This is a genomic window from Kaistella sp. CFF1-2 (assembly GCF_059509915.1).
This window is the reverse complement of record NZ_JCAKLF010000006.1, coordinates 1-57,671: the sequence shown is the minus strand read 5'-3', so window position 1 is coordinate 57,671 and position 57,671 is coordinate 1. Positions and strand designations below refer to the sequence as shown.

At 34.5% G+C, this 57,671-nt stretch carries 52 protein-coding genes, 1 tRNA gene and 2 pseudogenes (1 of these 55 running past the window's edge); 26 read left to right on the top strand and 29 right to left on the bottom strand.

All coding sequences use genetic code 11. From position 1 onward, the window contains the following. Positions 1-4,074, bottom strand: partial view of a translocation/assembly module TamB domain-containing protein gene (locus AC5XHR_RS12725; protein WP_495951165.1) — the 5' portion only. 708 nt of this gene lie to the left of the window's left edge; 4,074 of the gene's 4,782 nt are visible here — the first part of the coding sequence; its start codon is at positions 4,072-4,074; its stop codon lies beyond the left edge, outside the window. Positions 4,075-4,077: 3 nt separating this feature from the next. Between AC5XHR_RS12725 and tsaD the strand changes: the two genes are divergently transcribed. Both tsaD and AC5XHR_RS12715 read left to right on the top strand, forming a co-directional pair. Continuing rightward, entirely contained in the window at positions 4,078-5,115 is a 1,038-nt protein-coding gene (gene tsaD / locus AC5XHR_RS12720) for a tRNA (adenosine(37)-N6)-threonylcarbamoyltransferase complex transferase subunit TsaD (protein WP_495951164.1), read from the top strand. 1 nt (position 5,116) lies between these two features. Next, the gene (locus AC5XHR_RS12715; RefSeq protein ID WP_495951163.1) at positions 5,117-5,806 is read left to right on the top strand and encodes an RsmE family RNA methyltransferase; all 690 of its coding nucleotides are present in this window, start codon (positions 5,117-5,119) and stop codon (positions 5,804-5,806) included. 45 nt (positions 5,807-5,851) lie between these two features. Here AC5XHR_RS12715 and AC5XHR_RS12710 read toward each other — a convergent pair whose 3' ends face one another. Genes AC5XHR_RS12710 through AC5XHR_RS12700 form a run of 3 tightly spaced genes read right to left on the bottom strand, consistent with a single transcriptional unit; the run spans position 5,852 to position 7,863 of the window. Beyond that, positions 5,852-6,709 carry a hypothetical protein gene (locus tag AC5XHR_RS12710; protein WP_495951162.1) on the bottom strand — a complete coding sequence of 286 codons (858 nt, stop codon included), beginning with the start codon at positions 6,707-6,709 and terminating at the stop codon, positions 5,852-5,854. Next, positions 6,706-7,140, bottom strand: a complete 435-nt coding sequence (locus tag AC5XHR_RS12705) for a hypothetical protein (RefSeq protein ID WP_495951161.1) — start codon at positions 7,138-7,140, stop codon at positions 6,706-6,708. The genes AC5XHR_RS12710 and AC5XHR_RS12705 overlap by 4 nt, the downstream gene beginning before the upstream one ends. Before the next feature lie 3 nt (positions 7,141-7,143). Continuing rightward, positions 7,144-7,863, bottom strand: a complete 720-nt coding sequence (locus AC5XHR_RS12700) for a TrmH family RNA methyltransferase (RefSeq protein ID WP_495951160.1) — start codon at positions 7,861-7,863, stop codon at positions 7,144-7,146. 103 nt (positions 7,864-7,966) lie between these two features. Here AC5XHR_RS12700 and AC5XHR_RS12695 point away from each other — a divergent pair, with 103 nt between their 5' ends. From AC5XHR_RS12695 to AC5XHR_RS12660, 8 genes are all read left to right on the top strand, one after another. Then, on the top strand, positions 7,967-8,989 hold the full coding sequence (locus AC5XHR_RS12695; RefSeq protein ID WP_495951159.1) for an asparaginase: 1,023 nt from the start codon (positions 7,967-7,969) through the stop codon (positions 8,987-8,989). 44 nt (positions 8,990-9,033) lie between these two features. Further along, positions 9,034-9,120, top strand: a tRNA-Ser gene (locus tag AC5XHR_RS12690). A gap of 128 nt (positions 9,121-9,248) precedes the next feature. Beyond that, positions 9,249-9,656, top strand: a complete 408-nt coding sequence (locus AC5XHR_RS12685; RefSeq protein ID WP_132109832.1) for a Fur family transcriptional regulator — start codon at positions 9,249-9,251, stop codon at positions 9,654-9,656. Positions 9,657-9,715: 59 nt separating this feature from the next. Then, positions 9,716-10,042, top strand: a complete 327-nt coding sequence (locus AC5XHR_RS12680) for a DUF6660 family protein (RefSeq protein ID WP_129752546.1) — start codon at positions 9,716-9,718, stop codon at positions 10,040-10,042. Between the two features lie 234 nt (positions 10,043-10,276). After that, on the top strand, positions 10,277-14,644 hold the full coding sequence (locus tag AC5XHR_RS12675) for a CusA/CzcA family heavy metal efflux RND transporter (RefSeq protein WP_495951158.1): 4,368 nt from the start codon (positions 10,277-10,279) through the stop codon (positions 14,642-14,644). A gap of 6 nt (positions 14,645-14,650) precedes the next feature. Beyond that, complete coding sequence (locus AC5XHR_RS12670; RefSeq protein WP_495951157.1) at positions 14,651-15,937, top strand: efflux RND transporter periplasmic adaptor subunit; 1,287 nt, start codon at positions 14,651-14,653, stop codon at positions 15,935-15,937. A gap of 12 nt (positions 15,938-15,949) precedes the next feature. Then, positions 15,950-16,549, top strand: coding sequence for a methyltransferase family protein (locus AC5XHR_RS12665; protein WP_495951156.1), 600 nt, complete (start codon positions 15,950-15,952; stop codon positions 16,547-16,549). Then, entirely contained in the window at positions 16,549-18,585 is a 2,037-nt protein-coding gene (locus tag AC5XHR_RS12660; protein WP_495951155.1) for a heavy metal translocating P-type ATPase, read from the top strand. The genes AC5XHR_RS12665 and AC5XHR_RS12660 overlap by 1 nt, the downstream gene beginning before the upstream one ends. 115 nt (positions 18,586-18,700) lie before the next feature. Here AC5XHR_RS12660 and AC5XHR_RS12655 read toward each other — a convergent pair whose 3' ends face one another. From AC5XHR_RS12655 to AC5XHR_RS12615, 9 genes are all read right to left on the bottom strand, one after another. Then, positions 18,701-19,204, bottom strand: a complete 504-nt coding sequence (locus AC5XHR_RS12655; RefSeq protein WP_088263539.1) for a hypothetical protein — start codon at positions 19,202-19,204, stop codon at positions 18,701-18,703. Between the two features lie 4 nt (positions 19,205-19,208). Next, entirely contained in the window at positions 19,209-20,135 is a 927-nt protein-coding gene (locus tag AC5XHR_RS12650) for a relaxase/mobilization nuclease domain-containing protein (RefSeq protein ID WP_489211158.1), read from the bottom strand. 10 nt (positions 20,136-20,145) lie between these two features. Next, entirely contained in the window at positions 20,146-20,442 is a 297-nt protein-coding gene (locus AC5XHR_RS12645) for a plasmid mobilization protein (protein ID WP_031502686.1), read from the bottom strand. A gap of 143 nt (positions 20,443-20,585) precedes the next feature. Beyond that, positions 20,586-21,491: a DUF6371 domain-containing protein gene (locus tag AC5XHR_RS12640; RefSeq protein ID WP_088263538.1), complete on the bottom strand. Its 906-nt coding sequence runs from the start codon at positions 21,489-21,491 to the stop codon at positions 20,586-20,588. A gap of 213 nt (positions 21,492-21,704) precedes the next feature. Further along, the gene (locus AC5XHR_RS12635) at positions 21,705-23,090 is read right to left on the bottom strand and encodes a DUF3987 domain-containing protein (RefSeq protein ID WP_088263537.1); all 1,386 of its coding nucleotides are present in this window, start codon (positions 23,088-23,090) and stop codon (positions 21,705-21,707) included. A gap of 1 nt (position 23,091) precedes the next feature. After that, positions 23,092-23,394 (bottom strand): DUF3853 family protein, encoded by a 303-nt coding sequence (locus tag AC5XHR_RS12630; RefSeq protein WP_088263536.1) that lies wholly within the window; start codon positions 23,392-23,394, stop codon positions 23,092-23,094. A gap of 240 nt (positions 23,395-23,634) precedes the next feature. Next, positions 23,635-24,594, bottom strand: a complete 960-nt coding sequence (locus AC5XHR_RS12625) for a hypothetical protein (protein ID WP_495951154.1) — start codon at positions 24,592-24,594, stop codon at positions 23,635-23,637. Positions 24,595-24,597: 3 nt separating this feature from the next. Then, positions 24,598-25,905, bottom strand: a complete 1,308-nt coding sequence (locus AC5XHR_RS12620; RefSeq protein WP_051872610.1) for a site-specific integrase — start codon at positions 25,903-25,905, stop codon at positions 24,598-24,600. A 199-nt stretch (positions 25,906-26,104) separates the two neighbouring features. Further along, positions 26,105-27,655: a helix-turn-helix domain-containing protein gene (locus tag AC5XHR_RS12615; RefSeq protein WP_495951153.1), complete on the bottom strand. Its 1,551-nt coding sequence runs from the start codon at positions 27,653-27,655 to the stop codon at positions 26,105-26,107. 276 nt (positions 27,656-27,931) lie between these two features. Here AC5XHR_RS12615 and AC5XHR_RS12610 point away from each other — a divergent pair, with 276 nt between their 5' ends. From AC5XHR_RS12610 to AC5XHR_RS12600, 3 genes are all read left to right on the top strand, one after another. After that, positions 27,932-29,008, top strand: coding sequence for an agmatinase family protein (locus tag AC5XHR_RS12610; RefSeq protein ID WP_495951152.1), 1,077 nt, complete (start codon positions 27,932-27,934; stop codon positions 29,006-29,008). A 366-nt stretch (positions 29,009-29,374) separates the two neighbouring features. After that, positions 29,375-30,871, top strand: a complete 1,497-nt coding sequence (locus AC5XHR_RS12605; protein WP_495951151.1) for a helix-turn-helix domain-containing protein — start codon at positions 29,375-29,377, stop codon at positions 30,869-30,871. Between the two features lie 11 nt (positions 30,872-30,882). Then, positions 30,883-32,478: a helix-turn-helix domain-containing protein gene (locus tag AC5XHR_RS12600; protein WP_495951150.1), complete on the top strand. Its 1,596-nt coding sequence runs from the start codon at positions 30,883-30,885 to the stop codon at positions 32,476-32,478. Between the two features lie 59 nt (positions 32,479-32,537). Here AC5XHR_RS12600 and asnB read toward each other — a convergent pair whose 3' ends face one another. The 3 genes and pseudogenes from asnB to AC5XHR_RS12585 all read right to left on the bottom strand — a co-directional run bounded on the left by asnB (position 32,538) and on the right by AC5XHR_RS12585 (position 37,492). Further along, positions 32,538-34,205, bottom strand: coding sequence for an asparagine synthase B (gene asnB / locus AC5XHR_RS12595; RefSeq protein ID WP_495951149.1), 1,668 nt, complete (start codon positions 34,203-34,205; stop codon positions 32,538-32,540). A gap of 324 nt (positions 34,206-34,529) precedes the next feature. Next, positions 34,530-36,205: pseudogene (locus tag AC5XHR_RS12590) on the bottom strand (PNGase F N-terminal domain-containing protein). 81 nt (positions 36,206-36,286) lie between these two features. Next, the gene (locus AC5XHR_RS12585) at positions 36,287-37,492 is read right to left on the bottom strand and encodes an RsmB/NOP family class I SAM-dependent RNA methyltransferase (protein ID WP_495951148.1); all 1,206 of its coding nucleotides are present in this window, start codon (positions 37,490-37,492) and stop codon (positions 36,287-36,289) included. 121 nt (positions 37,493-37,613) lie between these two features. Here AC5XHR_RS12585 and AC5XHR_RS12580 point away from each other — a divergent pair, with 121 nt between their 5' ends. Further along, a complete protein-coding gene (locus tag AC5XHR_RS12580; protein ID WP_495951184.1) occupies positions 37,614-37,946 on the top strand; it encodes a zinc ribbon domain-containing protein YjdM in 333 nt (110 codons plus the stop codon). A gap of 249 nt (positions 37,947-38,195) precedes the next feature. Here the strand turns inward: AC5XHR_RS12580 and AC5XHR_RS12575 are convergent, their stop codons facing one another. Continuing rightward, the gene (locus tag AC5XHR_RS12575) at positions 38,196-39,128 is read right to left on the bottom strand and encodes a sulfate/molybdate ABC transporter ATP-binding protein (protein ID WP_495951147.1); all 933 of its coding nucleotides are present in this window, start codon (positions 39,126-39,128) and stop codon (positions 38,196-38,198) included. A gap of 79 nt (positions 39,129-39,207) precedes the next feature. Between AC5XHR_RS12575 and AC5XHR_RS12570 the strand changes: the two genes are divergently transcribed. From AC5XHR_RS12570 to AC5XHR_RS12535, 8 genes are all read left to right on the top strand, one after another. Continuing rightward, entirely contained in the window at positions 39,208-39,861 is a 654-nt protein-coding gene (locus AC5XHR_RS12570) for a YceI family protein (protein ID WP_495951146.1), read from the top strand. A gap of 123 nt (positions 39,862-39,984) precedes the next feature. Then, positions 39,985-40,995, top strand: coding sequence for a phenylalanine--tRNA ligase subunit alpha (gene pheS / locus AC5XHR_RS12565; protein WP_495951183.1), 1,011 nt, complete (start codon positions 39,985-39,987; stop codon positions 40,993-40,995). Between the two features lie 149 nt (positions 40,996-41,144). Further along, positions 41,145-42,032 (top strand): pirin family protein, encoded by an 888-nt coding sequence (locus tag AC5XHR_RS12560; protein ID WP_495951145.1) that lies wholly within the window; start codon positions 41,145-41,147, stop codon positions 42,030-42,032. A 99-nt stretch (positions 42,033-42,131) separates the two neighbouring features. Continuing rightward, complete coding sequence (locus AC5XHR_RS12555) at positions 42,132-42,452, top strand: GNAT family N-acetyltransferase (RefSeq protein ID WP_495951144.1); 321 nt, start codon at positions 42,132-42,134, stop codon at positions 42,450-42,452. 30 nt (positions 42,453-42,482) lie between these two features. After that, entirely contained in the window at positions 42,483-43,382 is a 900-nt protein-coding gene (locus AC5XHR_RS12550) for a pirin family protein (protein WP_495951182.1), read from the top strand. 11 nt (positions 43,383-43,393) lie between these two features. Beyond that, positions 43,394-43,606, top strand: coding sequence for a (4Fe-4S)-binding protein (locus tag AC5XHR_RS12545; protein ID WP_495951143.1), 213 nt, complete (start codon positions 43,394-43,396; stop codon positions 43,604-43,606). 2 nt (positions 43,607-43,608) lie between these two features. Continuing rightward, positions 43,609-44,010 (top strand): OsmC family protein, encoded by a 402-nt coding sequence (locus AC5XHR_RS12540; RefSeq protein WP_495951142.1) that lies wholly within the window; start codon positions 43,609-43,611, stop codon positions 44,008-44,010. Further along, positions 44,010-44,294 (top strand): GNAT family N-acetyltransferase, encoded by a 285-nt coding sequence (locus AC5XHR_RS12535; protein ID WP_495951141.1) that lies wholly within the window; start codon positions 44,010-44,012, stop codon positions 44,292-44,294. Before AC5XHR_RS12540 ends, AC5XHR_RS12535 begins: the two co-directional genes overlap by 1 nt. Positions 44,295-44,360: 66 nt before the next feature. On the opposite strand, the gene AC5XHR_RS12530 is transcribed toward AC5XHR_RS12535, so the two are convergent. Beyond that, positions 44,361-45,134, bottom strand: a complete 774-nt coding sequence (locus tag AC5XHR_RS12530; protein ID WP_495951140.1) for a DUF3108 domain-containing protein — start codon at positions 45,132-45,134, stop codon at positions 44,361-44,363. A gap of 143 nt (positions 45,135-45,277) precedes the next feature. Here AC5XHR_RS12530 and AC5XHR_RS12525 point away from each other — a divergent pair, with 143 nt between their 5' ends. Beyond that, positions 45,278-46,330, top strand: a complete 1,053-nt coding sequence (locus AC5XHR_RS12525; protein WP_495951139.1) for an NAD(P)/FAD-dependent oxidoreductase — start codon at positions 45,278-45,280, stop codon at positions 46,328-46,330. A gap of 2 nt (positions 46,331-46,332) precedes the next feature. Next, positions 46,333-46,671 (top strand): 2Fe-2S iron-sulfur cluster-binding protein, encoded by a 339-nt coding sequence (locus AC5XHR_RS12520; RefSeq protein WP_495951138.1) that lies wholly within the window; start codon positions 46,333-46,335, stop codon positions 46,669-46,671. Between the two features lie 511 nt (positions 46,672-47,182). On the opposite strand, the gene AC5XHR_RS12515 is transcribed toward AC5XHR_RS12520, so the two are convergent. Next, entirely contained in the window at positions 47,183-47,701 is a 519-nt protein-coding gene (locus AC5XHR_RS12515; RefSeq protein ID WP_495951137.1) for a GNAT family N-acetyltransferase, read from the bottom strand. A 150-nt stretch (positions 47,702-47,851) separates the two neighbouring features. Between AC5XHR_RS12515 and AC5XHR_RS12510 the strand changes: the two genes are divergently transcribed. Continuing rightward, on the top strand, positions 47,852-48,196 hold the full coding sequence (locus AC5XHR_RS12510) for a CidA/LrgA family protein (RefSeq protein ID WP_495951136.1): 345 nt from the start codon (positions 47,852-47,854) through the stop codon (positions 48,194-48,196). Continuing rightward, positions 48,193-48,891, top strand: coding sequence for an LrgB family protein (locus tag AC5XHR_RS12505; protein WP_495951135.1), 699 nt, complete (start codon positions 48,193-48,195; stop codon positions 48,889-48,891). The genes AC5XHR_RS12510 and AC5XHR_RS12505 overlap by 4 nt, the downstream gene beginning before the upstream one ends. Here the strand turns inward: AC5XHR_RS12505 and AC5XHR_RS12500 are convergent. The 10 genes and pseudogenes from AC5XHR_RS12500 to AC5XHR_RS12455 all read right to left on the bottom strand — a co-directional run bounded on the left by AC5XHR_RS12500 (position 48,875) and on the right by AC5XHR_RS12455 (position 57,520). Next, the gene (locus tag AC5XHR_RS12500) at positions 48,875-49,456 is read right to left on the bottom strand and encodes a hypothetical protein (protein WP_495951134.1); all 582 of its coding nucleotides are present in this window, start codon (positions 49,454-49,456) and stop codon (positions 48,875-48,877) included. The two genes, AC5XHR_RS12505 and AC5XHR_RS12500, sit on opposite strands and share 17 nt — an antisense overlap. A gap of 15 nt (positions 49,457-49,471) precedes the next feature. Beyond that, positions 49,472-49,753 (bottom strand): annotated as a pseudogene (locus AC5XHR_RS12495) (putative quinol monooxygenase); the annotation flags it as partial. Positions 49,754-49,827: 74 nt separating this feature from the next. Next, positions 49,828-50,766: a YeiH family protein gene (locus AC5XHR_RS12490; RefSeq protein WP_495951133.1), complete on the bottom strand. Its 939-nt coding sequence runs from the start codon at positions 50,764-50,766 to the stop codon at positions 49,828-49,830. A 73-nt stretch (positions 50,767-50,839) separates the two neighbouring features. After that, complete coding sequence (locus AC5XHR_RS12485; RefSeq protein ID WP_495951132.1) at positions 50,840-51,724, bottom strand: LysR substrate-binding domain-containing protein; 885 nt, start codon at positions 51,722-51,724, stop codon at positions 50,840-50,842. A 45-nt stretch (positions 51,725-51,769) separates the two neighbouring features. After that, positions 51,770-52,411 (bottom strand): hypothetical protein, encoded by a 642-nt coding sequence (locus tag AC5XHR_RS12480; RefSeq protein WP_495951131.1) that lies wholly within the window; start codon positions 52,409-52,411, stop codon positions 51,770-51,772. A gap of 61 nt (positions 52,412-52,472) precedes the next feature. Continuing rightward, positions 52,473-53,387, bottom strand: coding sequence for a hypothetical protein (locus AC5XHR_RS12475; protein WP_495951130.1), 915 nt, complete (start codon positions 53,385-53,387; stop codon positions 52,473-52,475). Between the two features lie 90 nt (positions 53,388-53,477). Beyond that, a complete protein-coding gene (locus AC5XHR_RS12470; protein ID WP_495951129.1) occupies positions 53,478-54,023 on the bottom strand; it encodes a helix-turn-helix domain-containing protein in 546 nt (181 codons plus the stop codon). A gap of 37 nt (positions 54,024-54,060) precedes the next feature. Next, positions 54,061-54,657, bottom strand: coding sequence for a hypothetical protein (locus AC5XHR_RS12465; RefSeq protein ID WP_495951128.1), 597 nt, complete (start codon positions 54,655-54,657; stop codon positions 54,061-54,063). Continuing rightward, the gene (locus AC5XHR_RS12460; RefSeq protein ID WP_495951127.1) at positions 54,657-55,175 is read right to left on the bottom strand and encodes a DUF1648 domain-containing protein; all 519 of its coding nucleotides are present in this window, start codon (positions 55,173-55,175) and stop codon (positions 54,657-54,659) included. The genes AC5XHR_RS12465 and AC5XHR_RS12460 overlap by 1 nt, the downstream gene beginning before the upstream one ends. 29 nt (positions 55,176-55,204) lie before the next feature. Further along, positions 55,205-57,520 (bottom strand): TonB-dependent receptor domain-containing protein, encoded by a 2,316-nt coding sequence (locus tag AC5XHR_RS12455; protein WP_495951126.1) that lies wholly within the window; start codon positions 57,518-57,520, stop codon positions 55,205-55,207. Positions 57,521-57,671 lie beyond the last annotated feature (151 nt).

The window sequence follows — 57,671 nt, the reverse complement described above, 5'->3', positions numbered from 1 at the left end:
CGCTCCCATTCCTAAATACTGTCCTGTATTGGTAACGGTTCTTAAATAATTAGCACGAATATCCAATTGCGGCGTCATCGCATCTCCATCCCACTGGATACTTGATCCTTTCGAAATTTGGAATGTTCTTTCCAGAACCGCTTTTGAAATAAAAGTTCCACTATCGACAAAATAATCACCATTTAAGCTAATATTTCCTGTTCTCGCCATTTGGAAACGAAGTTCCTTTGATTCTCCACGAACGCTAATATCACCTACATCATCACCAACAAGAACGTTCACCAAAGTTCCTTTGTCAACAGAAACGGTGAAATCGACGTTCATATTGGCTCCGTGTTTTTTACGATCTTCCAAAACAATTTCACCTTGCTTGTCTTCTTTTAAGAAACGAAGCATTTTAAACTCATCAACATTGCTGGTGGAACTGGAGTTAAAGGTAAATATAGAATTAGAAAGTGCCTTCATATTTGGTGTCGAAATATCCAATCCCGAAACAGGTCCCGAGATGAATAAATCGCCTTGTCCATAGACACGTCCCCAGAAGAGGTCGTTTTCTTTTTGGGTGGAATTTAGAACGATTAAATTATCTGCTCTAATGATGAGGTTGACTCCCATGGAAGCTAACGTTTCAAACTGAATGAAACCTGAAATTGATCCTGCAGAATTGCTTCGTCCGTCTTTTAATTTAATGTCGTTTAATGCTGCAAATCCTTTAGAAATAGGAATCGTCGTATCCTCGAATTGATAATCAACTCCCGTGAAGAGAAGTTTCAAACCAAATCCTTTTAAACCAATATCACCACTGTAATCAATGTTATTAAGCGGACCAGAAATGGAAAGAACACCGTTTGCTTTTCCACGCATATTTCCGAAAACAGCAGTCACAAATTGTTGTGTAAAAGCCAGATCGAAATCATTCATTTCGGCTTTAATATCAAGCGTAGGAGACTGTGTATTGTTATTCACCGTTCCTTGAACATGAAGATTGTTGTTCCCCAAGAATCCGGCTGAAACGATTTTGGCATCGATATCAAAGACGTTTGGTGTCGAACTGTTTTTGGCTGTAACAATGAGCTCACCCATATCTTTGTCGCCCATTTTCATTTCTTTCACCGTTAAATCAATAATCGGTGCTAGAATTTTTTCTTGCATTTTGATATGCAAATTTCCATTAGCAATTCCTTTGAAATCCATCGTGTTACCACTTTGAGTCATGTCAAAGAGTTTGGAAATTTGTAAATTAGTAACTTCTGCATCGAGCTCAAAATCACTTCCTGATTTAAAATGCCCTTCCTTAACCAAAAGTGAGGAGTCATCCGAATACAATCGAAGGTTTTCAATCACAAAATCGCCTTGTTTTTTACGATAAACGACAGAATGATTTAGGTTTGGATCCGAATCAATATGCCAAATCGTTTTGTTGAATTCAAGTTGCGTTGGTTCAAATTGGAAAACGTAATCGCCTGCTGAATTCGTACTTTGATTCAAGTTAATGGCGTACGATTTCAGTTTATTTTCAAGGTCATTTTCTTTGGTTCCGTGAAGGAAATTAGCTGCGATATGCAGTTTTTCGTTATTTTCATTGACACCAGTCAACGAAATGTCTCGGAAAACGTTGTTCCCAAATTCTGCTTTTGCAATTTGAGCATTAATTTGTTCGTCGCGATTCGCGGTATTGATTTTTACAACGATGTTTTCAACCGTTGCACTGTCTTGCTCCACATTTTCGGGAAGAAGTTGATAATCGGGATTCAGTTTTGCTAATGCTTTTTCAGCTTCCGTAATATCATTTCGTTTCTTCATGATATAAATCAAACGCTGAACTTCTGCATTTAAAACAAGATTATTCGTGTCTCCATCGTAATTTCCGCTCACATGAGCACCTTCTGGAATTCTCAAATCAGGCATAAAATACGCCATCAAACCTTGGTTTACGGTGAAATCTAAATCGAAATTTTGTCCGCGATACAGTTTTCGAGGTTCTGGACCCACTAAGATTTTTCCTAATCCGTTTTGAACCATTCCTGCTAAATCACCCAAATTATATTTTCCTGAGATTTTTCCAACGGCAGCGCCCGGAGCATTGATATCAATAGTTCTTTCGCCATTAGCAATAAAGGACTTTACATCTGCATTTGGAATGTTAATCGTTTGTCCACCAGACGTGAATTTTACACTTTTTATATTAGCATCTAAAGTAAGATCGTTGATGTTGGTCATGGAGAATTTTCCATCAATATTTCCGCTTACGATTTGGCTTTCTTTAGAGTTGGTGAAGTAGCTTAAATTCAGCCGATCGATATCTGCAACGACGTCAGCTGCAAGTCGGCTTGTGCTGAAATCAATTAAACCATTTACTTTTCCTTGCATTTGCGGGTCGTTTACAACAATCAATCCGCTGTATTTACGATGATTCAGTGTTCCGTCCAAATACGCATTGTGTAAAGGTTTTCCCATGATTTCAATGCTTGAAATTTTCGATTGTGTTTCGATAATCATGGTGTTTACGTCGAAACTTTGGCCTTTAACTATGAAATCTCCAGAAATCAAACCGACTTGTGGACTTTTCGTAATCACCGTTGTATTTAGATTTTTAACATTAAAATGACCACGATATTTTGGAACGTGCGTGCTGAAATCTTCCAAATAAAAATTTTGAATGTCAGCTTGACCGATTCCTGTAATTAAACTTCCTTTCTGCACATAGACTTGTTTTGGACTTACGCTGACGTTTCCGTTGTATTTTAATCGTCCAAAATCATCGGCGAAATTTTTCATTTTTTCCGAAACAAATTTCGGCATCATCGCCTTCAAATCTTTATAGGTGAAATCGGTGTTTAATGATTGGGATTGAATTAAAAAATTTCCTCGCAACAAGTTGGTGAAATCCATTTTGGTGGTGTGAATATTCACTTGACGATTTCCTAATTTAAAATCTGTTAAAGTAAATTTATTTAAAGGACCTTGCATAGAACCCGAAAAATTCATCGGTTTGTAATTGTCCCAATTGGTCACAAAATAGCTGATGTCATATCCAGAAAGCTGACTCCCTGGTTTCAAAGCCATGTCCCAAGAAACTTTATTGGCGAAATCTTGCCATCCTGTTTCTTTATTCAAATTGAATTTTAGATCTCCTTGAAGCAAAGAATGATCTGTATTGAACGTTAAATCTTTTAAAGATAGAAACTCGTTGGTCATGGAAATTTCCCCTGAAAAAGTATCTATAAAATGCTTTTTGCCCCAACGTTCTGTATAAAATGAAAGGTTATTTAATTGTGCATAAACGTTTGCACCATTCACTTTTACCGATGGTGCACGGAGATTGACATGTTCACCTTTTAACCAATTTCCAGCGTCACCTTTATGATTTCTATTGACGATAGAAACTTTAGAATCAATTAGCTCAACTCGAGAGTCTAATTGGAATGGAGGTTTATTAGGATCTCGAGGTTTTCCATTGTCGAATAAACCAATGTATCGAATGAAATTGGAAATGGAATCGTTTTCGTAGGTGATGACTTTAATATCCGCATTGGTTAATTGGATTCCGTTAAAACTCAATGAGTTGCTTTTTCCCGTAATAGCATTTCGCGCCAAACGAATCCAATCCGAATTAGCTCGAAGTTGTCTTACTTTAATGAATTCTAAACCTTTATAATCTTTAATTCGAAGTCCTTTGATGGTAACATCGCCGAAATAATCCACATCAACACTTTCCGTGGTCATTTCCGATTTGAAATCTTCGTTAAGAATTCCAAGTGCTTGATGGGCAGCCCATTCTTTGGTGACATTCAAGTTGATTGTAATGAATAAGGCGACCGCTAAAAATAAACCAGTGTAGAAAAGATAGAGTAGTGCTTTTGCCCACCATTTTACGTTTTGTACGTCTTTGGCTGCTTGTTTTCCGAATTCTTGAGCCGTTTCCACAGGATGCGCCACCGCATCGGAAGCTAGTTCTGTAGCTTCTTTTACGGTTTTCTGCACATTTTCGACTCCTTTTTGTACAGAGTCTTCTAATTTATCGGAAACCGATTTTTTGTTTTCAGAATCGTTATTATTCTCTAAATTTGCCATGTTATGAGCGAGCCAATTATTTTAGGGATTGAATCTTCCTGCGATGATACATCTGCTGCGGTTATTAACGGAAACAAAATCCTTTCCAATATAGCCGCCAACCAAAAAATTCATGTTGAATATGGAGGCGTTGTTCCTGAACTAGCTTCCAGAGCACATCAGCAGAACATCATACCCGTGGTTCATCAATCACTACGTGTAGCAAATATACAACAAAATGAGATTTCTGCGATAGCTTTTACGCGCGGACCAGGCTTATTAGGTTCCTTGCTGGTTGGGACTTCGTTTGCGAAGTCTTTGGCAATGAGTTTACAAGTGCCTTTAATTGAGGTTAATCATTTGCAAGCACATATTTTAGCCCATTTTATTGAAGACGCAAATCCCAATCCACCCAAGTTTCCATTTTTATGCTTAACGGTAAGCGGTGGCCATACCTTGATTGTTTTGGTTCGAGACTACTTCGATATGGAAATCGTAGGCAGAACCATTGATGATGCGGCCGGTGAAGCTTTTGATAAAACGGGAAAAATTTTAAATTTGGATTATCCAGCGGGGCCAATTATTGATAAATTGGCTAAAGAAGGAAACTCTAAAGTATTTCAATTCAACAAACCCAAAATGGATGGATTTGATTATTCGTTCAGTGGTTTGAAAACGTCGATTCTCTATTTTATTCAAAAAGAAGAGAAGAAAAATCCGAATTTTATTGTAGAAAACCTAAATGATATTTGCGCTTCTGTCCAGAAAACCATTATTGATATTTTGATGGATAAATTAGAAAAAGCTGCGGTGGAGTACGATGTTAAAGAGATTGCGATTGCAGGTGGTGTATCGGCAAATTCTGGATTGCGACAAGCAATGAATGAACGTGTTGAAACATTAGGTTGGAGCGTTTATATTCCAAAATTTGAATATACCACGGACAATGCTGCGATGATTGCTATGGTGGCAAAATTAAAATACGATCGCAAAGAATTTGCAGATCTTTCGGTTGCTGCAACGGCGCGTTACGATATTGTTGAAGATTTAGAAAAGAAGTAATATGAAGCTGTTTTACGGAAGTGTTTCGCCAGAAGTTTTGATTGATCCTGATGAGCAAATGCATATCATTAAGGTTTTGCGGATGAAAAACGAAGATGAAATTTTTCTAACTGATGGCGATGGCCAATTGGTGAAAGGAAATCTTTTGATAGAAGGAAAAAAAGTTTTGCTTCAAAATATAGAGATTCAACCTCAAAAGCCTAAATTTCAACCAAGTCTTCATATCGCGATTGCTCCAACTAAAAATATGGACCGCATTGAGTTCTTTATCGAAAAAGCAACCGAAATGGGAATTTCAGAAATCACATTTTTGCAAACCGATAATTCCGAGCGCAAGAATTTGAATTTGGATAAAATTCAGAAACAAGTTGTGGGTGCTTCAAAACAAAGTTTGCGAACGTATTTTCCGAAGGTAAACGACTTAATTAAGTTCAAAGATTTTATAAAAACGATCGACCCAGAAACGTCTTTTGTTGCGCATTGCGACGAATCTTTGGAGCGAATACGAATTCAAGATGTCGAAATCCCAGAAAAATGGACAGTTTTTATCGGTCCAGAAGGTGATTTTTCAACTAGTGAAATTCAAGAGCTTTCCGAACTTGGCATAAAAGCGATTACTTTAGGCGAGCAACGACTCCGCACCGAAACAGCTGGGATTTACGTCGCTTCTTGGAATTATTCGATGATGTAGTTTAACTAAAAATATAAAAAAAGCGCCGTTTTAAACGGTGTTTTTTTATACTCCAAAGTTCGGAAAGCGCTTTTTAATTAATCCGTAAAAATAATGATACGGGAAGAACAATAGTACAATTCCGTATTTCATTATTTGCCAATCGGCAAGGACAAAATAATTGGTGTACATGTGAAATGCAAATAGAAATAGCATTGTAAGTGTAAGATACTTTCTATTAAAGGCGCCAAGAAAGCAAAATGTTTGCATGAGGATACCAAAAAAGGTAAGGATTATCCACAAAGTTGAATTTTGATAGACGGTTTCCATCCAATTGGGAATGGGTGAATCAATCATGTAGTAATTAACTAAAGAGTTCATTTTGGCAGCATTCGGTTCTAACCACGAAATTTCGGAATTTTGCGTGATCGAATCTCGAAACATCGAAAGAACTTTCCACAACCCAGCAGCAGAATAGGTTGCCAATACCCCGAAATTTACATATTGGACAAGTTTGTAATCGGTGGTGACCAATTTTTTTGGTAGTAGGAAGATCGTTAAAAAGTAAAATAAAATAAATACGTGGTTATGATGTCCTAACCCTAAATAGCCGCCAATGGGAAGGTTGATTAATGCCGTTGTTAAAAAAATAAGAATATTGCTAATGTAATTAGGCTTTAGAATACTCCAAATTAAGTTGATAATTAGGATGACGCATAATGCAATAAAGTATGGTTTAGAAGGAAATTCGGGTTGTAGTAATTTCTGAAAATCCGTTACTGGTGTGTAAAAAATAGAAGGTCTTTTCGAATTTATAGTGAAAAACTGATACTGCTGAAATATCCAAAAAAACGTAAAAAAACGCATCACATAGTATGTGATTTGAAAGTTGAAAACCGTAAGCTTTTTGTAGTCAAGTTTCATTTAAGTTGCGCTATTTGTTTTTTCGTATATGTGAAGTTTTTACTTCCTAGCAATGCCGGATTGAAAGACTCACTAAATAAAATATAATGGTCAAAATTGGGATTTGTGACTTCCATTAGCGTGAGAAGTTTTTCTTTATTTTGAACTGTATTTTCTTGTTTTTCAAGCTCTTCACCGCTTGTTTTTAAAATTGAAAACTGAGCATTTGCATCCAAGAGTTCGGTGTCTTTATTGGCTATTCTTATAGTATCTCCATTTTTAACACCGTAAATTTTGTAAAATGTTAACGAACCGCTTCCTCCCGTTGGTCTCGTAAATAATCTCCAAACGGCAAATGGATACAATTCAACGCCTCCTTTGTTGGTTTTAATTAGAGATAAAACAGACATAAGCAAGCTGAAAATAACAAGATACAATGTATACTTTTTCATAGATTACTTGTTTTCACGAAGGAATTTTTCAAGAATATGTTCACCACTTTTTACGGAACTTAGTGCCCATCGGATTTTCAATCGCAAGAGTTTTTCATCTTGTAAATAATGTGATATTCCAGATTTTATGAGCTTTTGCTTCAATTCGTAAAAGCAAATCGCCGCAGCAACCGAAACATTGAAACTTTGAGTAAAACCATACATTGGAATCGCTAAAGTTTCATCAGCAAAATCCAAAATATCTTCCGTTACACCTTCCCATTCGGTTCCAAAGGTGAGAGCGATGGGTTCTGTAATTTTAAAATCTGGGAGTGAGGTTGCATTTTTTTCTGGGGAAACCGCAACAATTTTATAACCCGATTTTTTAATTTTCTTAAGCGACTCCAATTCAGCTGGAACTTTTTCAATTTCTACCCACGTATCCGCACCTTTAGTCAAATCAAGATTCGGATTGAAAACGTTGATTTTTTCCATAGCTACAATTTTATGGAATCCACAACCTTCTGCACTTCGAACGATGGCAGCAGCATTTCGGAACTGATAAACATCTTCCATAACAGGTAAGATGAAGTCTGAACTTGTTTTCGAAAAATGCTCGATTTTATCTAACCTATTTTCAGTTAAAAATTGAGAAATATATTGGTAGAATGGCTCTAATTGATTGTCTTGAAGCATTGGACAAAATTGATGAAAAATTCGGAAAAATCTACTATATATATCCATATTCTAATGAATTATGAACTAGCAATGTCATATATTTTATTATTAAGGTGTACAAATTTCAGTTTTGATTTCTAATTTCGAAGGAAAGCCTTACTTTTAAAGCATGAAACGAAAAGTTCTCTTGATATATACGGGTGGTACCATCGGTATGGAAAAAGATTATAAAACAGGAAGTCTAAAACCTTTCAATTTCGAAAATATTTTTAGGAAAATTCCGGAAATGAAATTGTTGGAATGTGAAGTGAAGCTGTATGCCTTTGAAAAACCTTTGGATTCCTCTGACATAGGACCGGATGAATGGCGGAGAGTTGCCATCGTAATTGGTGAAAATTACGAGGCTTTTGATGGTTTTTTGATTTTACATGGTACCGATACAATGTCGTACACGGCTTCTGCGCTGAGTTTTATGCTGAAAGGTTTGCGTAAACCAGTAATTCTTTCGGGATCACAATTACCAATTGGAGACTTGCGAACGGATGCAAAGGAAAATCTGCTTACAAGTTTGTATTATGCCAGTTTGTACGAAAATAATGAAGCGGTTATTCAGGAAGTAGCGGTATATTTTGAATATAAACTGCTGCGTGGTAATCGAACACTAAAGTATTCTGCAGAATATTTTGATGCGTATCAAAGTCCAAATTATCCCTTGTTAGGACAGTCTGGAGTTCATTTAACTGTAATCAATGAAAATTTATATCGGGCTCCAAAAGAGCAAAAATTTGAAGTTGATTTACACATGTCTCAAGAAGTTCTTTTTTGGAGAATTTTCCCAGGAATGACTAATAATTACTTTAAAGATCTTCCTGTTGCTAAGGTTTTAATACTTCAAGTATTTGGTTCAGGAACTATTTTCAATACGGAAACGGCGAATAAAGTTTTAGAAAATATCCGAAAAAACGGGACCGAAATCGTTATTATAAGCCAATGTGTTTCTGGTAAAGTTTCATTTGGGAAGTATTCCAACTCTAATATTTTTTCTAGAATAGGAGCCATTAGCGGACACGATCTTACTGCAGAAGCCGCCTTAACGAAAGCGATGCATTTAATAGACAACCCAACGTATACAGGTGAATTTTCTGTTCTATTTGAACAAGATTTACGTGGTGAAGTAAGTTTGGAACAATAAATTTTGATGTTCCATGTTTTTCTAGTATTTTTGCACACCTAATTAGAGAGGTGTCCGAGTGGTTGAAGGAGCTAGCCTGGAAAGTTAGTATGCGGGTAACTGTATCGTGGGTTCGAATCCCATCCTCTCTACAATTTCAACTGATTATCAAATACTTATGATAAATACAGCCAAAAATACAGCCAAAACTTATATAGTTTTGGCTGTTTGTTTTTTATGATACTGTGTGAGGTTTTAAAAATAAATATTTGGGGACTTTATGAAAAACGAAGAAAATATTTTACAACAAAGAAATATTAAACCCACAGCAATGCGTTTGTTGGTAATAGAAAAATTGTTGAAACTGCAATATGCCATCAGTCATAAGGAATTAGCAGAACAGTTTGAAAATGCAGATAATGTTACGCTATTTAGAACGCTGAAAACTTTTTTAGAGCACAAACTTATCCATACTATTGACGACGGAACAGGAGTTGTAAAATATGCACTTTGTCAATCGGGTTGCAATTGCAAACCTTCAGAACAGCATACGCATTTTCATTGCTCCCAGTGCCAGCGAACTTTTTGTCTTACCGATACCGAAATTCCAAACATCAATATTCCACTAAATTTTAAATTAGAAGGTGTCAATTTGGTACTTAAAGGACGGTGTGACAGATGCAACTAAAATACTATGAAACTTTGCAATCCGATTGCAAAGTTTATTTTTCTATATTTGCACTATAAATGAGATGGATAATCACAATATGGACTTTTTACCTGATGGTACTTTTTTCATTGCCTTGTAGCGATGGAAGCAATCAGTGTGAGGATACCATTCCTAAAATTGAAACCGTTCAATCTCACGACCACAACCAAGATAGCGATGACAATTGCAGTCCTTTTTGTTATTGCAATTGTTGTAGTATAAGTATTGCTACTTACCATTTCAAACCTTTTGAAATCAAGCAACCTAAACCCACTCTTGTTGTTAAAAAAATTACACTTCGTGATTTTACTTTAATTTCCTTCTACTCAGGAAGTATTTGGCATCCTCCTAAATTTACTGTTTAATTTTTTCAGATTTTCTTAATGCTATTGATGGTTTGTTGCAAGCCTCAGTAATTGTATGCCTTTTATTGGCTTTACGGTACTGCTAGCCTGTTCGTGTTATGTATTTTCTATGAATGTTTGTTTATAGAAATAATTACAGGCATAATCCACTTCATCCGATAGTTATTTGATTATCTGTTGGCTTCTTATGGCAAGAGGCAATAATTTATTTATCAAAAAATTAAACAGATACACGTGTTAGATAACATTATAAAATTTAGTATTCAGAACAAGCTCGTCATTGGGATAATGACCTTGTTACTCATCATTTGGGGAGTGTGGAGTGCCACAAAACTACCCATTGATGCCGTACCCGATATTACTAATAATCAGGTGCAAATAATTACGGTTTGCCCTACATTGGCAGGGCAAGAAGTAGAACAATTAGTAACCTTCCCTATTGAGCAAAGCATTGCCAATATTCCAGATATAGAAGAAACAAGGAGTATTTCAAGATTTGGCTTATCGGTAATTACAGTAGTATTTAAAGATAAAGTAGACATTTATTTTGCCCGTCAGCTTATCAATGAAAAACTAAAAGAAGCAGAGGAAAATATACCTAAAGGTATTGGCAAGCCAGAACTTGCACCAGTAAGTACCGGATTGGGAGAAGTCTATCAATACATCATCCATCCGAAAAAAGGCAGTGAAAAAAAATACAATGCAAAAGACCTACGCACAATGCAGGATTGGATTGTGGCAAGGCAATTATATGGAACTCCCGGAATTGCCGAAGTAAATAGTTTTGGTGGCGAACTGAAACAATATGAAGTAGCAGTAAATCCCAATCGCTTAAAAGCTATGGGGGTAAGTGTTACCGACATTTTTACCGCATTAGAAAAAAACAATCAAAATACTGGTGGTGCATATATCGACAAAAAACCAAACGCTTATTTCATCCGAGGTATCGGTTTGGTAACTTCATTGGATGATGTAAAAAATATCAGTGTAAAAAATGATGGCGGCAGTATTCCCATTTTTATAAAAGACGTAGCAGATGTACGTTTCGGAAGTGCTGTAAGATACGGAGCAATGACCTACAACGGCGAAGTAGATGCAGTTGGCGGTGTGGTAATGATGTTGAAAGGCGAGAACAGCAATGAGGTGGTAAATCGCATCAAAGAAAAATTACCTATTATTCAAAAATCCTTACCCGAAGATGTAATTATTGAACCCTATTTAGACCGTACAGATTTGGTTGACAGAGCTATGAGTACCGTTGAAAAGAACCTGATAGAAGGCGCACTGATTGTCATTTTTGTATTGGTGCTTTTCTTAGGAAATTTTAGGGCAGGATTGATTGTAGCATCCGCTATTCCTTTGGCGATGTTGTTTGCATTGGCTTTAATGAATGTGTTTGGCGTAAGTGCCAATTTAATGAGTTTGGGAGCAATAGATTTTGGATTAATTGTAGATGGTGCGGTAATTATTGTAGAAGCTACATTGCATCATTTAGGTTTAAGGAAATCTACACAAAGGCTCACACAGCAAGAAATGGATAATGAAGTATTTACCTCAGCTTCCAAAATTCGTAATAGTGCAGCCTTTGGTGAAATCATTATCCTTATAGTTTATATTCCTATTCTTACATTGGTAGGTGTAGAAGGTAAAATGTTCCGTCCTATGGCACAAACAGTAGGTTTTGCAATATTCGGAGCATTGATATTATCTTTAACATATATCCCGATGATGTGCGCTTTGTTCTTATCTAAAAAGCCGATGCTCAAAGAAACCATTTCGGATAAAATGATGAATTGGTTGCAAAAAATGTATCAACCATTATTAGAAAAAGCCATCAAAATAAAATATTGGCTAGTAGGAATTACCGTTGGTATATTTGTTTTTAGTCTTTTCTTATTTAGCAGAATGGGTGGCGAATTTATACCACAATTACAGGAAGGAGATTTTGCCTTCCATTGTATTTTACCACAAGGCAGTTCATTGAGCCAGAGTATAGAAACCTCTATGCAAGCTTCAAGAATTATTAAAGAATTTGATGAAGTAAAAATGGTAGTAGGTAAAACTGGAGCGGCAGAAGTGCCAACGGATCCAATGCCACCCGAAGCTACTGATATGATGATATTGCTAAAGCCTCAAAGCGAATGGAAAAGTGGCAGAAGTTATGATGAATTGGGAGATGCTATCAATGAAAAATTAGAAGCAATACCTGGTGTGTTCTTTGAAAAAAATCAGCCAATACAAATGCGTTTTAATGAGTTGATGACAGGTATTAGGCAAGATGTAGCAGTAAAAATATTTGGAGAAAATTTAGATACGCTTGCCTTGAATGCTGATAAGGTTAGTAAAATTATACAAACAGTAGAAGGTGCTACATCTCCACAAGTAGAACGTGTGAGTGGTTTACCGCAAATAAATATAGAATACGACCGTACACGTTTAGCCAATTATGGGATAACGGTAGAAGATGTAAACAATGTAGTAAGCACTGCATTTGCAGGAAAAAGTGCTGGTGTAGTATATGAAAACGAAAGAAGATTTGAACTGGTAGTTCGGTTGGATAGTGTTTACCGTAACAGTATCGAAGATGTAAACAATTTGATGATACCAACTTCAACTGGTAATCAAATTCCGCTTTCGCAAGTAGCAACTATTGATTACAAATTAGGACCGGCACAGATAAGCCGTGAAGCAGGAAAACGTAGAATTGTAATCGGGTTCAACGTTGCAGGCAGGGATGTACAAAGTGTGGTAGAAGAAATTCAGCAAAAATTAAATACACAGGTAAAATTACCACCGGGCTACTATTTCACGTATGGCGGTCAATTTGAAAACTTGCAGGAAGCCAGTAACCGATTAATGATAGCCGTTCCGGTTTCTTTGTTATTGATTTTTGTATTGCTCTATTTCACGTTCCGTTCCTTTAAACAGGCAGGCTTAATATTTACAGCTATCCCAATGAGTGCGATCGGTGGTATATTGGCTTTATTACTTCGTGGTATGCCGTTCAGCATCAGTGCAGGAATTGGATTTATTGCTTTGTTTGGTGTAGCAGTTCTCAACGGAATTGTATTGATAGGTACTTTCAACCAATTGGAAAAAGAAGGCGTAAAAGACGTATTTAAACGAGTAATAGAAGGAACTAAAATCCGATTGCGACCAGTATTGATGACGGCAACAGTTGCCAGTTTAGGATTTTTACCAATGGCATTGAGCAGTAGTGCAGGTGCTGAAGTTCAAAAACCTTTAGCAACGGTGGTTATCGGTGGTTTAATTACCGCAACTTTCCTTACCCTATTTGTACTGCCATTACTCTATATCATTTTCAATTCAAAAATTAAATTAAAAAGAAAGCCACAAGTGAAACCCATTGTAACCATCATTGTATTGCTTTTATCAACGGTAGGCTTTACAGCAAATGCACAGACAAAAAGTTTAACTAACGTTGACGATGCGATAAATATTGCACTTCAAAATAATCAAACCTTAAAAGCTTCAGATTTAGAAATTGATGCCAGCAAAGCTTTGAAAAAAACTGCTGGAGAATTACCAAAACTTGATTTTAATGCACAATTAGGGCAATATAGCAGTACCAAATTCGACCAGTCTTTTCAGGTGTCACAAACCATTCCGTTTCCATCATTATTTGGAGCTAAAAAGCAACTGATTAATGCCGAAATAAAAGGTAAAGAATTGCAAAAAAACCTTACTGTATTGGAGTTAAAAAATCAAGTACGTACTTATTATTATCAAATTTTGTACTTGCAACACAATGAAAAACAGTTACAGCAATTGGATAGTTTGTACAACGATTTTATTAAAATAGCCCAGCTTCGTTATAAAACTGGCGACACCAAAAAAGTGGACATCAGCACAGCGGAAGCTAAGAAAGGCGAAATCAATTTATTGCTAAAACAAAATGGAGTGTTTTTATCCAATGCTGTTGCCAATCTGAAAACATTGATGAACACAAAAGCCGATTTTACCATTGCAGAAAACGGAATATTTCAGCCTCTACAAATCAGTAATTTGTTGGATAATGAAGCCGTAGCATATCATCCTGCCATTCAATCTTTGTATCAGGATGCCATTATTGCCGAGCAAACCAAAAAGGTAGAACGTTCGCAAGGTTTACCAGATTTTACGATTGGCTACGTCAATCAGTCTTTAATTGGTTTTCAAAATGTAAACGGAGCCGAACAATTTTTCAATGGTGGAAACCGATTTAGTTCTGTAAACATTGGTATTGCTATTCCCATCACTTATGGTGCTACCAAAGCCAGAATAAAATCTTTAGATTACAGAAAACAAGCAGCCGAAGCCAATGCACAACAACAGCAAAAAACATTGGCTACGCAAATGCAAAATGCCTTGCAACAATATCAGCAAGACATACAGCAATTCAATTATTTTGAGAAAGAAGCATTGCCAAATGCCAAGGAAATTGTATCAGCAGCACAATTGGGTTACAGAACAGGCGAAATCAGTTATGTAGAATATCTTTTTGCGCTGCAAACTGCCACCGATATTCAGTTGAATTACCTCAAAAGTATTCAGCAGGTAAACCAATCTGTAATCACTATTTATTCATTCATTAATCAATAATTAAAAATGAAATTCAATATAAATAAAATCACGTCTATCACAGCGATAATTGTTTCAATATTTACTTTTTCCGCGTGTAAAAACGATAAACAAAAAGAGGGTCAGGCTACAGAAGCAAAAGCAACCGAAAAAGCTGAAGCTCCTCACGAAGAAGAAACGCCAACCATTGCCACACTTACCGAAGAACAAATAAAAACGGTAGGCATACAATTAGGCGTAATAGAGCAAAAAGAATTAACGGCAACCATCCGAGCAAATGGTTTGCTGAAAGTTCCCAATAACAACAAAGCCAACGCAACTTCTTTGTATGGTGGTGTAATAAAAACACTGAACGTACAAATTGGAGATTATGTAAAAAAAGGACAAGTAATAGCCACTATTGCCAATCCGCAGTTTATACAATTGCAGGAAGAATATTTGAGTACTGCCAGCAGAATTACTTTTGCAGAACAAGAATTATCAAGGCAAAAAGAACTTTTCGAAGGCAATGCAGGAGCGAAAAAAAATCTACAAAGTGCCACAGCCGAACTCAATAGTTTACGTACCAGAAGAGCTTCCTTACAACAACAGATACAATTAATGGGCATCAATCCAGGTTCTGTTTCAAATGGTAATCTAAAATCAGCATTGGTTGTAACCAGTCCTTTGAATGGTACGGTTAGTAACGTTTTCGCTAAAATAGGAAGCTATGTAGATGTTTCTTCACCTGTTATAGAAATTGTAGATAACAGTTCCTTGCATTTGGATTTGAATGTTTTTGAAAAAGATTTGCCGATGCTCAAAGTAGGGCAAACTATTCATTTTAGAATAACCAACAATGCAGTAGAAGACTATAATGCTAAAATATTTGCAATAGGCTCATCTTTTGAAAACGAAAGCAAAACAATTGCCGCTCACGCCGTGGTACAAGGCAATAAAACAGGACTTATAGACGGAATGAATGTTACTGCCATTGTAAGTCTTAATAATGTAACAACTTCGGCTGTACCGAATGATGCCATTGTAAATGCCGATGGAAAATACTATATTTTTGTACAAACCAATAAAAAAGCAGAAGAACATCACGAAGAGGGAGAGGAAGAGGGAAGCCATAAAGAGGGCGAAGAAAAAGAACATAAGGAAGATAAGTCCAGTAAGAATTTTGAAAAAGTAGAAGTACTGAAAGGCGTATCTGATATGGGTTATACCGCAGTAACATTTGTAAATGAAATTCCTGCCGATGCAAAAATTGTGATTAAAGGAGCGTTTTTTGTAAATGCAAAGTTGAGTAATACAGGTGGTCACGGACACTAAAATTTGCAATCTATGATTTGGCTAAAATTTTATTTGCCTTTGTATTTGGTGTTGTATATGACGGTAGCATTTGTGCTACCGTCATACCGCACCTTTAAGCAAACAGGCATAAATCCTATAACATTCGGCAAAACGGATAACGCACACGATTACATCGGTTTTGTAATGAAAGTATTGATAGCCTTGCTTTTTATAGCGGTATTCATTTATTCATTCAGCGATAAAGCATATCAGTATTTAGTACCCATTTCTTATTTAATGAAAGAAGTGTTTATGATAGTTGGATTAATCTTGATACATCTTTCACTACTCTGGATTTCGGTAGCTCAATATCAAATGAGCAACAGTTGGCGTATTGGTATAGATGAAAACAATAAAACCGAATTAATAACAAAAGGCTTATTTTCTTATAGCCGAAACCCGATATTCTTAGGAATGATAATCAGCGTTACCGGAATATTTTTCATATTGCCCAATGCTATTACATTTTTCCTGATGCTATCCACTTACATCGTTATCCAAATTCAGATAAGATTGGAAGAAAAATTTTTAGAAAAACAACACGGACAAGAATATTTATCCTATAAACAAACTACTAAAAGATTACTATAATGGAACACAAACATAAATATGATGCACAAGGCAAACAGCTTTGTTGCACACCTCAAGAAGAAAAAATATATACCGATGCCGATGCTAAAATGCTATTGGAAAAACATCACGACGATGATGGACACAACCACGAACACACCGATGATGACGGTCATAACCACGGAAGTACCGATAAATCTACCTTTCAAATGTTTTTACCTGCTATCATCAGTTTCGTATTATTGATGATAGCCATTGCTTTCGATAATTGGGTGCCGCAATCTTGGTTTACAGGTTGGGTAAGAATTGTTTGGTATGTAGTAGCGTATGCACCTGTAGGATTTCCCGTAATTAAAGAAGCATTTGAAAGCATTAGAAAAGGCGATGTGTTTTCAGAATTTTTATTGATGAGCATTGCCACCATCGGAGCTTTTGCCATTGGCGAATATCCGGAAGGGGTTGCCGTAATGTTGTTTTATGCCGTTGGCGAAGTGTTCCAAACATTGGCTGTAACAAGAGCCAAAGCCAATATTAAAACCTTGCTCGATCAAAGACCAGATGAAGTAACTATTTTAGAAAATAATCAAGCTAAAACCATAAAAGCAGAAACCGCAAGTATTGGCAATATCATCCAACTAAAACCCGGAGAAAAATTAGGACTAGATGGAGAATTATTATCCGAAACCGCTTCATTCAATACAGCAGCCTTAACAGGCGAAAGTAAGCCTGATACCAAAACAAAAGGTGAAACCGTTTTGGCAGGTATGATAAACCTAAACACCGTTGCACAGGTAGAAGTTACAACTGCTTATACTGATAGTAAGCTTTCTAAAATTTTAGAATTGGTACAAAATGCAACCGCACAAAAAGCACCAACAGAACTATTCATTCGAAAATTTGCAAAAATCTACACACCGATTGTTGTATTGTTGGCAGTGCTAATTACCATAATTCCTTATTTTTTTGTGAGCGATTATGTATTTAGTCAGTGGTTGTACAGAGCATTGGTGTTTTTGGTTATTTCTTGTCCTTGTGCTTTGGTTATCAGTATTCCTTTGGGTTATTTTGGTGGAATTGGAGCAGCTTCCAAAAATGGAATTTTGTTTAAAGGAAGTAACTTTTTAGATGTAATTGCCAGTATTCAAAATGTAGTAATGGACAAAACTGGTACAATGACCGAGGGCGTTTTCAAAGTTCAGGAAGTGGTATTAAAATCTGAATTTAATAAAGATGAAATCCTGAAAATGGTCAACGCTCTGGAAAGCCAAAGTACACATCCGGTCGCAACAGCTATTCATCAATACGTAGGCGAAATTGACAGCTCAATAAAGTTAGAAAATACCGAAGAAATCGCAGGTCACGGTTTGAAAGCCAATGTAAATGGAAAAGAATTATTGGTCGGGAATTTTAAGTTGATGGATAAATTCAACATCAATTATGATTTAGACCCGACCACAATTGTTTACACCCTAATTGCCATTGCTTACGATGGGAAATTTGCAGGATATATTACCATTGCAGACAGCATCAAAGAAGATGCACAGCTTACAATTGACAAACTGAAAGCATTAGGCGTAAAAACCACAATGTTGAGCGGAGACAAAAGCACCGTAGTAAAATTTGTTGCAGATAAATTAGGAATTAATAATGCTTTTGGCGATTTATTACCCGAAGACAAAGTAAATAAAGTAAAAGAAATAAAAGCCCAAAATGAAACCGTAGCCTTTGTAGGCGATGGCGTGAACGACGCACCAGTAGTAGCTTTGAGCGACGTAGGTATTGCAATGGGCGGTTTAGGAAGTGACGCCACCATAGAAACTGCCGATGTGGTTATTCAGGATGATAAGCCCAGCAAAATCCCTATGGCAATCAACATAGGTAAGCAAACCAAGAAAATCGTATGGCAAAATATCATTTTAGCATTTGCAGTAAAAGCAATTGTTTTAGTACTCGGAGCAGGTGGATTAGCCACAATGTGGGAAGCCGTTTTTGCCGATGTTGGCGTTGCTTTATTGGCAATTTTAAATGCTGTGAGGATACAGAGAATGAAATTTTAAACACCAATAGCATTTCAAATATTTGGTTGTCAATTAAGTATTGTTGTTGTAATCTGTTAAAATGTGGGAAAATCCATTGGTTTGCGCTGGCTGATTTTTCCATATTTTAATAGATTTATTTTTTATCATTTTCTGGGTTCTGTTTAGCTTCAAGCCATTTTTCATACTTCTCGGTAAGATTTTTTTCTTTCAGATAAGTATTTCTTCGATGAGCTTCTTTTGAATAGAATTTCATTTCATTTTCAGCATACTTTTTTTCGTGATATTGATTAATTCCAAATGATAAAAAAGCGACACACAAACAAAATAGAATCGTTAAAGAACCGTAAAAATACAATTGCTGTTTTCCTTCTTTTTTAACAGAATCTTTAATTTGATTGTTATGTTTTTCAGAAATACGAGTTAATTCATTTATTTGTTTTTCAAATATTTGACTGATTTCTTTTATTACTTCTTTCAGTGGTTCAAATTCAACTTTAAGAGATGTTTTTTTAATCTCTTCCAATTTCCCATCTACAGTTGTAATTATTTTCTCGTTCAAATCAAATTTTTCAATTGCTTTGTCAAGCTTCTCTGCAAAAAGCTCCATTACATCTTGGGTTCTTATTTTTTGTGCCATATAATTATCTTCTAAATGTACTACGTTCTATTATTTTTCTTTCAATTTTATCAACAATTTTGGTTTCAGATGTTTTAGATTCTAGCAATATTTTATTTTGAAGAGCAATCATTTCTAATTCTTTTTTAAAATTTTGAATGCTTTTTTGATTTAATTCGTGCATTGGATTACTCAAATTGAAATTATCATCCTGAAAAAACAAACCAGAATCTAAAAGTTTTTTCAGTCCCATATTTCGGTGAACATCGCTCGCTTTCATTTCTGTTTGACTTTCCATATCTCTCACCCGAAAACCTTGTAAATCACCTTGCTTATTGATTGTAGGAATGAATTTTATTTCCTTTTTCAGCATTTCTGATAAGTATTTTTCCATCGTGTTTGGCTTTGTTGCCATTACGTTCAGATGTTTTCGAAACATTTCTTTCCTTAAATTCTTAGAATCAAATTCGAAACTTTCGGAAGCTCTTATTTTATCAATTCTCATTTGTTTTGCAGATACTAATTCATTTTTTTCTGCAACTCTGTGCGCTGCCCATTGCGCTTTCTTCCCAATATGATGGTCTTTCAACAATTTACCTTTTTCATCTACTCTGTTTAAAAGGATGTGAATGTGACGATGGCGTTTTTCTGTGTGCATAAAAGCAATAAATTGAGATTGATTGGTATCAATTTCTAATTCTTTTAAAAATTCTTTTGTGAGATTCTGCAACTGCTTTTTACTCAATTTTTCACCATCAGCTACATGCGGAGAAAGAACCATAGAAATGAGTTTATTGGTTGCGTTTTGATTTAGATTTTGCAGAATTTTCATTTCTTGAAAAAGTTCAATAGGTGTTTCGCCACAAAGATTATTTCGCAATATTTCTATTCCTTTTTGGTCATCAATTACATAATTAAAAAGTGAAAAACCACCGATGCAAGATTTTGCCATGGCTATCATTTTACTTAAATTTTTCTAGATGACTTTTTATTATTCTCGAAGTTTCAAGCATTTCATTTTTCATTCCCGTAACATCTCCAAGTTTAAATAAATTGGAAATCCTCCGGAAATTATCAGCGTATTTTGAGAGGTTTTTATAGCCTTCAATTTCATCTTCCGTTAACGTATTTTTGAGGTCTAATTCTAAGGAAAGTCTTCGAAAAAATTCCGACATAGAAAGACCTGTTTTTGTAATTTTTTTCTGAATAATTTGATGTTCGAGAGATGAAACTCTGAACCTTAAAACTTTATTTTTCATATTTTTTTAATTTTAAAATTGTAGAGCAATTTTCCCTTTTTTGACCATCGGGAGAAAAAGCGAGATGCCGATAAGGTGCAATTTCGGAACGAATTGTAGCTCTATCGGCACATCTCGATGTAAAACCTGTTTTACTCATCTTTTCATTGGTTTATCATAAAGAAATCTGCAATGTCAATTCCTTCTCTTTTTTGTTCGGGTTTTGCTTGTTTTTCAAGTAAATCCGATACATAAATATCGAATCCTTTCGCATTCAATTCGACCGCTTTTCGCTTCCATTCTTGATAGGTTGTAAATCCATTTTTTTGAATTTCGCAGTCAGGATATGCAATGATTTTTCGATGTTTAATTGGTTCTAATTTTTTCAATTTAAACTCACCTTTTGCACCACAAGACAACCATAAAAATTCCGGAAATATTACACTCATAATACAAGCTGTTTTTTCAGATTCCACCAAAGCAATGACACTTGCCTTGTCATCTTTCGTCAAATGCAAACCAAATAAACATTGCGATAAATTGAAGTCTGAAATTTCATTTTTCTTCATTAAAAACTGATGCATCCATGTAATTTTTTTTGTTCTTTTTCCAGTTTCAAAATATTGAATTACTTTCCCGCCTCTTACTTTATTTCTATCATCAATCTGCCAAAAAACAGTTCCATAATTAAATTCCGGAAGTGTTCCGATTTTATATTTTTTCTTGATAGAATTTGCTATTGAATCACCAAATCGTAATCTTAAATATTTCAATAAATTATTGTCGTAATTCATCGATAATTCCACCAAGTTATTTTTGTGAAAAGTAGGAACGGTTTCAAAAAATGAATTTTCTACAATCATAGATGTTTTATTATTTTGAAATCCATCTTTTGAAGGATGATAGAAAAATCCGCATTTCGATTCTCTGTCACATCTCCCGTAACTTTCCATGATTTCTCCTGTTTCAGAATCAATGAAAATAACCAACGAAAATTGACCACAATTCGGGCATTTATATTTCTTTGAACTTGGGTCTAAAATATATCGGTATGATTTTACAGTTTGCATTATTTACACTTTTTGCACTTTTCTTTATTCATCGGCAATTGAAGTAGGTTTTCAATTGCACTTTCTTTGCATTATCTGCACTTTGAAGAAAATAACATTTGCACTTTTTACATTTTGTTGCATTTTCAAAAATAATTAAACAACTGAAAATCAGTTTATTAAAAACCAAAATGCAATAGTGCAAAAAGTGCATTGCAGAATTTATAGCCCTATTTAAAAAACCTGTTTTTCATAAACTCCGTGAGCAATTTTTTTGAAGAGTTTTTCATCTTTCAGAAATTTTTTAAAGCTCCGCTCTTTCATGAGATTTTCTCTTAAAATAATTTCAATTCCTTCGCCTGTTTTAAATTGTGGAGATAACTTATCAAACACATTTTTTTGAATTTCGGTAAGTGAATCATAGTAAGTATTGTCAATCAATTCAAAAACTCGAACTGCATTTTCAAAAAAATAATCTCTCAATTGAATGGCTGATTTTAATGTTGTTAAAGAAATCGTTTGCGGTTTTTCATCATTACAAATCGACTGTATCACTTCAATAAGAATTGAAAATCTCAAAACATATTGTTGCAGCTTGACCGAAATCCCTCTTTGATATTCAAATTCAAAATCGGTTTTTTGATTATTCTGCCATTGGTACAAATAATCTTTAGCTTCGGAATCAAATTCAAGTATTATTTCTGATTGTTCGGCAATCATAAAGACTTTAGCAATGAATTCTGAATACCATTCAATATACTTTTTATCTAAATCACGGTCGTTCCATTTATTATCAACATATTTATGTGGCAAAACAAAAAGTAGCCGGTCGATAAATCCATTTTTCATTTTATTGGAATGAAAAACACTTGACAGAATTGCTTCTTGCATCGTTCCGATAATATCAACTTTCGTATTATCTACCCGCATTTCTTCGCCAGAAATTCTATTTTTTATGATTGGTTTTCCACTCCAAGCCGACAAATAAGATTCTTCTTCGCTTCCTTTTCGATACTGATTGAAGGAATTAAAAAAGCCTGCAATTTCATCGGTGTACAAACCAATTCCCCTTGAATTGAAGTAATGAGCCTTTACAAATGCTTCTGGGGTAAAATCGTTCAGAAGCAATTGCCGAAGAATTGGAATTGTATTTTTAGATTTTTCTTCAACTGGTAATTGTTCATATTCTTTTTTCTTTAGCAAATATTCTTCAAAATTTACTTTATCGATTTTCATTAATGGATTCAGACAAAACGAAACCGAATGGCTTTTCACATCGCCTGTTCTACCTACAAGAACCATATACAAATTGGATTTTTCGAGCCAACTATTTTTCACTTTAAGTTGTATTTTATTCCCAATCGAAACCGAAACTGCATATAAAATGGAAGCCGATGTGTAATCCGGAGAAAAATTCAAAGTTGACTCTAATTCTCTTATTAGCTTTTGTAAAATCAAAGGGAATATATCTGTGGGAAATATATTTTTGCCTGAAATAAGTTTGAAATCTTCTTTTAAACTGTTGAGAATATTAATATTTTCCGTATTTTTGCTTGAGTTTAAAAACAATACGCCTTTGTTATTTTCGTTGAATAACGGGGCGTTTTTCTTTTGTTCCATCTTACATATTGTTTTTGATTAATTTCAAAGCCAATTCTACATCTACCATAATGGATCTTCCTTCTTGAATTATTGCTTCATCTATAATTCCTTTCTTTTTAATTCTATTGGCTTTTGCAATGCTGCAATTCAAAAGGTTTGCGATTCCACGTATTCCGTACACATACTTTTTATTTAAGGTGTTTTCAGAAATAGGTGAGCTTTCTAGATTTTGAACAGTATTTTTAGTTTGTTCATTTAATGCTAAAAATTCTTGACCAGTCATTTGCCATAAGGGTTTTTCTAATAAATTTTCGATTTTCATTTTAATTTTCTTTTTAAATGTTTAACAATTTTCTGAGTGTTCGAACACCCCAAATTGACAACAAAATATAAATGGAGAAAAATGGGCACAAAAAAATATCAATATTTAAAGTATTGATATTCAATTATTTAAAGCTATTTTTAAAATAAATATAACTTATAAAAAATGTCAAGAGATTTTATGAGGTCATTTAAGCTTATTTTCTCACAAAAATGAATTTATATAGACTATTTGGATTCATTATGATTTTAAAATTTCAAAATATTGTTCTATTTCAAAATCAATTTTTTTATGTTCTTCAGTTTTTGAATCATCTATATTTACTGTTTTCTTTTTCTCATAGTCCTTAATATTAAAATACTGTACTAATTTATTTTCCCAAATTTCTTTTTCACTTTCAATGATAAAATCTTTGAGTTTATTGATTGCATAAGCAATGTATTTGTCTTTACTCTTATTTTTTTCCAAAGTCAGCGTTTTACTAAGTGTAATTTGATTATAAAAATCAAGGTAAGGAATTTCTTTAAGAAGATTATTCTTTACGAAAACTGAAAAAGCAAGAAGTATTGCCTTCTCGTTCTTAAATACATTTTGAAAAAAATCATTCGATTCAGTAAGACGTGAAACATTGGATTCTATTACATTTAACTTATTTATAAATGCTTTAAAACTAAAAGAAAGAAGATATAAATTACCATTAAATGCTTCATTTTTTTCATCTTCAATGATTTCTAATTTTTTTTTGAAAATATCATATTCTTGTTTTGCAAAGTCTAAATCTTTAGTCAATCTTATTATATCATCAGAATTTTTATCATTATTATACCCCCAAGAATCTAATCTATTATTTAGTTCATCCTTCTTGTCTGAAGGTTCACGAAGCTCTTTATAGGCAAAATCCCACTTAAATTGATAAGGACGTATTAGCTTGTTGAATAAATTTCTTGCTAAAAATTTATCAAAAATAAACTTACGATTCGCTAAAATATTTTTGGATTCTGGAATTAGTGCTTGATATTCTTTTAGATAAAGTGCGCGATTTTCCTGATTTAATAAATTTTCATAAACCAAATTTTCATCTATTTCACAAAAGTTAATAATATCATCCAATAATTCCTTTCCAATATCATCAACTTCTTTTATTGAATTTAAATTCGTTTTTATCTTTTGTAGAAGGGCTAAATGCTCTGTTGTCTTCATTTTTTAAAAATTTAGTTTTTTCATCTCTGTTGCTTTTGTTGAATCTGTGACCTCAATATATGGTTTCATGGATTTGTAATCGGAATGTCCCGTCCATTTCATAATTATCTGTAAACCAATTCCTTTTGCAATACAGAGACATACGAAAGTACGTCTGCCACAATGTGTACTTAATAATTCATACTTGGGTTTTGTGTCATCATGTCTTTGATTACCAATAAAAAAAGTTTCTGTTATCGGTTCATTAATCTCTGCCAATTCTCCTAATTCTTTCAAATAATCATTCATATTCTGATTAGAGATTACAGGCAAAGCTTTATCATTTTTGAATGGAATATCTTTGTATTTATCAAGGATTTCTTGTGATGTTTTATTGAGTTCGATTACTAAACTATCATTAGTTTTTAAAGTAGTTACATCAAATTTTCCATTTTTAATATCTGATTTTTTCAATTTATAAACATCAGAATGCCGCAAACCTGTGTAGCACAAAAAGAGCAGTACATCACGAACTCGATTTAGGTATAATTTAGATTCAGGTATCTCAACATTTTTTATTTGAGAAATTTCAGATTCAGTAAGAAAAATAAGTTTCTTTTTTCCAATTTTAAGTTTTGGTTGAAAATCCTCAAATGATTTATTCTCGGTATATCCTTTCTTAACAGCAAATCTTAAGAACCATTTAATGTTTTCAATGTATTTTTTTGTGGTAGTATTCTTAAGTTTTAATTTGTTAGTGAAAAAAGAAAGAATATTGCTTAAGCCTTCTAATGTAAGATCCTCAAATTTAAGTTTCGGATTAAAAGCTTCCAAATGAGATTTAAGAGTGCTGAGCTTCGCATATGTGTCAGTTGTCCAATTATTGATTTTCCCATTATAGGAAGTGAATTCATCAAACACTTTATAAAATGATGTTTCTTTTTTTAGTTTATCATTTTTCAGTTCCTCAACTTTCGCTATTTCTACACCATTATTTTTTATTTTCTCGTAAGCGTTTTTCGTTTCTTCGATAGTGGGTATTTCGTTTTTTATTTGATGTTCTAAAAAGAACGATTGAATAGCAGATTTATATTTTGAAATAGTGATGTTAATTTCTTCAGCTGTTTGTCCACTAGAGTTTATTCTGCCAGAAATGACTTCTTTTTTATCAGAATCCCAGTCTTTTATGTCAACTCTATGTCCACTATACAAATTTATTCTATTAGATGAAAAAGTTAAACGAATAAATATGGGTGCATTTTCATTAATGATTACCCCCTTCTTTTTTCTTCTTTCAACATCAACAGTTATTTTTCTTTTAATAGTTATCATAAAAAATATTTACAGCCAAATTTACAGCCATTTTTTATGATACACAATGATATTCAAGAAATATCTTAAAGTTAGAAACATCTTTAATACCCTGAATATTAGATAAATTAATATTTTAATGTATTTAGAAATACATAAGATGAGAATCCCATCCTCTCTGCAAAAAAGCATTGTGTAAACAATGCTTTTTTTTGTCCTTTTATTTTTCATCTTTTCTCAAAAACTGAATGTATTGAGAGGGTGAAATTCCAGTCTTGGTTTTGAAATTCGTGGCAAATTGACTGTGAGAGCTATATCCACACATGTCAGAAATAGCGGCGATTTTATAATTTAAAAGTTTGGGATTTTCCTTTAATTCTTTCGAAATATATTCAATTCTAATGTTATTGAGATAGTTATAGAAGTCTTCATTTCGGTGTTTTTTTAAGACGTAGCTTAGATTTCGCGGCGTTATTTTTAGCAAAACAGCTAGTTTTGCTGCTGACATATTTTTTGCTGTAAAAAAGTTTTTCTTTTCGAGTTGCTCAAGTTGTTTTACGATTTCGCTTTCATTTTCAATTTCTTTACTGCCACTTTCATTTTGTACGTCTGACTCGATTGATAATGTATTTTTTTGAGTTGTAGTCTGCTTCTCTTTTTCACTTTTTTTGTTGAGATCTTCAATGATTTTAAGGTACGATTGTTTTAGCTTTTTATTTCGTTTATTAATGAAATAGACAATACTCAAAAGAAAAAGTGTGGAAAGGATACTTAGGCTAATCCACAATTGTGTTTTACCTTCCTGTTGTTTGAGTTTTACTTTGGATTTTTGAAACTCATACTTTATTAAATCTCTGCTGTTGAGGCGCTCTTTTTTCGTTATTACATCCACTTCTTTGGAGTAGGATAGTTGTTCTTTTGGAGGATCGAAATTAGCCTCCAATCGCTCCATGAGAATTAGTTTTACGATAGGATAGGTGTTTTTATTTTTTGCGATCGAATAAGCTGAATCAAAATAGGCTTTGGACTCTTCAATGTTATTTTCTTTTATTGAAATTAATGCTCTTGCCAGCTCATAAATTTCTAATAAGGTTGGGTCTACTTCCTTTAAGTTTCCGTTGAATAATGATTTTGCATAATCCAAACTTTTTCTTCCATCATTTGTAGAACCACATTTTACTTGGGCGAAACCTAATTGGGCATACGTTGCAAAAATATAATCAGGATCCTTCTTTTGAATATTTAGCGGAACAAGAGATAAAAATTTTTTTCGAGCAGTAGCCGCTTCGCAATAAGCCTCGTCAATATCTTTTAACTTTGAGAGATTGTAAAAATATTCTGCTTCTTTATAGGGGTTTTTTGATTTTTTGATAAGCTCTTGCTCTCGTTCCCAAGCCTCGTTAGATTGCTGTAGTAAGCCAGCTCTACGATAAGAAATTACCAAGGTATTTATGTACCCACGCTGCATATCAATTGGGGCATTTCCTTTCCCTAACTGATCAGCTTTTTCCAAATAAAAAATAGCATTTACGTATTCACCTTGTCTATACATATAGGTTCCTTTGATGAAGTTGGCAAATGTAAGTTCCTCTTTGGTTTGGGCTAATTCTAGTAATTTTGTTGAATTGGACTCGAGATTTGAGTCGGATGTATTTACTAGTTCTTTATAGTGCAGAAATTGTTGCGTTTTTGATGGGTCAAGTTGAGCTTGACTAAATAGAAAAGACGAAACAAAGCACAAAAGTACAGCGAGTAAATTTTTCAGGCACATGTATTTCTTTTTCTCCTATAATTGGTGGATGAGACCAATAAGGGGTTGCTTCAAATTTACTAAAATTTATAGTAGAATTTTATGTTTTGATGAAATTCATGCTAAAATTAATCTTGAACTTAATTTTAAATCCTAATTCAACGTACAATTTTATGATATGTTATTTTTTTATGTCAGTTTTCGAGATGATTTTCAATCTTATTTTCCTGCAAATTTGATTCAAAAATCACCAAAATTTTCAAGTATCTTTGCGGTTCAATTTTCAAATTAATGGATATGACTAAACAAGATAAAATAGATAATTTTGATCCTTCTCAACCAGGTTTGGCAGATGGAAGTATTTTTGGTTTGCCTTTTACTGCAGAAGAAAGTGAGTTAGTAATTGTTGCGGTTCCATGGGAGGTAACGGTAAGTTATGGGGCGGGAGCATCTGATGGTCCAGCTGCTATTTTGGAAGCTTCTTTTCAGGTAGATTTGTTGCATCAAGAGTTTCCTGACTTATGGAAATTAGGAATTTATTTTGATGAAGGAGAGCCGCATTGGAAATCGACAAGCGACGAATTTAAAGCAAAAGCACAAACTGTGATCGAAGCTTTAGAAAATGGAGAAAATATTGAAGATAATTCAGAGCTTCAACATACGCTAAATTCCATTAATGAAGCGTCTTCAAAACTAAATGCAGAACTAAAAACCCGTGTTTTAAAGTGGCAAGCTCAAGGCAAAAAAGTGATTTTATTAGGTGGAGATCATTCAACTCCATTGGGGTATTATCAGGCGTTAGCGGCCAACTATGATAATTTTGGTATACTGCATTTCGATGCGCATATGGATTTAAGAAATGCTTATGAAGGATTTCAGTTTTCGCATGCATCAATAATGAATAATGCAATTAAGATTCCTCAGATTTCCAAATTGGTTCAAGTGGGAATTCGTGATTTTTGCGAGGAAGAATTGGAAGTGATTCGATCAACTGACAAAGTGAAAGTTTTTACGGATTCTGATCTTAAAAAGCAGCAATTTGAAGGCAAAACATGGCAAAATCAAGTTGATGAAATGATCGCTTTGTTGCCAGAAAACGTAGTGGTCAGTTTTGATATTGATGCATTATATCAGTGGTATTGTCCAAATACAGGGACTCCAGTTCCGGGTGGTTTGTCTTTTGAGCAAGCAACATATGCGTTAAGTCGTCTTGCTGAATCTTCGAAAAATATTATTGGTGTTGATTTAGTCGAAGTTGCGCCGGGCGAAAATGACGAGTGGGATGGTAATGTTGGAGCGCGAATGTTATTTCATATGTGCGGAATTTTCGCCAAAAATCAGAAACTAAATGTAGGTGAAAAAATAACATTCTAAAACTTGCTACATAAATAGTAAAAGCGATTCCATTTTGTGAATCGCTTTTTTTATTAAAGTTTTTTTGTTTTTTTATTATCAGCTAAAATTTTAGAATCGTTCAAAATAAGTTTATTTTTGTGTCGATTTTTTAAAGTAGTATTATCATCTCATTTTGAGAAAATAATTATATTTGTATCGTATTCATAATCATAGACTTTGTGCCGGTTTTAATGATTAATGAAAAACCGTGTGATGGCGCATGGTGCAGGCACTTTTAATGATGAAGTATTTTTTGTAATTGAATTTATTGCTTACTCATGTATGATGAAAGTGCACAGGTATAGATTGAAACTAATATTTGTATTTTTCTTTTTAATACAAAATATGGTTTTTGGTCAAAATCAAGTTGATGTCCAAAAACAAACGCTTTTTAATCAAGCGTTTGAGGCTTATAAATTGGATAATTCCAAATTAGATCATTATGGAAAGCAAATGCTTTCTTATGCGCAGACCAATTACGAAAAATCCCTTGCCCTAAATATTATTGCCGAAAATTATTTAATGAAATCCGACTTTGTTACGGCCGTAAATGAGTTGGAAAAATCATGGGAATTTATTAGTAAAACGGACTCTCTACAGCAGAAAGTTAGAACGTTGGGTACGTTGGCAAGTGCGTATCGTCAAGCGGGTCTTATTAGCGAATCAGATATTCAGTTTCAGAATTTCAAAAAAGAAATCGCCGGATTTCCAGAACCCATAAAATCTATTAATTTAAGTTTTACAGAAGCCAAATTATACGATATCGACGGGGATAATTGCAAAGCTGGGGCTGCTAGGAAAAAGTTTGTTGAGCTTATGAAGCCTTTAAGTGCGGATAATGAAAGCCAAAATACATTCATGTTCGCCAATTACGTTCAGTTGGTTTATAATCAATTAAAATGTGCGAAGAGTAATGAAGCCAAAGCAAGTTTCGAAATTACAGAATCCTATTTAAAGAAAATTCCTCATCGTGAAAATTTACTGATGTATGAATTTTACTTGTTGGATAAAGCATTATTTGCAAATGCTCAAAATGATAAAATTCAAGCTAAAAAATACTTTGATCAAGCCTACAAACAATGTGATTTCTCAGAAGGGACGGGCGTTCGGAAATTGATATTAGAGGAGCGTCTTGAAGCTGAGGTAGATTCGCCAGAAGAGCAATTACGTTATGCAAAAATACTGAACGATTTATTAAATAAAGAAACCAAAGCAACCAAAGCGCTTACTTCGAAAGAATCGTCTAAAGCGCAAAAAATTATTGAAGAAAGTGAACGTAAAGAAAAAATGTATCATTACATTTTGATTGTATCGGTTGCTGGATTAAGTGTTCTTATTTTCTTATACTACAACCGGAATAAAGCGTTGCGGAAAAAATATGAAGCGATTATTCAAGAAATTGAGAAAGAGGAAGTCGTTTACGATCATGTGAAAACTGAAACCGTTGATCCTGAAATAAAAACAGATGTCATCAAAAATGATGAAACCGAACAGGAAATTTTAAAGCAACTTCAATCCTTTGAAAAGAAGAAATTGTATTTAACCAAGGGGATTTCAACGGCTCAAATGGCTGTTATGCTCAAAACAAATACCAAGTATTTAAGCCACGTTTTAAAGAAATATCGAAATTCTGATTTTTACAACTATATCAATACCCAACGTATCAACTATATTGCAAAAGAATTGCATGACGAACCTTCGTTATTGAATCTTAAAATCGCGGCAATTGCAGAAATGTGCGGTTATAATTCTCATAGTCAGTTTGCAAGTATTTTTAAATCTGTAAAAGGGATATCACCATCGCAATATATTTCATTTTTAAATGAAAATAAAGCTAAATAAAACCAGCGTATATGAGAAAAATTACTTTTTTTTCCTTCATTCTCTTTTGTATAACGTGTGTTGGCTTTGGTTTTGCGAACGGGCAGCAGAAAATAGATTCGGCTAAATCAAAAGAATTTTGGAAGCTTAACGAAGCGCAAAGTTTCAATATTAAAAAGGGTTTTGAATACGGAAAGAAAATGGTTCAGTATGCCCAAAACGACTTAGAAAAATCGGTTGCTAATTCTGTTTTAGCGGAAAATCGATATATGTTGGGTGATTATGTAAGCGCGGTTTCTTATCTTGAAAAAGCACGCGAATATGCATGGAAAACAGATTCTCTTGAGCAAAAGGTTCGCGTTATAAATTATTTAATTGTTTCCTATCGTCGGGCTGGCTTGCCGTATGAGTCGGATGAAAATTTTAAAGTTTTACAAACGCTAAGTAAAAATTTACCTGCAGAAACTCGGGAATCAATTATTTCTTATGCGCAATGTAAAATGTATGATATTGATGAAGATTATTGCAAATCTGCGGCTATTAGGAAAAAATATTTAGGATTTTCTAGTAAAGATGATCAACGTTCGGATTTTAAAAAGCGCTTTCAGTATGCTTTATTGTGTCAATCCGCTTATGTTCAATTAAAATGCGGAGATCTTACGGCAACGTATCAAATTTTTAAACAGCTTGAAGATCTTAAACCGAAGATAAAAGATAAATCAAATATTAATTTTACCGAGCTTTATTTGGTGGCGCAAGGGATGATTGCGGCTCGAAGCAATGATAAGGAAAAGAGTAAAAAACTTTTCGATTCTGCAATGGTTTTGTCGGATTATTTTGGAGGGAAAACGGTTCAGAAACTTATCTTAACAGAGCGTTTAGAAACCGATATCGATTCTCCAAGCGACCAACTGAAATATGCCAAAATTATTCGTGGAATTACGAATTCGGAAACCAGAATAACCAAAGATTTAACAAAGGTGGAATCATTAAAAGTTCGCGAAATTCTTGGAGAAAAGGAGCGTGAGCAAAAACTATTTGTTTTATTGGGCGTTGCTATCTTTTTGATTTTAGTTGCTGTAGCTTATTATTTTATTAATCGAAATAAAAAATTGAAAAGGAAATATCATGAAATTATTCGTGATATTGAACGTGAAAAACAAAACTCAATTTCTTCAGAAGCACTTCCGGAAATAGGAAAGGGGATTGTTGAAGAAAAAAAGGGTGACTTAGAAAGTTCACAAATTGAAGGGAAAAGAGAATCGCTGATGAGTGATGTAACCGAAATGGAAATTCTACATAATCTAGAAACCTTTGAACGGAAGAAGTTGTTTCTAACAAGTGGAATTTCAACGGCTCAAATGGCTGTTTTGGTAAAGACCAATACCAAATATCTGAGTCGTATTCTAAAAAAATATCGAAACTCCGATTTTAATCAATATATCAATCAAAAACGAATTGATTACATTATTGGAGAATTGCATGATAATCCACAAGCACGAAATTATAAAATTGCAGTTCTCGCAGAAATGAGTGGCTACAATTCGCATTCTCAATTTGCGAGTATTTTCAAAACCATAAAGGGAATATCACCATCCAAGTTTATTCAGTTTCTAAGTGAAAAATAAATATAAAAAAGGTTTCCAAATTTGGAAACCTTTTGATTTGTTAGCGAAATGATATTTGTTTAATAGGCTGTTTCGTGGATATTTACAGCGCGTCCGCTCGGGTCGTTCATTTTTTTGAAAGCCTCGTCCCACTCTAATGCAATCGGAGTAGAACACGCAACAGAAGGAACCGATGGAACGGTTGCCGCAGCGGTTTCACTTGGGAAATGCTCTTCAAAAATCGTTCTGTAACGGTATTCTTCCTTATTTTGAGGCGTATTTAATGGAAAACGGAATTTAGCATTCGCCATCATTTCGTCAGAAACTTCTTTTTCCGCAGCTTCTTTTAATGAATCAATCCAAGAATATCCTACACCGTCCGAGAATTGTTCTTTTTGGCGCCATGCGATTTCTTCAGGTAGCAGATCTTCAAAAGCTTTTCTCAGAACATATTTTTCAATTTTCTTATCGTGTGCGGTTACCATTTTGTCTTTCGGGTTAATGGTCATCGCGACATCCATAAATTCTTTATCCAAAAACGGTACTCTTCCTTCGATTCCCCAGCTCATTAAAGCCTTATTGGCTCTTAAACAGTCGTAAAGATGAAGTTTGCTTAGTTTGCGCACGGTTTCATTGTGGAATTCTTCTGCATTCGGTGCTTTGTGGAAGTATAAATACCCTCCAAATAACTCATCTGATCCTTCTCCTGATAATACCATTTTGATCCCCATGGATTTGATAACGCGAGCCAATAAGTACATCGGTGTCGATGCACGAACGGTTGTAACATCATAGGTTTCCAAATGATAAATAACATCACGAACTGCATCCAAGCCTTCCTGAACAGTAAAGTTCACTTCATGATGAACGCAACCAATGTGATCTGCTACTTTCTTAGCTGCAATTAAATCTGGGGAACCTTCTAATCCTACTGCGAAACTGTGCAATCTCGGGTACCAAGCTTCTTGTTGATCATCACTTTCTACACGTTGTCTTGCGTATTTTGCCGTTACTGCCGAGATTATAGACGAGTCCAATCCTCCAGAAAGTAAAACGCCATAAGGAACATCAGTCATCAACTGTCTGTGAACGGCTGCGTCCAACGCTTCACGAATATCTTGAATTTTCGTTTCGTTATCCTTTACAGCATCAAATTCTGTCCATTCGCGAGTGTACCACGTTTGCAAATCATGACCTTCTGGGCTAAAAAGATAATGACCCGGCAAAAATGTTTCTATCGTTTTACAAACGCCTTCCAAAGCTTTGAGTTCGGAAGCCACGTAATAGTTTCCATTTTTATCCCAACCTTGATATAATGGGCAAATTCCCATGTGATCACGAGCAATTAAATACACATCGTTTTTCTCGTCGTATAAAGCAAATGCAAAAATTCCATTTAGTTTTTCAATGAAATTTTTTCCGTATTTTTCGTAAAGCGGTAAGATAACTTCACAATCGGATTTCGTTTGAAATTCGTAATCAGGAAACTCTTTTCGCAACTCAACATGGTTATAGATTTCTCCATTAACGGCTAAAACCAACGATTTGTCCGCACTAAATAAAGGTTGCTTACCAGAACTTGGATCTACGATGGCTAATCGCTCATGCGAAAAAATGGTGGTGTCATTCTGATAAACACCACTCCAATCGGGACCACGGTGTCTAATTTTTTTAGACATTTCTAAAACTTGTGGTCTTAGGCTTTCTGTTTTTTGCTTGGAGTCAAACAAGCATACAATTCCACACATATTGGGTTGTTTTTAAATTTTAATTAATAATATGATACAATATTAAAAAAGTATATGATTTTTTACAATACAATTTTTAATAATTAGTATTTTATTAATTAATTTATTTTAAATGTAGAATTTTTTTAATTTTTTTTAGGTTCATTTTGCTTAAAAAGCGGAAATTTTACACCACATAAATAGTAAAGTAAAAAGGCGCTATCCTCTATACGAATTTTTTTTTAGAAAATAATTGATTTATGTTAATATTTTATACGTGAAAAGGTGTTTCCTTTGCAGAACATTTTCATCATTTGTGTTTTTTTGCCTTCCTGAAGTGTTCATTTACTCAGGAAGGTTTTCTTTTTTACCGAGTAGTAGGCCGCTTACATTCCAAGAACTGAAACTTGAACCTTCATTTTTTCCTTGCGGAATTTTAATCTGAATTTGATGTTTTCCAGCTTTTAAATCACCTAAAGCTATATAGATAGGATTTGTCGTTGTTCCAGGACACCAGTGCTTCGGCTTAAATCTGATGAAGATAATCCATTTCCGAAGTTTCCAGACGCTGGATTATGCAGTCGATAACTTCCGCAATCGGTTCTCCAAGGTGTAAATTGAAATATTTCCTTTTTATCCAGAACAATGGTATTCGATTTGGGAACAAATTCATCGCCGTTTTCCCAACCGCCATGCCCCGTGCTAATGTAACGTAAAGTAGCGTTTTTAAGGTCGTTTTTTAATTCAAAGTCAACAACTAAACCTTCTGGGCTACTAAACATCGTGGCGTATTCTTGTCCCGCCATTTCCATAATGTTTAACGTATTGAAAAGTGGGATTTTCTCATTGGAAGGAAATGCAATTAAGCCGTCTTGATGTATCGTGGCTTCCAAATCAATCTGATGACCGCCTTTGTCGTAGTTTCCAATGAAAACACCAATCCAAACTTCTTTGTTGCTGAAATTGGGCGCAAGCTCGGTGATGTCTTGTCTGTACGGTGTTTGTTCAGTCCACGTTTTTCCTTTAAGTTGAATATGGTTGAATTGCTTCACTCCGAAAGGTGTGAAAAAGCGCATAAGTTCAATTGGTGGAAAATAATTTGGTGTTATTGTGTTTCCATAGAATATTTTTCCACTTTCATTTGTAAAGTGCGGTATTGTTTTGATGCCGTCTTTTAAAGCGTTCAAAAATGATAATTTTCCTTCTTCTGGAATCATAAAAACAGTTCCAGTTCGGTCATACGCATCACCTTTCGATTGTTCTTTCAACTCGATAAAGACACCTTGGTTGGCGTCTATTTCCGGAAATTTTACTTTTTTTAATACAATCGTTCCGTTAGCAAATCGCAAAACATCCCCTTTTGATTTTGCTGTATCCGAAAAATTAATGGTTTGATTTTTAAATATTGGAATGGTTGTATATCTACTTTTCCAAATTCGATCACGATACGAAAGTTCATCGGTTGAAGCTGAATTTAGTTTACTCAAAGCTAATTTTGCGGGATTATCTTTTGTTTTTTGAACAGAAATTGCGGTGAGTTTTGAATTTCCATTTCTCACCGTTTCCAAAACCAATCCTTTTTGTATTCCTAGCAAAGATGGTCCACCAAAGACTTTTAAATCGGTAGTGTACCAAATGTCAATCGTATTTGAATTGACAGAAGTGGTGATTTTTTTACACGTGTATCCTAATATTTTCTTGGTTTCATCACTGGTTTTATACGTGTAGCTTCCAACGCTATTTGGATTTTTGGTTGAGGTTTTTTCTTGGTTTTTTAGAAATCCAAAATAGGTTGTTTCCCAATTTTGCGTGTTTATTGAAGTAATTTCGTACGGAAATTCCTTTTTATTTTGACTAATTTTTTGAGATGTGATGATGTTTTGCTGCGAATCAACGTAAATAATCGTTGGGTCTTGATTTACATTTACTTTTCCTTCAAAACTTGATTGGTACGTGATTTTATAGGTTTGAGCAAAGCGAACTTGAACAATTAGTAAGCAAAAAAGAGAGAACGTTTTCATGAGGTTGATTTATTTCATTCAAAAATAAAAATCTTCTGAGAAATTCCCAGAAGATTTTGTACTTGTTATGTCGATTTTATTTTAAGAAACACGCTCAATCAAAGCCATATAAAATCCGTCGTAACCAGAACTTGGTAGGATTTTTTGATCTTCAACAAGCTTGAAGTTCGAATTTCCTTCTAAAAATGTAGCAACCTGATTTTGGTTTTCAGATGGTAGGATAGAGCATGTTGCGTAAATCATTTTCCCTCCAACTTTTAGCATTTTAGAGTAATCTTGCATGATTTTCTGTTGTTCGTCGCAAATACGAGCGATGAAATCTTCATCAATTTTCCACTTGCTATCAGGATTTCTTTTCAAAACGCCAAGTCCAGAACAAGGTGCGTCAATTAATAGACGATCAGCTTTATCATAAAGTCTTTTGATGACTTTGGTGTCGGAAATCATTCGCGTTTCGATATTGTGAGCACCCGCTCTTTTCGCTCTACGTTTCAACTCCGCAAGTTTCCATTCGAAAATATCTAAGGCGATAATTTGACCTTTGTTTTTCATTAAAGCAGCTAAATGTAGTGTTTTTCCACCTGCTCCAGCGCATGCATCAACAACGCGGTGACCTTCTTTAACATCAAGGAAATACCCGATTTTTTGTGAGCTTGCATCCTGAACTTCAAACAAACCTTCTTTAAAAGCAGTTGTAATAAAGACGTTTTTCTTTTCTTCTAACTGAACCGCATCTGGATAGTTTTTCAGCGGAAAGGCAGGAATGTTCTCATCACCTAAATCTGAAACGAGTTCCTTTACCGTTGTTTTGATCGAGTTGGCTCGTAAAACCGTTGGTGCTTGCTCGTTTAATGCGATCATTTCTTTTTCCCATTTTGGGCCTAATTCCGTTTCCAAACGATTGGCTAACCATTCTGGAATGGAATGTTCAATAGCTTTTGTAGGAACTTTTCTACTTTCAATTTTACGAACAGCTGGACCTGTTTTAATTCCAGCAAATTCTTCAAATTTCTTATAGGGAGTTTCGCTCCAAATTAAATACGTAAGGATTAATTGATAAATGTTTCCCGGTTTTACACCTTCGCCCATATAATATTCCAACCTTTTTTTCCAACGAATAATGTTGTAAAAGATTTCCGAAACCACGGCGCGGTCTTGGCTTCCCCATTTTCTATTCGCTTTTAATAATCGTTCGATTACTTTATCAGCGTATTTATTTTTTTCAAAAAAGGTTTCTTGTAGCGCATCGTGGATGCCGATGAGTAGGTTTCGGTGAATAAGTTCCATAGAATAAGCCGTTTGTTTGGCTGTGCAAAAATACGGAAATTCTGAAGAAAAGCCGAATCTTCATGCGAATCGCCTTGATAAAGTTGTTTTTAATGGTATCTTTGTAAAAATTGATGCTATTATGAGTGATGCTATTGTATGCCCAAAATGCAGTTCGGAGTTTACATACGAACAAGATCATTTGCAGGTTTGTTCACAATGCTTTTACGAATGGGATCCTGCGGAAGTGGGAAGTGAAGGAAAGATTTTAGATTCTAACGGAAACGAATTGCAGAATGGTGATTCGGTTGTGGTGATTAAAGATTTACCAGTAAAAGGGGCTCCAAAACCAGTAAAAGCAGGAACGAAAGTGAAAAACATTCGTTTGAATTTTGATAGCGATCATAATATTGATTGCAAAATTGATGGTTTTGGGTCTATGGCTTTAAAATCAGAATTTGTGAAAAAAGCGTAGAAAAGCTTCCTTATAAAATACATAATAGGCTTCGGCCTATTTTTTTGTGCACAAAAAAAGGAAAAGTCTGGCAGGGTAGTCTTCCCAGAATCATCATTGCCGAAGCTAATTTTGATCCCCAAAGGCAGAAAGAGAATTAACCAAAAATTTCCTTATTCTATAGTTCAAATTTAGTTAATTTATCTATTCGATATTTGATTTGCTAGTGAAAATAATGGTGAACTTATCCACTTACTAACAATAAACGATTTAAAAATTTATAAAAACCTTATCATTAATAGGTTTTTCAGAATATTGGATAATTGTCTTTTCGTTTACTAGAAGCTTGTTCCAATAATGGCTTCCTGAAAATCGACTTTCTAAAATGTGCGCCTCAATTCCGGTTGATGCTAGTTCAATTTGATTTGGAAAATAATAGGATTTTGACAAATTCCACCTTTCCATTTCCTCTTTGGAGAACGAATTTACTTCGCCAAATAATCCAGCAACATAATCGGAATTCGGGTCATTGTATATTTCTTGTGGACTTCCTTTCTGAACAAGTTTTCCGTCTTGTAATATCACCAATTCGTCCAACCAAGGCATGACTTCTTGGATTTCGTGCGTAGAAATTAGTAAGGTGACGTTTTCCCTTTTGACGTAATTGAAAAGCTTTTCGCGGATTTTAATTTTTCTTGAATAATCCAAATTGCTAAAAGGTTCGTCCAATAAAAGCAGTTTTGGTGTCACAGATAATGCTCTTGAAATGGCAACACGCTGCTGTTGGCCTCCACTCAACTTTTTAGGAAGAACATTGACGTAGTCTTCCATACCTACAATTTCGAGAAGTTCTAAAACTTTTTCCTTTTTTTTTGCTAAACGAACATTGGAAAGAAATTTCCCGACGATTTCGCCAACCGTTGCATAGGGCATCAAGTCGTAATTTTGCGCAACCAATTTCATTTCGGCTTCACCTGGAACCAAGTTTCCTTTCGGTCCCATAAGTTTTCGTCCTTCAAAAAGAATATCGCCCGACGACCAATCAAACAAACCGTAGATTAAACTTAAAAGTGTTGATTTTCCACATCCACTTTCGCCAACAAGGGCAACGGTTTTTCCCGATGAAATCGATAAAGAAAAATCCTCAAAAAGAGGGATTTCGGGAGCGTAAGAAAAGTCTAGGTTTCGGATATCCAATAGCATAGAGCAAAAATAAGGATTTGTTTTCGTAATTGAAATATATTGAGTATTTTTGAGAGGATCAATTAGTTAAAAAAAACCTATGAAAAGAAAATTTTTACTTCCTTTTGTGGCGCTTGGTTTAGGAGCGCTTGTTGTATATTCTTGTGGAAAGGATAAGCCGGTAACCAGCGAAAGTACAGAAGTTGTGACAACTAAAGATGGTACTGCTTACGTTATTGATACGACAAATAGTAAAATTGAGTGGAAAGGTTTTAAAGTCTTCAAGTCAGAACATACCAATCATTTCGGGACGATTAAGTTTGTTAATGGTGAGCTTACGGCAAAAGATGGTGTTTTGGAAAGTGGAAAATTCATAGCAAATATGAACTCCCTTCAAAATGTAGATATTGCAGATCCTACCGGAAAAGGAAAGCTAGAAGGGCATTTGAAATCGGCTGATTTCTTTGATGTAGCGAAGTTTCCGGAAGCAAGTTTTGAAATTACAAAAGTAACGCCGAGTACATCTGGTGATTTTAATACGATTTTAGATGGAAATTTGGTTATTAAAGGGATTTCAAAACCAGTTCAGTTAAACGCAAATACTGCGGTTACAGATAATCAAGTGACGATTGCAACAGAACCAAAAGAAATTAATAGAGAAGAATTCGGGGTTAAGTTTCAGTCGCCAGCTGAGAATGGAGTTATTAAAAATGAAGTGGAACTTCAGATACTCATTAAAGCAACCGTAAAATAATACGATTATCGTATACGAAATACCAATCTGCATTCGCCTTTCGCAATGCAGATTTTTTTTATGAATTTTTGAAAGGTCAAGTCCCCAAAAATTACTAATTTTGTGCCTTCTAGATTGAATATGATGATAGAAAAAATAGACGAGTATTTGCAGGAAGTTCAGGCTTTCAAAACGGCTGAAAAAGCTGAAATAGAATCTTTTAGAATTCGTTTTAATAGTAAAAAAGGAATTCTTACAGATCTGTTTGCCCAATTTAAAGACGTTCCTAATGATCAGAAAAAAGAGTTTGGACAAAAGATTAATACGCTAAAACAAGCCGTTGCAGAAAAGTTAGATGCTTTGCAAGAATCTACTCAGTCCAACTTGATTTTAGAGAAAGAAGATCTTACGAGACCAGGTTTTCCTTTGGAATTAGGGTCTAGACATCCTATCAATTTAGTTAAAAATAAAATTATTGACATCTTCAAATCCATCGGTTTTGCTGTTTCAGACGGACCCGAAATAGAAGATGATTGGCATAACTTTACCGCATTAAACTTACCAGAATATCATCCAGCGAGAGATATGCAAGACACGTTTTTCATCAATCGTGATCCTGATACGTTACTAAGAACGCACACGTCATCGGTACAAATTCGATATGCAGAAACGCATAAACCACCCTTTAGAATTTTGTCTCCAGGAAGAGTTTTTAGAAATGAAGCCATCTCGTCTCGTTCGCATTGTATTTTCCATCAAATTGAAGGTTTATATATCGATGAAAATGTAAGTTTTGCAGATTTAAAACAAACGATTCAGTTCTTCACCACAGAATTGTTCGGAAAATCAAAAATTAGAATGCGCCCATCGTATTTCCCGTTCACTGAGCCAAGTGCTGAAGTTGACGTGTATTGGGGGTTAAATTCTGAAACGGATTACCGTATTACGAAAGGAACAGGTTGGTTAGAAATTATGGGTTGTGGTATGGTAGACCCTGCCGTTCTTAAGAATATGAATGTAGATCCAGACCAATTCAGCGGTTATGCTTTTGGTATGGGAATCGAAAGAATTGTGATGTTGTTATATCAAATGTCAGATATCCGAATGTTCTTCGAAAATGACATCCGTATGTTAGAGCAATTTAAATCGTTGTAATAACGAGATTAAAATAGATAAACATAAAATCCCGCTTGTAGCGGGATTTTTTTTGGTTGAAATTCAACTATTTACATTCTTATCTTACATCAATGTTTGGGATGTTTATGAAAGCTACTTTTGTACTATAAATTTAAAAAATTATAGAAATGAATATAGTTAATACAAAAGTAAAATCAATTGAATTGGTCGCTGCGCCAAGACCAGCGCATTTTGTTGGAGATGGTTTCCGAGTTCATAATTTTATTCCAAGTGGGTATCATTTGGATATGAAAAGAATGGATCCATTTTTAGTATTGGATTACAATTCCAAGTATACTTTTCCTCCTGCAGACCAAGCTCGTGGAGTAGGCGTTCACCCACATCGTGGTTTCGAAACCGTAACCATCGCGTATCAAGGAAAAATCGAGCATCATGACTCGTCTGGAGGTGGCGGTGTGATTGGGGAAGGTGATGTTCAATGGATGACGGCGGCTTCTGGAGTTTTGCATAAAGAATTCCACGAAACAGAATGGGCAAAAAAAGGTGGCGTTTTCCAAATGGTTCAGTTATGGGTGAATTTACCAGCAAAAGATAAAATGTCTTCGCCGAAATACCAATCGATTTCTCATGATAAAATGACTGTTGTTGATTTAGGGGAAAATGGATTCATTGAAGTTATCGCAGGAAATTATAATGAATTTCAAGGTCCAGCAAGTACGTTTTCACCGGTGAACTTAATGAATGCGAAGCTTAAAAAAGGTGGAAAAGCGGATTTCAGCTTTCCTGAAGGACAGACTACATTTCTTTTGTTAATTGAAGGAAATATTGTCGTGAATGGTTCAGAAAAAGTTCCGACGGATCATTTGGTTTTGTTTGAAAGAGAGGGAAACGATTTTACAATCGAGGCTTCTGACGATGCCATTGTTTTGGTCATAAGTGGTGAACCTTTGAATGAACCCATCGTTCCTCACGGACCATTTGTGATGAATACGGATGCGGAGATTATGCAAGCTTTTGAAGACTATAACCAAGGCAAATTCGGTTATTTAGAATAATAAATTCTCGTAATAAAGCGTAATTATGATAAGGTATAGCCAAATCGTATTAAGGTGGCCATACTTTTTTCTTTAACTTTAAACATTGAACAAAAGACAATGATTACTATAGATTATTCAACAATTCCTTTAGTGAAAAATGAAGCAGATAAGCGTTTCGAAATTGATGTAGAAGGTTACAAAGCCTTTATTGATTATAAAGAAACGTCTTCTCAAATTTGGTTAATTCATACGGAAGCTGATCCGGCTCTTGCCGGAAAAGGAGCTGCGAAAGCGGTTGTCGAAAAAACATTAGCGTATGTGAAAGAAAGTAGCAAAAAGCTTTTACCTTTCTGTCCCTATGTTTTTGCGTACATCAAAAAACATCCAGAATGGAAAGCTATTGTAGATGAAAAATTTAAAGGTTACGACCAGTTGTAATATAGTTGTAGTATAAAAAGTAAAATTATGATGTCGAATATTGGATTAATATTAGAGGAAAAAGCAGCCGATATCGGGAATTTTCTAGTTGGCAGATTATTGCCTTTCCGTGAAAAAAGAGCGGTTGGTCCGTTTGTATTTATTGATCATATGGGACCAACTCATTTACGTGAATATCAGAATTTTGATGTTGCACCACATCCGCATATCGGACTTTCCACATTGACGTATCTTTTAGAAGGGTCCATTTTTCATAGAGATAGTTTGGGTAATGCAATTGAAATTAAACCCGGTGCTGTGAACTGGATGACGGCTGGTAAAGGTGTTGTTCACTCAGAAAGAACGCCGGAATATTTACGTGAATCCGATTACCGTTTGCATGGATTTCAAATTTGGGTGGGTTTACCGAAAGATTTAGAACAGTCGGAGCCGAGTTTTTTTCATATTGAAGCCGATGAAATTCCAATTTGGAAAGAGGGTGATTTAGAATACAAATTAATTGCTGGTGAGGCTTTTGGTAAAAAGTCGGGAGTTCCCGTTCACAGTCCATTGTATTTTGTAGAAATTAAATCTCACACCAAGCAGAAACTCAATATTGGTCATGAATTGTTTGGCGAAGTTGGAATGTATGTTTTAGAAGGAACGGTCAATATTGAAGGAAACGAATACGGAACTAAACAACTTTTGATTGCAAAAAATGCAAAACTTTGTGAGTTTGAAATGAACGAAAATACGGTTGTGTACCTTTTTGGAGGAGAACCTTTTCCTGAAGAGCGATTCATTTTTTGGAATTTTGTAAATTCTGATAAGGAAATCATTGATGAAGCTAAAGTGAATTGGCACGATCAAAATCATGAAGCCTTTCCTTTGATTCCTGGTGATTCGGATGAGTATGTTCCGTTGCCAAAAGCAGTTTTAAATCGAAAATAAAATACAATAACATGGAAAAACATGAATATGAACATCCTGATTTGGTGGTTATTTGGCAGCCAAAGCTTTGTCAACATTCGGGAGTTTGCGTGAAAATGCTTCCTCAAGTGTATGATCCAAAAGCGCGACCTTGGATAAAACCGGAATCGGCAACCAAAGACGAATTAATCAAACAAATAGATGCGTGTCCTTCGGGCGCTTTATCGTATCGATTAAAAAACTAGATATGGCGGTAAAAGTAGTGGCGACGTTAGGTCGTGAGAAATATTATACGGAAGTTGTAGCCGGTGAAAATAAGATTATCACCGATGAACCCAAACGTTTTGGTGGACAAGAAAAAGGCTTTAATCCGTATGAGATTTTAGCAAGTTCGTTAGCAAGTTGTACGGCGGCGACTTTGCGTATGTATATTGATAAAAAAGGTTGGGATGTTGATACGATTCGAGTGGATGTTCAGTTTGAAAACGTTCCGCAACTAGAACGTTCCGAATTCAAAAGAGAAATTTGCTTTCCTGATGCGAATTTGGATGCGGAAGCGTTAGAGAAACTATTTGATATTGCTGAAGCTTGTCCTGTACATAAATTGTTGACCAACAAAATAGAAATTAATACAGAAATCGTAAAATAATGGTAGAAATAGAACAAAAAAATTACGAAAAAAATGGCGAATTTATCGCTAAATTCTCTGGAGTTCCGGCAGGATTAATGACCTATACTTGGGCTGGCGAAGATAAATTTATTATTGATCACACTGAAGTTGAGCCGGCTTTTAACGGAAAAGGTATTGGTAAAGAATTGCTTTTAAAAGCTGTAGAGTTTGCTCGCGCTAATAATGTGAAGATTATTCCTTTATGTCCGTTTGCAAATGCTACATTTAAGAAAAATCCAGATTTACAAGATGTTTTAGCGTAATCATTTTAAGCATTGAAATAAAAAAAATTCGAGAATTTCTCGGATTTTTTTTGCTTTACATCAATTTTATTTCGAAAACTTAATGGGATATTTTACATTTTTATAATTATCCAAATCAGCTCGTAAAGAACCTACGGTTAATTGTGCTTTTATGGCAACAGGAACGTTATTGGCGTCGTTAGTTACCCACAATGTCACGCCTTCTTTGTCCTTAAAAACACGTCCACTCATAACCGATGGAATAATTCGTAAAGCATTTACCGTTCCGAATTTTGTTTTAATATTTTCGGCTCCCGCGACACGAAGTCGGAAAGGGAACATTTCATCATCAATCCAAACATTTAAATTAAAAACATCACCTACATTTAAGGTTCCAGAAGCGCTACTTCTCAAATAATAGAATGCAGATAGCATATCTTGCAAGCCAGCGACTGTTTTGATCGTTCTTGGCGGATTTTTCGGATTCTTTTTATCCGTTAAAACTAAGGAATTTGCATTCTGATTGAACGCAGCATGCAAATGTTGTCTATAGCCACCTTCCGCAACATTTCGTACATAATAACTAGGCAACGCTGTTGCTGGATTAATGTAACTTTCGTAAACATCATCTACTTTAAAAAAAGCACGTACAGCACCAGAACTTTTACCAACACCGCGAACATAAAGGTGCTGTGTACCGTTGTAGTTTTTTGATGCAGTAGAAAGGGTTGCGGTTCCTGCCGTAAGTACTCCATAATGGATTCGGTAGGTTAAAACTTCACCAATTTGAATATTATTTAGCTTTTGGGAGTTTCCAAGTCCAAAAACAAATAAAGTTATAGCCAGTAAAATATTTTTCATACGTGTTAATTTGCAAATAATTTGCCAATTTAGTTTTTTCTGAATTAATAAGCATTATTAACCGATTTGGCTGACAAGAGTCACTTCTCCTTTTCAATAAAATGCGTACCTTTGCCCAATTGTTTTTGTAAAAAAATCAAACAATGATTACAACCGATTTATTGATTATTGGTGCCGGACCTACAGGTTTATTTTCTGTTTTCGAAGCCGGACTTCTTAAAATAAAATGCCATATTATTGATGCTCTTCCTCAACCAGGTGGGCAGTTGGCTGAATTGTATCCTAAAAAACCTATTTTTGATATTCCAGGCTTTCCTTCTGTAAATGCAGGGGAGTTGGTGGATAATTTAATGGAGCAAATTAAACAGTTTCAACCAGGATTTACGTTGGGCGAAACGGCTGCTACATTAACCAAAATTGATGATGAGTGGTTTGAAGTGGTTACAAATAAAGGAACTATTCACCGTGCAAAAGCAATTGCTATTGCTGGAGGATTGGGAACTTTTGAACCTAGAAAGCCGGATTTGGAGAATATTGCTTCCTATGAAGATCATGGAGTGGAATATTTTGTGAAAGATCCAGAACATTTTCGCAATAAACGTGTCGTTATTGCCGGTGGTGGAGATTCCGCATTAGATTGGAGTATTTTCTTAGCTAATGTTGCCGCTGAGGTTACTTTGATTCACCGTCGTAACGAATTTAGAGGAGCTCTTGATTCCGTTGATAAAGTTCAAGAATTGAAAAACCAAGGAAAAATCAATTTGATTACGCCTGCAGAAGTGGTTGGTTTGAAAGGAAACGGGCATATTGAAGCGATTACTATTGAAAAAGAAGGTGAGCAGACTGATATTGCAACGGATTATTTTATTCCGCTTTTTGGTTTAACACCAAAATTAGGTGACATTGCTAATTGGGGATTAGAAATTGAGAAAAATGCAATTAAAGTGAACAACGCATTAGATTATCAAACGAATATCGAAGGTGTTTATGCGATTGGAGATATCAATACCTACCCAGGTAAATTGAAGCTGATTCTATGTGGTTTCCACGAAGGAACATTGATGTGTCAAAGCGTTTACCAGCGATTGAATCCAGGAAAAAAATTCGTTTTGAAATATACAACCGTAAGTGGTGTTGATGGTTTTGATGGAAGCCGTAAAGAAGCCGAAAAAGCGGTTGTTAAAAAAATTGACTAGTCATGACGGAGCAAGATATTCAGTTAGAAATTATCGACCGTGAGGGAACTTTACATCAAGTTGTAGGACCTACGGATATGTCGATGAATTTAATGGAAGTTATTCGTTCTTATGAATTGGCAGAAGAGGGAACAATTGGTGTTTGTGGTGGAATGGCGATGTGTGCATCGTGCCAAGTTTATGTTTTAAAAGGAGAAGATCAATTGCAAGCTATGGAAGATGAAGAAGATGCGATGTTGGCGGAAGCGTTCCATGTTCAAGATAATTCAAGATTGGGCTGTCAAATCCCAATTACACAAGAAATTGATGGGTTAAAGGTTCAGATTGCTCCTTACCCATAGAAAATACATGTTTTTTGATTTTTAAAAGTGATGTTTACTTTCTCAAAGTGACATCACTTTTTTTTTATTTAAAACTTAATCGAAACGAAAAAAAATCTGGACGCAGAAACGGTTCTATAATAGAATTAAATATTAAATTCATAAAAAAAGCGTATAAAAATTAAAATAAATTTGCATTATTGAAAATATTAACTATATTTACGATAAAGATATGGGTAAAAAAAAGCGAATATCTTAACGTGAGACAATAAAGGAGATGGTGTTGAAATTAGGAATTGAAAATTGACTCATTTGATCTAGAAAAAAATTACATTAATATTCCCCAAATTATTAAAAAAGACAGTCTGAACGCGGGTTTCAGGCTGTTTTTATTTGTGTGTATTCTTATTGTATCATTTTGAGACAATAAACTGTTTTTTTTCTGGTCTTTATTTCTCAAAATAAGATAATCATAATTTTCTAGATTTATTGTGGTTTCCGATTATGCTTGTCGAGGTGCAAATTTTGGTTGTTATAATTCCGAAAATACATCATCATAAACGACAAAGCCTTTAATTTTAGCTAAAGAATCTTTTGTGAGTTCCCTTGCCATAAAATAGGTGGATGGAACATCAAAGCTAGGAAGTAGTCCAAATGTTTTTGCAGGAACAAATCCAAATTTTGGATAATAGTTTTCATGGCCTAAAACAATAACATGTGGATATCCTAATTCTTTGGCGGCATCTAGGCCAGCTAAAACCAATTGAGAACCAATGTGTTTTTTTTGATATTTAGGAGCAACGGACATTGGGTCCAACGCAATGCTGGGAAACTCCGTGTCTTCGTTGATGATGCGAACTTTAGTGAACATGATATGCCCAATAACAATATCTTTTTTGCTCGCAACTAAAGATAATTCGGGAATGTAATTTGGCGTTTTTCTTATTTTTTGAACTAATAGTGCTTCTTCATCACGGTTGAATGCATCACGGTTTACTTTTTCAACAAGTTCGTATTCACTATGCAATTCGGGACGTATTTGTATTTCCATTTCTAAAAATTATTTTTAAATATACGGATAAATTAGAATATTTTTAAGTGTTATCGTATTTTTTCTAGTCAAAAATTGAGCCATAATTGTCATGTGATTTTCCTTTTACTCAAGCGATTTTACCTAATTTTGTACGTAAATATTCAAATCATGAATTTGGTAAAGCAAGTTGCTTTGGTTTTTGGCTGTCTGGCTATTGGAGAATTAGTTGTTTCGCTATCAGGTATTAAGATTCCTTCGAGTATTATAGGGATGTTGGTGTTGCTTTTTATTTTGAAGATGAGGTGGGTGAAATTGGATGAAATTGATGGTGTTACTTCTTTTTTAATTAACAATATTGGGATTTTCTTTGTTCCTCCTTGCGTCGCGATGCTTAATTATTTTGATGTTCTTGGGAATTCTATTTGGGCAATAGTCGTGGCGGTTGTTGGAAGTACAATTGCCGTCGTGCTGGTTACTGGATTTACACACCAAATAATGAGAAGAAAAAAATGAGTTTTTTAGATAATACGATTTGGCTTTTTTTCTTAACGGTAGCTTTATATTCGTTAGGAATCCTGCTTTCTGCGAAAAGACGATGGATCATTTTTAATCCTATAATTTTATCATCAGCAGTGCTTATTGGCTATTTATTGATTTTAGAAATTCCATACGAAAAGTACCAGTTGGCGGGTCAACATATTGATTTCTTACTAAAACCTTCCATTGTCGCCATGGCGATCCCGCTTTATCTACAATGGGATAATATTAAAAAGCAATTTGGCGCCATCTTATTAAGTCAGTTTGTGGGTTGTATTTTTGGGCTATTTGCCGTAGTTTTCCTTGCGAAAATAATGGGAGCAGAAACTCAAGTAATTATGTCGCTTGCACCAAAATCGGTAAGTACCCCCATTGCTTTAGAGGTTTCTAAATCGGTAGGTGGAATTCCGTCTATTACTGCAGCAGCGGTTATATTAACGGGTTTGTTAGGAAGTATGGCTGGTTTTCAATTGTTGAGTTTGGCTCGTATTACAAATCCGGTTTCCCAAAGTATTGCTATGGGAACGGCTTCTCATGCCATGGGAACGATGCGTGCGATGGAATTTGGAGATAAATATGGCGCTTTCGCCAGTGTTGGAATGATATTTAACGGAATACTTACGGCTTTTTTAGCACCTTATATTTTGATATTTCTTAAACCGTATTTATAGGTATTTCATTTTGCAAATCCGAGATACATTGTTCTCGGATTTTCCAGATATCGGTTAGTGATAAGTTGTATTGATTTTCGATAATCCACTGTTTTAGATAGTTTTGATGAAGTTGAACTTTTTTAGTTGCGATTTCGTCAAACTCAATTTCTAATTCATCAAGAAGCAAAGGTTGAAAATCTGTATAGGAAGCATTAACTCTCGTAAAATCGAAATAGGTGTTTTGAATTTTTAAATAATTATGGGCTTCCGGAATATACGTTAAGTGATTAGCATCCAACGTATTCTTGATTTTTGGTGTATATTCACTATTCATTTTAAATATTCCTAAAATCAATTTTACATCAGGAAAACCTTGCTCTAGTGCTAGTTTTCGCAGAGAAGCATGTTTTGTACTGCATGTTCCATAGTGGTCAATGAGGGCGATTGCAGGATTTTCTTTTTCCGAATTTCTTTTATAGGGGAGCTTTGCAATGTAGTCGCAAGCTTCATCGAAATCAAAAATTTCTAGTTTTTTAAAGTAATCCGAAACAATTCCAGGATGTTGAATTTTAAAATTGAACATGCAGTTTTCTTTTCTTTATGAGATTCCGTGTCCTCCGAATAATTGGATTTCTTGCCCTTTTGCTGGCGGTCCGTCTAATAGAGGCATCGCTTCCATAATAAGTTCTCTAACGCCAGGAATATGCAAGGATAAATCATGATTTTCTTTGGTGTCCCAAATCTCGGTGACAAAAACGGAATTCGGTTCGTTAGAGTCGGAGCCAACCACATAAAGTTGACAGCCCGAAGCTTCTGAAATTAAGTCGGCAGCGTCCAAAAGTATTTTGGCTAGATTCTCAACTTGGTTGGTTTTAGCTTTTAGTTTTCCGTGAGTAAATAAGGCTTTTGCATAGAAAGATTATGTAGTTTAAAGATACATATTAAAATTAGATACTACATGAAATTTTTAATGAAGACCAAAGCTGTTATTGAAATAAAAAGCCATAAAATTACTCCTTGAAATATGGGGATTGGGCCAATGGATTTCATTTTTTTCCATGACAGATTAGAACCGATTAAAAATAAAGTTAATGTTAATCCTTTTGTAGCAAGGAATACGATGTTCGGACTCCATTTTTGTACAAATGGAAAATACGTATTAATCGCAATTGCGAGTATGAACAAACCAATGAAATAGGGAATTTTGACTTTCTTTTCTTTCTTTTTAAATAGGAACGAACACGCAAAAGTTAGTGGAATAATCCATAAAGCTCGGGTGAGTTTTACTGTAGTAGCAACCTGCAGCGCCTCGGTTCCGTATTTTGCAGCAGCACCAACAACCGAACTGGTATCGTGTATGGCGATGGCGCACCACAATCCAAATTGATTTTGGGTTAAATGCAACATCGAACCAACGGCCGGGAAAATAAACAATGCAGCGGAATTTAAAATGAAAACCACGCCCAATGCAACGCTTATTTGCTTTTCATTGGCTTTAACCACAGGCGACAAAGCTGCAATGGCGCTTCCTCCGCAAATTGCTGTTCCCGCCGATATCAAAAACGAGGTTATTCGATCGGATTTGAATAGTTTTCCTAGTAAAACTCCAAGAAACAAGGTTCCAAATATGGATGCAACCGTCAATGAAATGCCTTGTTTTCCAGCGGCAAGTGCCGTATTTAGATTCATTCCGAATCCTAATCCAACAATTGAAAATTGCAAAAGAAAACTTGTAATTTTCTGATTGTACTGCGGAAAAGGATGTTGAATGAGTTGTGCGACGAGAATTCCGATGAAAAGTGCGATTGGCGGATTGAAGAGTGGAGTAAAACACAAAATAGCAATTCCTACAAATACTATTTTTCCAAATCCAAACGATGATGATGTTTTCATAAATCAAATTTTATAGGGCAAAGTTCCTATAGAATCAGGATTTATGGAAATTGTTTCTTTTTATTAACTATAACTAAAAGTTATAATTATTTATATAGTTAATAAATAAATTGATTGTTTTTGAGTTTTCACCTTGATTGGAAATTAAATAAAAATACCGTTCCATCGTTACGTCCTCAACATCGATGATTTTGAGAAGATTATGTTGTAACTCTTCATAAATAGCAGTAATGGACAAAAATGCAAATGTGTTCGAATTTAACAGATAGTTTTTGATACTTTCGGTATTTTCGAAGGTAATTTCAGTTTTCAGATCAGAAATTTTGATTTTGTTTTTAGCCAAAACCGAAGCAATTATTTCTAAAGAACCCGAGCCTTTTTCTCTTTGCACAAAAGGAATTTTCAATAATTCATCTTTGGAGATTATTGACTTACTAGAGGTTTTTATTTGTGTGCACAAAATCAATTCATCCTTAAGAAATGGCGCGTAATTCATTCCGCTTCGTTTCGATTTTCCTTCAACAATTCCTAAATCGATTGCTTGATTCGCTAAGAGATTTTCAATATTTTCAGTATTTCCTGTATGCAATTCCAACTCAATATGAGGAAAGCTTTTCTTGAATTGAGCGAGATATTTGGGCAAAACATATTGTGCCGCGGTTGTGCTCATTCCAATTCGTAAAAAACCTTGGTTTTCTTGATTTAGAAAATCAATTTCTGAATCTAATTCCTGATATAGATGTTTGATTTTTTCCGCGTAGTTTAATAGGATTTTCCCTTGTGTTGTGAGTTCGATTTTATTGCCACCGCGAATAAATAATTTGCATTGATAGTATTGCTCAATTTCTTTGATATGCTTTGTTACTGCAGGTTGAGAAATAAAAAGCTCATTGGCTGCTTTTGTGAAATTAAGGCGGGTCGCGACTGAATAAAAAACGTGAAGTCTGAAATCAAACATATTTTTGAATCGAAATTGTAAAGATATTTAAATTGTTTAGCGAAGCTACGGATATTCGAATCCAAACTGAAAAGCAACCAACTTATTTTTCCAAAAGGTATACTTTGCCGAGTACGCAGGAAGATTATTTTTCGTAAGAATGTTTTCTTTCGAATTGGGATGGGTTTCAAAGTAGTAATACGGCTGAATTCCATTTTTCGTACTGTCAATTGGAGCGTAGCATTTTCCAAGTTTTGTAATTAATTCTTCCTTAGAAATTCCTAATTTAATTCCATTGTTGGTTTGGATGATTCCGATTTTCTTTGAATCTATTTTTTCGTTTTTTAAATGTTTTTCTTCTACCAAAATCTGCGAAAATTGGTTTTTATTGTCGCCTTCAAATTGAGTTAGCGTAATTTTATTTCCAATCGTTCCATTTGTGAAAACATAGTCGTTGTTTTGGTTTAGTGTTATGTTTTCGCTAATAATTTTATTTGCTGTTTCATCGACTCTTAACTCAATTCCATTGATTGAAATGTCTGGATTTTCAATAAGACATTTCTTCGATTTCAATATTTGGATTGCGTCGTATTTTTCCTGTTCTATGTGATCAGGATTTGGTGGGAATTCTTGTGTTGATGTTTTTGACGATTTTTTACATCCACAAAAAAACAATACAAATACGATAAAAACGAGATTCAATTTCATGATTCAAGAAAATTCAATTGAATACTAAATGTACAATTATTCTAGAATCTTACTTTTGAATTTAGTTTGAAATGTTCATTTTCAGATCTTTTCCGTCAATAAAGATTTTTTTGTCCAAGAAGATTTTGTTTCCCAACATTCCCGTCATTTTTGACAACTTCATCAAGGCATATTGCGTTTTAGAATACCCTTCAACATACGTAATTTCATGAAGTGGAAGTTGCGTCGAATTAAAACGAATATTTTCGTTGGTTTGGGTTGTATACGTTGTTAAAACGTTGCCCCAAGAATTTCCTTTTTCAATTGTTACGGTAGCATTTTGAAGTTTTAATGAATTCCAGACTTCTTTGTTGGTTAGTAATTCATACGCAGAGGTTCCCGAATCGTAAATGAATTGTTCTTTGTTCCCTTTCAAAGTTGCTGGAATGATTAGCTTTCGTTTTTTAAAGGAATATTCGAAGGTATTTTTTGAGTTTAGTTTTGGTTGATTTTTCAAATTCAATTCGACATAGTTTTTTTTGAAATTAAGGTAGGTTAATCGATTTTCTAGAATATCAGAACCGATTGTTCCAATTATTTGAATGGAATTTTCAGTTGGTTTTGAGCTGGTTTGAATGACTTGAAACTTATCTGAATAAATTAATGTGTTTCCAATTTTAATTTTAGTTTTTACACGATTATTTTTTATTGTAATTCCTTCAATCTTTTGAACAGAATTGTTGTAAAATAGAGTATATGGTGACCCCGTATCCAATTGCATGTAATAGATTTTCGAATTATTTTGTAACTGAATAGGAAGTAGTAAAGCGGTTTTGGATTGATCCGTCCAAATCATAGGGACTTTTCCACTTTCATTTTGGACGGTTAAATAATTGGATTCCGGTGTAAATTTTTGATTGAAATACAGATACAGACCTGCAATGCTCACGATGATTAGAATTAAGATTGTGACAAGAATTTTTTTGATGATTTTCATAGGTTTGAAATTTTCATCAACATTCGAATAATTTCACCAAAAAAGAAGAAAATGAGATACGACAATATGCCGACAATTGCATGTCGTAATTTACAAGAAATTGTTTTTCAATCGAATAGCTAAACTGTTGTTTTTGTCTAACGAAACTCCATTTGCAAGCGTTACGATGATTTTTAAACCTAATAAAGTAAGTAGTGGAATGATAAAAAGTGGAAATTTTAGCGAAAAAAACTTCTGAATAAAAGGACTTATAATCATGGAAATGGAAACCAATAGAATGAGAATGATTTGGATTTCTATTATTTTCTTTCCGAGTGTTTTTACTTTTTGATCGGTCGTTTTATGAATCAAAATTAGTGGAGCTAAAATTCCACCAAAAGGAATAAGTAGTCCAAGTAGTGTCGAAATATTAATCCATTTTAGCCTTTCCAAATCGAAAGTTTCCTGTTGTTCTAGTAGATCATTAGGAGCTTTTTTTAATGCCTCTGCAATAGATTTTAACGTAAATCCTTTTGGGATGCTTCCTGCTTCAATCCGCTGAATGGTACGCAACGAAACACCAGCCTTAGAAGCGAGTTCCGATTGGGTGAGATGATTTTCCTCTCGAAAACGTTGAACGTTAGATTTTGAATTCATGGATTTAGTAGAATGCGATGACAAAATTAAAAAATTATCAAGTTTCGTCTACTGTTTGTTCTCTTAAACAATTTTGGATGGCTCGAAATTCAAAGTAAGCGACACAAAAATAATAGCCGGAAAATATCATGATAACGCCACCTTTGGAAAATTCTAATCCATCATCAAGAGATTTATGTTTGACAAGTCCTGTCCACTCTAAAATGGATTCAACGTTGGTAGCAAGCATTAATACACCGAAAAAAATGAAAAATTGTTGAATTTTTAACCGTGAAATTTGATCTTTATCTCTTTTACTTAAATCAAAGAATAAATATCTGCTGCTTATGAGTAACGCAATGAAGGTGTTTAAGAAAACGGTATTCCATTTGAATTTTGGCCAAAAATAGATGAAACTTAAAGCTAAAATTGCTCCTAAAAGTAATCGTCGATTTTTCAAAGGCATGTGAATGATCACTAAAATAGGAATCGCAAATAACAAATCATAAACCAAAAGGAGTGCGTACGATGTTTCCGTAACCTTTGAAAACGAATTCGGGAATAACGAAATGAAAATGTACTGAATTCCTAGCAAAACGAACGTTATCACGCTTTGGTAACGGCTTATCCAGTTTTGGTTTTCTTGAATATTCATCAGCTACGAACTTCTTTATTTTTTCTAAAGGACTGAAAAATATAATAAATAACGGGAATAAAAATGATCAGTGGTAAAATCATAAAAGTCCAATTTTGTCCCGAAACATCCTCTTTTTTAGCTAGTTGAATCGTTCGATAATCAATAAAAATAAAGACGAAAAGAATAGTAATTTTTAAAAATCGAAGCATTGTTAATGCCGTTGAATATTGCTTTTCGGCGTTTTCTTCTGTAATTACGACTAAGTAATTAAAATGATGCGGAATCTTGCTCAAAGCGGAAAGGCCAATCATAATAAATGTTCCAATAATGGGTAACAGAAAGATGGTTTCAGAACCTCCAAAAGCATCGGGCTCCCCTTTAAAATTATAGTGTGTCGGAATAGTTGCGGGCAATGAACGAAAAGAAAGTACAATATACAGCCAATACAAAAGAAGTAGTACAAAACTGAAAATCTCCCAAAAGAATTGGTTATTAGAAAGTTTGATATTAATTTTTGGTTGGTTTTTCGTTGCCATTCGATTACGAATATAGAAAATTATTAGCTCTAAATACGGTTCACCGTTTCGTTCACGCTCTTTTCTTTATATCCCGAATTGGAAACTTTTCCAAGATTATATTTGATGCCGAGAGAAACAGTTGGTGTATTTCCGTAAAAACTTCCTTTGGTAATAATCTTGTCGTAATTTAGTTTTTGTACAAAATTATTTTGCTGGAATATGTCGTTGTATCGTAAAGTGAAATCAAAATTTGAGATTGATTTGGTTAAACCAAAATTAACTAGAAACATGGCGTTGTAATCGAAAATACCTTCGGTGCGATCTGTGATCCAAGAAGCGTCCATCAAGAAATTATAGCCTTTTCCCAATTTTAATGTATTGTTGGTGTACCAATACAAATACGGCGTTGATTGTTTTACTTGTGCTAAGGAATCTTCGGTTTTGGAATAATTCACAGACAAACTGTTTTGTGAACTCCATATTTTATATTCAAAAGGAGCATCAAGTCCCAAACTAACACCCGATTCTTTATCAAAATTCAAAGAAGTGAATTTGGAAATATTCCGATTTTCATCATAAACCAAATTATAAGCGATTGGATTTTTTCCATGATAATACGATGCATTTACAGACCAATTTTTTAATTTAACATTGGCTGAAAACGTGTTGGTGTACGTTGGTAACAACTCTGGATTTCCCACATATTCCAAGTAGGGACTTCCGTATAAGCCTCCAGAAGCTAGATTTCCGTAATTAGGTCGTGAGATTGTTTTGCTAAAACTCAACGTGTAGTTATAATCTTTATTAGGTTTGTAGTTGATTTCAGCATTCGGAAACCAATCAACATAATTTCGCGAAATGGTTGTTTGATTTTTGATTTTGTCGATGCCATCTGCAGAAGTGGTTTCCATTCGGATTCCGCCGCTAAAACTTAGTTTATCCTTTTCACTTAAGAATTGAACATACGAAGCCCAATTGTGTTCTTTGAAAAAATATTGAAAAATTTCTGGATTTACTTTGATTGCAAAATCGGTTCGGTTATCCGTAATGGCTTCCGCTTTTGTGAGGCTTCCACCAAACTCTATTGCATAATCATTTTTAAGTTTTTTCTCAATATCAACTCTTCCCGAATAGGCGTTGACACCATAATTTTGATTTCGAAACTGATTTAATTGAAATCCTGAATTATCGACCTCATTGAAGAAATTATAATCAACAATATTGCTTTCTCGAGTGAATTGCAGTCCCGTAAAAATGGAAGCATCCACCGATTTTAAAACCTTGTTGTAGTTTAGTATCGAATTTACGGTTGCTCGATTTCGATCTTGTTGATTTAACGTTTTGATTTTTGAAGTTTTTCCGTTTTCAGAATAGTTTGTGATCGTGTTGTTGTCGCCTTTGTCTGGGCGTAAATTCGCATTTAAAATTAACGTAATATAATCACCATCGTCATTTAGTTCTTGATATAAATTGGCTCCAAAAACGAGTTGTGGACGCTTCGTAACGGAAGTGATAATGTAATCGGATTGGATATTTTTGGAAGGAACCGAATACTCAAAACCGTTACTTTCCCAATGATTTATTTGGTTGTAAGCGGCGTTTAGTTTCCATTCCGTTTTGTTTTTCTTTTGTTGAAAATTTGCAGAAAGGTTATTGCTAAAACGTTTGTTAAACGTCATGGTTTCGGTAACACTGAATTTGGAACCTTCCTTTTTGCTATTTTTTAGAATAATTTTGACAACCGCTTTGCCTTCGGCTTCGTATTTTGCTGATGGATTTCGAATGATTTCTACTGATTTGATGTCATCTACAGCAAGGGATGTCAACATAATGAAATCCACTTTTTGATTATCCAAATAGAGCAAAGGCGTTCCTTTACCCACCATAGAAAGGCTTTCACCATTTTGGCTCAATTGCAAAAACGGCAATTTCGAAAGCAAATCGGACGTTGTTGCCACTTTGTTCAAGCTAGAATTAGCGACGTCGATATTGATATTTCCTTTTTGAACTTGATAGGTTTTCTTTTTGCCTGAAATGGTAACTTCCTGAATTGTCGTTTCTTGATTTTTGAATAGTATTTGGATGTTTCGGTTTTCAGAAAGGAAAAAAGAGGCTTCTTTTTGAACGGAATCACCCAATTCAATTTGCAAATAATAGGTTTGGGAAGTTAGATTTTCAAAACTAAAAAGCCCTTCTTTAGAAATGGTTGCCTTGACAATTTGGTTTTGATGATCATACAAGTAAACATCAGCATAGGAAATCAATTGATGACTCGTGTTTTCTATTTTTCCTTGGATGCGTAAGTCTTGGGCAAATATCAAGCTGCCTAAAACTAGAGCGAAAAGGTAAAGAATTTTATGCATTGAATTTTGATTCCCTTTTTGATTTGATAAATAACGAATTGTTTTACTGAAACGTATTTCGAGATGTAAAAATTTACAATTTAGTTTTCATCCCAATATTTTACCATTGTTATCTGGTTTATTTCTCGTTTTTCGTTTAGAGAAATCTCAT

Excerpts from the sequence above, each read along its gene's own strand:
- AC5XHR_RS12670 (WP_495951157.1), top strand. The coding sequence starts at position 14,651 with ATGAAATTCAATATAAATAAAATCACGTCTATCACAGCGATAATTGTT.
- AC5XHR_RS12660 (WP_495951155.1), top strand. The coding sequence starts at position 16,549 with ATGGAACACAAACATAAATATGATGCACAAGGCAAACAGCTTTGTTGC.
- AC5XHR_RS12570 (WP_495951146.1), top strand. The coding sequence starts at position 39,208 with ATGAAAAGAAAATTTTTACTTCCTTTTGTGGCGCTTGGTTTAGGAGCG.
- AC5XHR_RS12700 (WP_495951160.1), bottom strand. The coding sequence starts at position 7,863 with ATGGATATATATAGTAGATTTTTCCGAATTTTTCATCAATTTTGTCCA.
- AC5XHR_RS12715 (WP_495951163.1), top strand. The coding sequence starts at position 5,117 with ATGAAGCTGTTTTACGGAAGTGTTTCGCCAGAAGTTTTGATTGATCCT.
- AC5XHR_RS12550 (WP_495951182.1), top strand. The coding sequence starts at position 42,483 with ATGTCGAATATTGGATTAATATTAGAGGAAAAAGCAGCCGATATCGGG.
- AC5XHR_RS12515 (WP_495951137.1), bottom strand. The coding sequence starts at position 47,701 with ATGGAAATACAAATACGTCCCGAATTGCATAGTGAATACGAACTTGTT.
- AC5XHR_RS12650 (WP_489211158.1), bottom strand. The coding sequence starts at position 20,135 with ATGGCAAAATCTTGCATCGGTGGTTTTTCACTTTTTAATTATGTAATT.
- AC5XHR_RS12640 (WP_088263538.1), bottom strand. The coding sequence starts at position 21,491 with ATGCAAACTGTAAAATCATACCGATATATTTTAGACCCAAGTTCAAAG.
- AC5XHR_RS12665 (WP_495951156.1), top strand. The coding sequence starts at position 15,950 with ATGATTTGGCTAAAATTTTATTTGCCTTTGTATTTGGTGTTGTATATG.
- pheS (WP_495951183.1), top strand. The coding sequence starts at position 39,985 with ATGATAGAAAAAATAGACGAGTATTTGCAGGAAGTTCAGGCTTTCAAA.
- AC5XHR_RS12525 (WP_495951139.1), top strand. The coding sequence starts at position 45,278 with ATGATTACAACCGATTTATTGATTATTGGTGCCGGACCTACAGGTTTA.
- AC5XHR_RS12490 (WP_495951133.1), bottom strand. The coding sequence starts at position 50,766 with ATGAAAACATCATCATCGTTTGGATTTGGAAAAATAGTATTTGTAGGA.
- AC5XHR_RS12625 (WP_495951154.1), bottom strand. The coding sequence starts at position 24,594 with ATGAAGACAACAGAGCATTTAGCCCTTCTACAAAAGATAAAAACGAAT.
- AC5XHR_RS12580 (WP_495951184.1), top strand. The coding sequence starts at position 37,614 with ATGAGTGATGCTATTGTATGCCCAAAATGCAGTTCGGAGTTTACATAC.
- AC5XHR_RS12705 (WP_495951161.1), bottom strand. The coding sequence starts at position 7,140 with ATGAAAAAGTATACATTGTATCTTGTTATTTTCAGCTTGCTTATGTCT.
- AC5XHR_RS12555 (WP_495951144.1), top strand. The coding sequence starts at position 42,132 with ATGATTACTATAGATTATTCAACAATTCCTTTAGTGAAAAATGAAGCA.
- AC5XHR_RS12615 (WP_495951153.1), bottom strand. The coding sequence starts at position 27,655 with ATGTGCCTGAAAAATTTACTCGCTGTACTTTTGTGCTTTGTTTCGTCT.
- AC5XHR_RS12465 (WP_495951128.1), bottom strand. The coding sequence starts at position 54,657 with ATGAATATTCAAGAAAACCAAAACTGGATAAGCCGTTACCAAAGCGTG.
- AC5XHR_RS12530 (WP_495951140.1), bottom strand. The coding sequence starts at position 45,134 with ATGAAAAATATTTTACTGGCTATAACTTTATTTGTTTTTGGACTTGGA.
- AC5XHR_RS12500 (WP_495951134.1), bottom strand. The coding sequence starts at position 49,456 with ATGTTCAATTTTAAAATTCAACATCCTGGAATTGTTTCGGATTACTTT.
- AC5XHR_RS12585 (WP_495951148.1), bottom strand. The coding sequence starts at position 37,492 with ATGGAACTTATTCACCGAAACCTACTCATCGGCATCCACGATGCGCTA.
- AC5XHR_RS12480 (WP_495951131.1), bottom strand. The coding sequence starts at position 52,411 with ATGAAATTGAATCTCGTTTTTATCGTATTTGTATTGTTTTTTTGTGGA.
- AC5XHR_RS12610 (WP_495951152.1), top strand. The coding sequence starts at position 27,932 with ATGACTAAACAAGATAAAATAGATAATTTTGATCCTTCTCAACCAGGT.
- AC5XHR_RS12600 (WP_495951150.1), top strand. The coding sequence starts at position 30,883 with ATGAGAAAAATTACTTTTTTTTCCTTCATTCTCTTTTGTATAACGTGT.
- tsaD (WP_495951164.1), top strand. The coding sequence starts at position 4,078 with ATGAGCGAGCCAATTATTTTAGGGATTGAATCTTCCTGCGATGATACA.
- AC5XHR_RS12575 (WP_495951147.1), bottom strand. The coding sequence starts at position 39,128 with ATGCTATTGGATATCCGAAACCTAGACTTTTCTTACGCTCCCGAAATC.
- AC5XHR_RS12540 (WP_495951142.1), top strand. The coding sequence starts at position 43,609 with ATGGCGGTAAAAGTAGTGGCGACGTTAGGTCGTGAGAAATATTATACG.
- AC5XHR_RS12455 (WP_495951126.1), bottom strand. The coding sequence starts at position 57,520 with ATGCATAAAATTCTTTACCTTTTCGCTCTAGTTTTAGGCAGCTTGATA.
- AC5XHR_RS12470 (WP_495951129.1), bottom strand. The coding sequence starts at position 54,023 with ATGAATTCAAAATCTAACGTTCAACGTTTTCGAGAGGAAAATCATCTC.
- AC5XHR_RS12635 (WP_088263537.1), bottom strand. The coding sequence starts at position 23,090 with ATGGAACAAAAGAAAAACGCCCCGTTATTCAACGAAAATAACAAAGGC.
- AC5XHR_RS12645 (WP_031502686.1), bottom strand. The coding sequence starts at position 20,442 with ATGAAAAATAAAGTTTTAAGGTTCAGAGTTTCATCTCTCGAACATCAA.
- AC5XHR_RS12545 (WP_495951143.1), top strand. The coding sequence starts at position 43,394 with ATGGAAAAACATGAATATGAACATCCTGATTTGGTGGTTATTTGGCAG.
- AC5XHR_RS12655 (WP_088263539.1), bottom strand. The coding sequence starts at position 19,204 with ATGGCACAAAAAATAAGAACCCAAGATGTAATGGAGCTTTTTGCAGAG.
- AC5XHR_RS12620 (WP_051872610.1), bottom strand. The coding sequence starts at position 25,905 with ATGATAACTATTAAAAGAAAAATAACTGTTGATGTTGAAAGAAGAAAA.
- AC5XHR_RS12685 (WP_132109832.1), top strand. The coding sequence starts at position 9,249 with ATGAAAAACGAAGAAAATATTTTACAACAAAGAAATATTAAACCCACA.
- AC5XHR_RS12710 (WP_495951162.1), bottom strand. The coding sequence starts at position 6,709 with ATGAAACTTGACTACAAAAAGCTTACGGTTTTCAACTTTCAAATCACA.
- AC5XHR_RS12475 (WP_495951130.1), bottom strand. The coding sequence starts at position 53,387 with ATGAAAATCATCAAAAAAATTCTTGTCACAATCTTAATTCTAATCATC.
- AC5XHR_RS12460 (WP_495951127.1), bottom strand. The coding sequence starts at position 55,175 with ATGGCAACGAAAAACCAACCAAAAATTAATATCAAACTTTCTAATAAC.
- AC5XHR_RS12560 (WP_495951145.1), top strand. The coding sequence starts at position 41,145 with ATGAATATAGTTAATACAAAAGTAAAATCAATTGAATTGGTCGCTGCG.
- AC5XHR_RS12605 (WP_495951151.1), top strand. The coding sequence starts at position 29,375 with ATGGTTTTTGGTCAAAATCAAGTTGATGTCCAAAAACAAACGCTTTTT.
- AC5XHR_RS12680 (WP_129752546.1), top strand. The coding sequence starts at position 9,716 with ATGAGATGGATAATCACAATATGGACTTTTTACCTGATGGTACTTTTT.
- AC5XHR_RS12520 (WP_495951138.1), top strand. The coding sequence starts at position 46,333 with ATGACGGAGCAAGATATTCAGTTAGAAATTATCGACCGTGAGGGAACT.
- AC5XHR_RS12695 (WP_495951159.1), top strand. The coding sequence starts at position 7,967 with ATGAAACGAAAAGTTCTCTTGATATATACGGGTGGTACCATCGGTATG.
- AC5XHR_RS12630 (WP_088263536.1), bottom strand. The coding sequence starts at position 23,394 with ATGAAAATCGAAAATTTATTAGAAAAACCCTTATGGCAAATGACTGGT.
- AC5XHR_RS12510 (WP_495951136.1), top strand. The coding sequence starts at position 47,852 with ATGAATTTGGTAAAGCAAGTTGCTTTGGTTTTTGGCTGTCTGGCTATT.
- AC5XHR_RS12505 (WP_495951135.1), top strand. The coding sequence starts at position 48,193 with ATGAGTTTTTTAGATAATACGATTTGGCTTTTTTTCTTAACGGTAGCT.
- asnB (WP_495951149.1), bottom strand. The coding sequence starts at position 34,205 with ATGTGTGGAATTGTATGCTTGTTTGACTCCAAGCAAAAAACAGAAAGC.
- AC5XHR_RS12535 (WP_495951141.1), top strand. The coding sequence starts at position 44,010 with ATGGTAGAAATAGAACAAAAAAATTACGAAAAAAATGGCGAATTTATC.
- AC5XHR_RS12485 (WP_495951132.1), bottom strand. The coding sequence starts at position 51,724 with ATGTTTGATTTCAGACTTCACGTTTTTTATTCAGTCGCGACCCGCCTT.